At 45.7% G+C, this 56228-nt stretch carries 57 protein-coding genes, 2 tRNA genes, 3 rRNA genes and 1 pseudogene; 59 read left to right on the plus strand and 4 right to left on the minus strand.

Going from position 1 to position 56228, the window contains the following annotated elements:
- The 15 genes from KP77_RS00140 to rsmI form a co-directional block, all read left to right on the plus strand.
- Window positions 1–99: ribosomal RNA gene (locus KP77_RS00140) — 23S ribosomal RNA — on the plus strand; the annotation flags it as partial.
- 70 nt (window positions 100–169) lie between these two features.
- Window positions 170–285: ribosomal RNA gene (gene rrf, locus KP77_RS00145) — 5S ribosomal RNA — on the plus strand.
- Window positions 286–713: 428 nt separating this feature from the next.
- Window positions 714–1460: a DUF2087 domain-containing protein gene (locus KP77_RS00150; protein WP_041120752.1), complete on the plus strand. Its 747-nt coding sequence runs from the start codon at window positions 714–716 to the stop codon at window positions 1458–1460.
- A 145-nt stretch (window positions 1461–1605) separates the two neighbouring features.
- Complete coding sequence (locus KP77_RS18600; RefSeq protein ID WP_084218530.1) at window positions 1606–1755, plus strand: sigma factor G inhibitor Gin; 150 nt, start codon at window positions 1606–1608, stop codon at window positions 1753–1755.
- Between the two features lie 72 nt (window positions 1756–1827).
- Window positions 1828–2172 carry a DUF6176 family protein gene (locus KP77_RS00155; RefSeq protein WP_041120753.1) on the plus strand — a complete coding sequence of 115 codons (345 nt, stop codon included), beginning with the start codon at window positions 1828–1830 and terminating at the stop codon, window positions 2170–2172.
- Between the two features lie 51 nt (window positions 2173–2223).
- Window positions 2224–3627: an aminotransferase class I/II-fold pyridoxal phosphate-dependent enzyme gene (locus tag KP77_RS00160; RefSeq protein WP_041120754.1), complete on the plus strand. Its 1404-nt coding sequence runs from the start codon at window positions 2224–2226 to the stop codon at window positions 3625–3627.
- Window positions 3620–4264 carry a dTMP kinase gene (tmk, locus tag KP77_RS00165; protein WP_041120755.1) on the plus strand — a complete coding sequence of 215 codons (645 nt, stop codon included), beginning with the start codon at window positions 3620–3622 and terminating at the stop codon, window positions 4262–4264. The genes KP77_RS00160 and tmk overlap by 8 nt, the downstream gene beginning before the upstream one ends.
- A 72-nt stretch (window positions 4265–4336) precedes the next feature.
- Window positions 4337–4666 carry a cyclic-di-AMP receptor gene (locus tag KP77_RS00170; protein WP_041120756.1) on the plus strand — a complete coding sequence of 110 codons (330 nt, stop codon included), beginning with the start codon at window positions 4337–4339 and terminating at the stop codon, window positions 4664–4666.
- Between the two features lie 17 nt (window positions 4667–4683).
- The gene (locus KP77_RS00175) at window positions 4684–5124 is read left to right on the plus strand and encodes a YaaR family protein (protein ID WP_041120757.1); all 441 of its coding nucleotides are present in this window, start codon (window positions 4684–4686) and stop codon (window positions 5122–5124) included.
- Window positions 5125–5138: 14 nt separating this feature from the next.
- Window positions 5139–6143, plus strand: coding sequence for a DNA polymerase III subunit delta' (gene holB / locus KP77_RS00180; RefSeq protein WP_041120758.1), 1005 nt, complete (start codon window positions 5139–5141; stop codon window positions 6141–6143).
- Window positions 6136–6963, plus strand: coding sequence for a PSP1 domain-containing protein (locus KP77_RS00185; protein WP_041120759.1), 828 nt, complete (start codon window positions 6136–6138; stop codon window positions 6961–6963). The genes holB and KP77_RS00185 overlap by 8 nt, the downstream gene beginning before the upstream one ends.
- A gap of 13 nt (window positions 6964–6976) precedes the next feature.
- Window positions 6977–7336 carry a DNA replication initiation control protein YabA gene (gene yabA, locus KP77_RS00190; RefSeq protein WP_041120760.1) on the plus strand — a complete coding sequence of 120 codons (360 nt, stop codon included), beginning with the start codon at window positions 6977–6979 and terminating at the stop codon, window positions 7334–7336.
- A 99-nt stretch (window positions 7337–7435) separates the two neighbouring features.
- A complete protein-coding gene (locus tag KP77_RS00195; protein ID WP_041120761.1) occupies window positions 7436–8179 on the plus strand; it encodes a tRNA1(Val) (adenine(37)-N6)-methyltransferase in 744 nt (247 codons plus the stop codon).
- On the plus strand, window positions 8163–8426 hold the full coding sequence (locus tag KP77_RS00200) for a GIY-YIG nuclease family protein (RefSeq protein WP_041120762.1): 264 nt from the start codon (window positions 8163–8165) through the stop codon (window positions 8424–8426). Before KP77_RS00195 ends, KP77_RS00200 begins: the two co-directional genes overlap by 17 nt.
- Window positions 8419–9309: a 16S rRNA (cytidine(1402)-2'-O)-methyltransferase gene (gene rsmI, locus KP77_RS00205; protein WP_041120763.1), complete on the plus strand. Its 891-nt coding sequence runs from the start codon at window positions 8419–8421 to the stop codon at window positions 9307–9309. Before KP77_RS00200 ends, rsmI begins: the two co-directional genes overlap by 8 nt.
- A gap of 240 nt (window positions 9310–9549) precedes the next feature.
- On the opposite strand, the gene KP77_RS00210 is transcribed toward rsmI, so the two are convergent.
- Window positions 9550–9831: an AbrB/MazE/SpoVT family DNA-binding domain-containing protein gene (locus KP77_RS00210; protein WP_039806138.1), complete on the minus strand. Its 282-nt coding sequence runs from the start codon at window positions 9829–9831 to the stop codon at window positions 9550–9552.
- 425 nt (window positions 9832–10256) lie between these two features.
- Here KP77_RS00210 and metG point away from each other — a divergent pair, with 425 nt between their 5' ends.
- The 28 genes from metG (at window position 10257) to KP77_RS00350 (ending at window position 36867) form a co-directional block, all read left to right on the plus strand.
- Entirely contained in the window at window positions 10257–12230 is a 1974-nt protein-coding gene (metG, locus tag KP77_RS00215; RefSeq protein ID WP_041120764.1) for a methionine--tRNA ligase, read from the plus strand.
- Between the two features lie 420 nt (window positions 12231–12650).
- Window positions 12651–13418, plus strand: coding sequence for a TatD family hydrolase (locus tag KP77_RS00220; RefSeq protein WP_041120765.1), 768 nt, complete (start codon window positions 12651–12653; stop codon window positions 13416–13418).
- Window positions 13419–13636: 218 nt separating this feature from the next.
- Window positions 13637–14911, plus strand: coding sequence for a G5 and 3D domain-containing protein (locus tag KP77_RS00225; protein WP_052473886.1), 1275 nt, complete (start codon window positions 13637–13639; stop codon window positions 14909–14911).
- A 99-nt stretch (window positions 14912–15010) separates the two neighbouring features.
- Window positions 15011–15571 carry a ribonuclease M5 gene (gene rnmV, locus KP77_RS00230; RefSeq protein ID WP_041120766.1) on the plus strand — a complete coding sequence of 187 codons (561 nt, stop codon included), beginning with the start codon at window positions 15011–15013 and terminating at the stop codon, window positions 15569–15571.
- On the plus strand, window positions 15564–16442 hold the full coding sequence (gene rsmA, locus KP77_RS00235; protein WP_041120767.1) for a 16S rRNA (adenine(1518)-N(6)/adenine(1519)-N(6))-dimethyltransferase RsmA: 879 nt from the start codon (window positions 15564–15566) through the stop codon (window positions 16440–16442). Before rnmV ends, rsmA begins: the two co-directional genes overlap by 8 nt.
- A gap of 132 nt (window positions 16443–16574) precedes the next feature.
- A complete protein-coding gene (gene yabG / locus KP77_RS00240; RefSeq protein WP_041120768.1) occupies window positions 16575–17429 on the plus strand; it encodes a sporulation peptidase YabG in 855 nt (284 codons plus the stop codon).
- A gap of 115 nt (window positions 17430–17544) precedes the next feature.
- Window positions 17545–17808, plus strand: a complete 264-nt coding sequence (veg, locus tag KP77_RS00245) for a biofilm formation stimulator Veg (RefSeq protein ID WP_041120769.1) — start codon at window positions 17545–17547, stop codon at window positions 17806–17808.
- A gap of 194 nt (window positions 17809–18002) precedes the next feature.
- The gene (locus tag KP77_RS00250; protein ID WP_041120770.1) at window positions 18003–18188 is read left to right on the plus strand and encodes an alpha/beta-type small acid-soluble spore protein; all 186 of its coding nucleotides are present in this window, start codon (window positions 18003–18005) and stop codon (window positions 18186–18188) included.
- 779 nt (window positions 18189–18967) lie between these two features.
- Window positions 18968–19837 carry a 4-(cytidine 5'-diphospho)-2-C-methyl-D-erythritol kinase gene (gene ispE, locus KP77_RS00255; RefSeq protein ID WP_084218536.1) on the plus strand — a complete coding sequence of 290 codons (870 nt, stop codon included), beginning with the start codon at window positions 18968–18970 and terminating at the stop codon, window positions 19835–19837.
- 61 nt (window positions 19838–19898) lie between these two features.
- Window positions 19899–20744: a pur operon repressor gene (purR, locus tag KP77_RS00260; RefSeq protein WP_041120772.1), complete on the plus strand. Its 846-nt coding sequence runs from the start codon at window positions 19899–19901 to the stop codon at window positions 20742–20744.
- Between the two features lie 206 nt (window positions 20745–20950).
- Window positions 20951–21325 carry a RidA family protein gene (locus tag KP77_RS00265; RefSeq protein WP_041120773.1) on the plus strand — a complete coding sequence of 125 codons (375 nt, stop codon included), beginning with the start codon at window positions 20951–20953 and terminating at the stop codon, window positions 21323–21325.
- A gap of 165 nt (window positions 21326–21490) precedes the next feature.
- Window positions 21491–21772, plus strand: a complete 282-nt coding sequence (gene spoVG / locus KP77_RS00270; RefSeq protein WP_041120774.1) for a septation regulator SpoVG — start codon at window positions 21491–21493, stop codon at window positions 21770–21772.
- A 164-nt stretch (window positions 21773–21936) separates the two neighbouring features.
- Window positions 21937–23310, plus strand: coding sequence for a bifunctional UDP-N-acetylglucosamine diphosphorylase/glucosamine-1-phosphate N-acetyltransferase GlmU (gene glmU / locus KP77_RS00275; RefSeq protein WP_041120775.1), 1374 nt, complete (start codon window positions 21937–21939; stop codon window positions 23308–23310).
- A 12-nt stretch (window positions 23311–23322) separates the two neighbouring features.
- Complete coding sequence (locus KP77_RS00280; RefSeq protein ID WP_041120776.1) at window positions 23323–24282, plus strand: ribose-phosphate diphosphokinase; 960 nt, start codon at window positions 23323–23325, stop codon at window positions 24280–24282.
- 203 nt (window positions 24283–24485) lie between these two features.
- Complete coding sequence (locus KP77_RS00285) at window positions 24486–25151, plus strand: 50S ribosomal protein L25/general stress protein Ctc (RefSeq protein WP_041120777.1); 666 nt, start codon at window positions 24486–24488, stop codon at window positions 25149–25151.
- Between the two features lie 225 nt (window positions 25152–25376).
- Entirely contained in the window at window positions 25377–25940 is a 564-nt protein-coding gene (gene pth, locus KP77_RS00290; RefSeq protein WP_041120778.1) for an aminoacyl-tRNA hydrolase, read from the plus strand.
- Window positions 25941–26007: 67 nt separating this feature from the next.
- Window positions 26008–26235 (plus strand): anti-sigma-F factor Fin family protein, encoded by a 228-nt coding sequence (locus KP77_RS00295; protein WP_041120779.1) that lies wholly within the window; start codon window positions 26008–26010, stop codon window positions 26233–26235.
- Between the two features lie 56 nt (window positions 26236–26291).
- On the plus strand, window positions 26292–29837 hold the full coding sequence (gene mfd, locus KP77_RS00300) for a transcription-repair coupling factor (protein ID WP_041120780.1): 3546 nt from the start codon (window positions 26292–26294) through the stop codon (window positions 29835–29837).
- Window positions 29838–30142: 305 nt separating this feature from the next.
- Entirely contained in the window at window positions 30143–30679 is a 537-nt protein-coding gene (spoVT, locus tag KP77_RS00305; RefSeq protein WP_041120781.1) for a stage V sporulation protein T, read from the plus strand.
- 130 nt (window positions 30680–30809) lie between these two features.
- The gene (locus KP77_RS00310; protein WP_041120782.1) at window positions 30810–32381 is read left to right on the plus strand and encodes a putative polysaccharide biosynthesis protein; all 1572 of its coding nucleotides are present in this window, start codon (window positions 30810–30812) and stop codon (window positions 32379–32381) included.
- Between the two features lies 1 nt (window position 32382).
- Window positions 32383–33840 (plus strand): bifunctional methyltransferase/pyrophosphohydrolase YabN, encoded by a 1458-nt coding sequence (yabN, locus tag KP77_RS00315; protein WP_041120783.1) that lies wholly within the window; start codon window positions 32383–32385, stop codon window positions 33838–33840.
- Window positions 33841–33853: 13 nt separating this feature from the next.
- Complete coding sequence (locus tag KP77_RS00320) at window positions 33854–34114, plus strand: RNA-binding S4 domain-containing protein (RefSeq protein ID WP_041120784.1); 261 nt, start codon at window positions 33854–33856, stop codon at window positions 34112–34114.
- Window positions 34115–34172: 58 nt separating this feature from the next.
- On the plus strand, window positions 34173–34451 hold the full coding sequence (gene yabP / locus KP77_RS00325) for a sporulation protein YabP (protein WP_041120785.1): 279 nt from the start codon (window positions 34173–34175) through the stop codon (window positions 34449–34451).
- Complete coding sequence (gene yabQ / locus KP77_RS00330; RefSeq protein WP_041120786.1) at window positions 34448–34966, plus strand: spore cortex biosynthesis protein YabQ; 519 nt, start codon at window positions 34448–34450, stop codon at window positions 34964–34966. The genes yabP and yabQ overlap by 4 nt, the downstream gene beginning before the upstream one ends.
- 28 nt (window positions 34967–34994) lie before the next feature.
- A complete protein-coding gene (locus KP77_RS00335; protein ID WP_041120787.1) occupies window positions 34995–35402 on the plus strand; it encodes an FtsB family cell division protein in 408 nt (135 codons plus the stop codon).
- A gap of 146 nt (window positions 35403–35548) precedes the next feature.
- Window positions 35549–35992 carry a S1 domain-containing RNA-binding protein gene (locus KP77_RS00340; RefSeq protein WP_041120788.1) on the plus strand — a complete coding sequence of 148 codons (444 nt, stop codon included), beginning with the start codon at window positions 35549–35551 and terminating at the stop codon, window positions 35990–35992.
- A 173-nt stretch (window positions 35993–36165) separates the two neighbouring features.
- Window positions 36166–36615 (plus strand): DinB family protein, encoded by a 450-nt coding sequence (locus KP77_RS00345; protein ID WP_052473887.1) that lies wholly within the window; start codon window positions 36166–36168, stop codon window positions 36613–36615.
- An 18-nt stretch (window positions 36616–36633) separates the two neighbouring features.
- Window positions 36634–36867 carry a hypothetical protein gene (locus KP77_RS00350; protein WP_041120789.1) on the plus strand — a complete coding sequence of 78 codons (234 nt, stop codon included), beginning with the start codon at window positions 36634–36636 and terminating at the stop codon, window positions 36865–36867.
- Between the two features lie 522 nt (window positions 36868–37389).
- Here the strand turns inward: KP77_RS00350 and KP77_RS00355 are convergent.
- Both KP77_RS00355 and KP77_RS00360 read right to left on the minus strand, forming a co-directional pair.
- Window positions 37390–37461: transfer RNA gene (locus tag KP77_RS00355), tRNA-Glu, on the minus strand.
- Between the two features lie 5 nt (window positions 37462–37466).
- Window positions 37467–37543, minus strand: a tRNA-Met gene (locus KP77_RS00360).
- 193 nt (window positions 37544–37736) lie between these two features.
- Here KP77_RS00360 and spoIIE point away from each other — a divergent pair.
- From spoIIE to cysK, 8 genes are all read left to right on the plus strand, one after another.
- Window positions 37737–40148, plus strand: coding sequence for a stage II sporulation protein E (gene spoIIE / locus KP77_RS00365; protein ID WP_052473888.1), 2412 nt, complete (start codon window positions 37737–37739; stop codon window positions 40146–40148).
- A gap of 67 nt (window positions 40149–40215) precedes the next feature.
- The gene (tilS, locus tag KP77_RS00370; protein ID WP_052473890.1) at window positions 40216–41580 is read left to right on the plus strand and encodes a tRNA lysidine(34) synthetase TilS; all 1365 of its coding nucleotides are present in this window, start codon (window positions 40216–40218) and stop codon (window positions 41578–41580) included.
- A 23-nt stretch (window positions 41581–41603) separates the two neighbouring features.
- Window positions 41604–42152: a hypoxanthine phosphoribosyltransferase gene (gene hpt, locus KP77_RS00375; RefSeq protein WP_041120790.1), complete on the plus strand. Its 549-nt coding sequence runs from the start codon at window positions 41604–41606 to the stop codon at window positions 42150–42152.
- Window positions 42153–42261: 109 nt separating this feature from the next.
- A complete protein-coding gene (ftsH, locus tag KP77_RS00380; protein ID WP_041120791.1) occupies window positions 42262–44283 on the plus strand; it encodes an ATP-dependent zinc metalloprotease FtsH in 2022 nt (673 codons plus the stop codon).
- Between the two features lie 294 nt (window positions 44284–44577).
- Window positions 44578–45345, plus strand: coding sequence for a type III pantothenate kinase (locus KP77_RS00385; protein WP_041120792.1), 768 nt, complete (start codon window positions 44578–44580; stop codon window positions 45343–45345).
- Between the two features lie 16 nt (window positions 45346–45361).
- The gene (gene hslO / locus KP77_RS00390; RefSeq protein WP_041120793.1) at window positions 45362–46240 is read left to right on the plus strand and encodes an Hsp33 family molecular chaperone HslO; all 879 of its coding nucleotides are present in this window, start codon (window positions 45362–45364) and stop codon (window positions 46238–46240) included.
- Between the two features lie 3 nt (window positions 46241–46243).
- The gene (locus tag KP77_RS00395) at window positions 46244–47152 is read left to right on the plus strand and encodes a peptidyl-prolyl cis-trans isomerase (RefSeq protein ID WP_041120794.1); all 909 of its coding nucleotides are present in this window, start codon (window positions 46244–46246) and stop codon (window positions 47150–47152) included.
- Window positions 47153–47239: 87 nt separating this feature from the next.
- Window positions 47240–48163: a cysteine synthase A gene (gene cysK, locus KP77_RS00400; RefSeq protein WP_041120795.1), complete on the plus strand. Its 924-nt coding sequence runs from the start codon at window positions 47240–47242 to the stop codon at window positions 48161–48163.
- Window positions 48164–48433: 270 nt separating this feature from the next.
- Here cysK and murB read toward each other — a convergent pair.
- Window positions 48434–49333 (minus strand): annotated as a pseudogene (murB, locus tag KP77_RS00405) (UDP-N-acetylmuramate dehydrogenase); the annotation flags it as partial.
- Between the two features lie 202 nt (window positions 49334–49535).
- Here murB and KP77_RS00410 point away from each other — a divergent pair.
- The 8 genes from KP77_RS00410 to KP77_RS00445 form a co-directional block, all read left to right on the plus strand.
- Window positions 49536–50942 (plus strand): anthranilate synthase component I family protein, encoded by a 1407-nt coding sequence (locus KP77_RS00410; RefSeq protein ID WP_052473889.1) that lies wholly within the window; start codon window positions 49536–49538, stop codon window positions 50940–50942.
- On the plus strand, window positions 50939–51529 hold the full coding sequence (gene pabA, locus KP77_RS00415; RefSeq protein WP_041120797.1) for an aminodeoxychorismate/anthranilate synthase component II: 591 nt from the start codon (window positions 50939–50941) through the stop codon (window positions 51527–51529). Before KP77_RS00410 ends, pabA begins: the two co-directional genes overlap by 4 nt.
- Complete coding sequence (gene pabC, locus KP77_RS00420; protein WP_041120798.1) at window positions 51526–52368, plus strand: aminodeoxychorismate lyase; 843 nt, start codon at window positions 51526–51528, stop codon at window positions 52366–52368. Before pabA ends, pabC begins: the two co-directional genes overlap by 4 nt.
- An 11-nt stretch (window positions 52369–52379) precedes the next feature.
- Complete coding sequence (gene folP / locus KP77_RS00425; RefSeq protein ID WP_041120799.1) at window positions 52380–53192, plus strand: dihydropteroate synthase; 813 nt, start codon at window positions 52380–52382, stop codon at window positions 53190–53192.
- Window position 53193: 1 nt separating this feature from the next.
- The gene (gene folB, locus KP77_RS00430; protein ID WP_041120800.1) at window positions 53194–53556 is read left to right on the plus strand and encodes a dihydroneopterin aldolase; all 363 of its coding nucleotides are present in this window, start codon (window positions 53194–53196) and stop codon (window positions 53554–53556) included.
- The gene (folK, locus tag KP77_RS00435; protein WP_041120801.1) at window positions 53557–54078 is read left to right on the plus strand and encodes a 2-amino-4-hydroxy-6-hydroxymethyldihydropteridine diphosphokinase; all 522 of its coding nucleotides are present in this window, start codon (window positions 53557–53559) and stop codon (window positions 54076–54078) included. It begins immediately after the preceding gene.
- A gap of 170 nt (window positions 54079–54248) precedes the next feature.
- A complete protein-coding gene (gene lysS / locus KP77_RS00440) occupies window positions 54249–55736 on the plus strand; it encodes a lysine--tRNA ligase (protein ID WP_041120802.1) in 1488 nt (495 codons plus the stop codon).
- A gap of 410 nt (window positions 55737–56146) precedes the next feature.
- Window positions 56147–56228, plus strand: a 16S ribosomal RNA gene (locus tag KP77_RS00445); the annotation flags it as partial.

Raw genomic sequence — 56228 nt, forward strand, 5'->3', positions numbered from 1 at the left:
TGGTAAGATCCCTGAAAGATGATCAGGTAGATAGGTTCGAGGTGGAAGCATGGTGACATGTGCAGCTGACGAATACTAATCGATCGAGGACTTAACCAATTAGGTGATTCTCGACAATCTCCTTACTTTGATGAACGTATCCAGTTTTGAAGGCGCGAGCCTTTCATAGTCTAGTGATGACAGCGAAGAGGTCACACCCGTTCCCATGCCGAACACGGAAGTTAAGCTCTTCAGCGCCGATGGTAGTTGGGGGTTTCCCCCTGTGAGAGTAGGACGTCGCTAGGCACTTTTAAAAAGTCTTTCCTTTAGGGGAAAGGCTTTTTTTGTGCGTGTAAAAGAGAAGGAAGGGCATGTAGGGCAAGGCCAGTGACCGAAGTGCATAAAGGGCAAAAGGCAGGAATCCTAAGTGCATCCAGTGCAAAGGGCCAAGATCCTAAGGGCATTATTGCAGGTATTAACTGAAACCAGACTATCCTTCTTACTAGATCAAACAGACACGCCGCCGAAGATTTCTTCAGCAAATAAGGCGTATTCCTTCAACACTTCATTTAATTCCCTCAGCAGATTGCATAATTCCTTCACCCGCCCCGCTCACTATGCCCGATCCCTCACTCACGATATTCACCCAAAAAGAGTAAACCTAATTAAAAATCGTTTGTTTTTTAATAAACAATAGTATAATATGTTTATTAATTGATAAACTTTTAAAGGAAGTGTTTGTGTTGAGTGAGTTGTTTTGGGAGGCTTCTGTGGAGGAGCTTGCGCATGGGGTGAAGTTTTTGGATGAAGCGTATCATTGTCTGGTTTGCGGTGAGCGCTTTATAAAGGGAGAAGTGTTTCAGGTTGACGGGCGGTTTTTTGAAGCTTACAAAGCAGCTGAGATGCATGTGAGAGCTGAACATGAGTCGATGTTTGTGTATTTGATGAATATGGATAAGAAGTATACGGGTTTGTCTGATCACCAGAAGGAATTGCTTTCTTATTTTATGCAGGGAGTTTCTGATAAGGAGGCGGCGAAGCAGATTGGCGGAAGCCCTTCGACGATTCGGAATCACCGGTTTAAGTTTAAGGAGAAGGAAAAGCAGGCGCGCGTGTTTTTAGCGTTAATGCAGTTGTTAAAAGAAGATGCCGGGCCGGAGAGTCTGGTTCAGATACACAGGGGGGCGACGATGGTGGATGAACGATATGCGATTACGACTGAAGAGCAGGAAAAGGTGTTGAAGACGTATTTTAAAGCAGATGGGACGCTGAGTCAGTTCCCGAGTAAGGAAAAGAAGAAGATTGTAGTGCTTCAGTATTTATTGAAAAAATTTGAGGCAGGGCAGCAATATACGGAAAAAGAAGTAAATGAAGTGATTAAGCAGGTATATGCTGACTTTGTGACGATTCGCCGTTATTTTATCGAATATGGTTTTATGGATAGGAATCAGGATGGCTCAGCTTACTGGATAAAAGGATAAAACGTATAGCGATAGCAGCATGTGAGAAGTTTGTTGATGAGTTTCCTTCACGTTTGCAGATAAAAAGAATAGGATAGAGAGATTACTTTTTATCCGCAGTGACCATACTGGTTGGTATGACATACTGCGAAGTGGAGGAAAGTGCATGAGACATTGCCGTGCTTGCGGAAGGCGATACAATCGGGCGATCCGCCTGTCATCAAAGTTTATCTGTGTCTGGTGTGAACAGTCATTGATTCAGTTGAAGCCTGAGGATCATGGGTATGACAGGTGGATACATTTGTTAAAAGACTAAAAGCCTGCTGAATTTGCAGGCTTTTTTTATTTGAAAATGATAATAATTTTAGTTGAACAGGGAGATGTCGTCATGAATATAGAGTGTACCCGGTTTAAGGTCAAGGAAGGTAAATCAGAACGTGTAGATGAATGGCTGGCCTTTTTAAAGATGAACATGAAGGATGTTTTAATCACGCTGGAAAATGAAAAAATGTATGTCGAAACCATATTCAGAGAGTATATAGACGGTAAAGAGTATTTGTACTGGTATTCCATACAGGGAGAAGGCGGTCTGGATGTGCAGGCCTCTAAACATTGGATAGACAACAAGCATTTGGCCTATTGGCATGAGTGTATAGATGATACATATCGACCGGTTGATCTAAAAACAGAAGTTGTGATGATTCCTGAAAAAATTCAGGAGCTTATGAGATAAGGTCTCCGGCCATGATACAATAAAGAAATGATTTCACTAAAGGAGAACACGATGAATCAAAATGAGAGACCGCTTGTGGAGGCGCTTGAAAATCATATGAATCAGAAGCCTGTGTCTTTTCATGTACCTGGTCATAAAAACGGGCTGGTGGGCAAGGTTGCAGGTCATTTTGGGGCATGGGACCAGACGGAGATCTCCGGACTTGATGATCTGCATGCGCCTGATGGGCCTATCGCAAAAGCGCAGGAACTGTTGGCTATGCATGCCGGGGCTTTTAAAAGCTATTTTCTGGTGAATGGTTCGACCACTGGTAATCTTGCGATGGTGATGGGGTTATGCGAGCCGGGCAGTCATTTGATTGTGGCAGGTAATGCGCACAAATCTGTGATGAACGCATGCCGCCTGGCGCGGGTAAAGCCTGTTTTTTTAACACCTGAAGTGCATACTGAATCTATGACACCGTCAGGAATTTCACCGGATTTGCTTAAAAAAGCAGTGGGTGAGTTTCCTGATGCGACAGCAGTGTTGCTGACTTATCCTTCCTATTACGGGCATACGGGTCAGATGAAGGAAGTGATTCAGCAGGCGAAGTCTCTCGGTCTTACTGTCCTTGTAGATGAAGCGCATGGTGCACATTTTTCACTACCGGGTCTTCCTGACTCATCTTTAAAAATGGGAGCGGATGTAGTCGTGCAGTCAGCGCATAAAACGCTTCCGGCTTTAACGATGGGTTCTTATTTACATATCAGGAATGATCAGATCAGACATCTGAAGGTTGAACAGCTGCTTCGTATGCTGCAGTCGAGCAGCCCGTCCTATCCGGTTATGGCGTCTCTGGACGATGCGAGGCATTATGCTGCAACCTATTCAAAAAAAGATGCCGCGTTTTTTAAAATGAAGCGTGCTGCTCTGATTACCAGGCTGCGTGACATCCCGCGGCTTAAAGTAATTGAACCGGAAGATCCGCTTAAGCTGCTGATTAGAATTGATGGCATGAGCGGACCGGATGTGCAGGCTGCCTGTGAAGAGCGAGGCATCTATGCAGAGCTTGCTGATCCACTGCAGGTACTGTGGATGCTGCCGCTTTTAAAAGTGGATGATGAGGTGGAGTGGGATTGCATCATTGAGTCGCTTAGTGAGATTGCAGGTACGGCCGAGTGGAAAGAGCAGCGTGAAATCTCTGCTTCATTTACCGAAGAGATCACGATATTATCAATGCAGGATACAGATCAGCTTCCGTCAATAGCCGTGTCGATTGATCAGGCTGTTGGAAAGATTGCGGCAGAGACCATGATTCCGTATCCACCAGGCATTCCGCTTGTTATCGCAGGAGAGACATTAACACAAAAGAAACTGTCATATCTTAAAGAGCTTGCTGCTCACGTACGTTTTCAGGGTGGTGCTCACTTAATAGATGGAAAGATCATGATTATCGAGGGGGAAGTCCATGAGTAAGGGATACTTTATTACGTTAGAAGGACCTGAAGGAGCAGGAAAAACGACTGCTGCTGTTGAAATAAAGAGAGAGCTGGAAGCGCTTGGCTATGATGTGATGCTGACGCGTGAGCCAGGTGGCATTAAGATTGCCGAAAAGATCAGAGAAGTGATTCTTGATCCGTCGCATACGGAGATGGACAGCCGGACTGAGGCACTGCTATATGCGGCAGCACGCAGGCAGCATTTAGCTGAAAAAGTCAGACCTGCACTTGAAGCAGGAAGAGTTGTGCTGTGTGACCGTTTCATTGACAGTTCACTTGCGTATCAGGGACATGCCAGAGGGCTTGGAATTGATGAAGTATGGAGTATTAATCAGTTTGCGATCGAATCAATGATGCCTGATTGCACGCTGTACTTTGATATTACCCCGGCAGATGGGCTGAAACGGATTGAACAGAATGCAGGCCGTGAAGTGAACCGTCTGGATCTTGAAGGAATGGCTTTTCATGAAAAGGTGTATGAGGGTTATCAGCTGGTACAGGCACGTTTTTCAGAAAGAATCCAGCGTATTGACGCTGCCCAGACGCTTGAGAAGGTCACGGAGGATGCCATCAGCGTACTGACAGACCACTTTAAAAAATCAGGATTTCAGTAATGTTTTCGTAAAAATGACGTATTGTTGATATAATAAAGACAGAACGATACTAATAGGAAGAGGGTGGAATGGATGAAACTTGTTGTCGCAATTGTGCAGGATCAGGATTCAAGCCGTTTATCAACTGCTTTGATGAAAAATAATTTCCGTGCAACGAAGCTTGCCAGTACGGGTGGATTTTTAAAGTCGGGTAATACGACATTTATGGTTGGTACTGAGGATGCGCGCGTTGATAAAGTATTAGAAGTCATTAATGACAGCTGCCGGTCAAGAGAACAGATGGTAGCCCCTGTCTCACCAATGGGAGGGAATGCGGATTCTTACATTCCTTATCCTGTCGAAGTCGAAGTTGGCGGAGCCACGGTATTTGTACTGCCGATTGAGCAGTTTCACCAATTTTAAAGTAGCGGAGTGGGATCATGAAAATTAACCGGGATTTACGCATTGGCGTTAATCAGCCAGGTAATAGTCCGCAGCCTCTGACAGGCACTCAGGCGAAGTTTGGGGAGCTTGTTGAAAAGCAGGATCAGAAGCTGCAGACAGAGCAATTGACGAGGTTGATGGGAGAAGTGACTGCAGCTGGAGACAGACTGGGCAGATCAAGAAACTTCAAGGATCTCGCAAAGTTCAAAATGCTTGTAAAGCGATTTGTAAAAGAAACAGTTGAATATGGAATGAATCTCAAGCAGTCCCATTCCTGGAACGAATTCGGTGAGGGACGGAAGCTGAGACTGGTGGAGACCATCGATGAGAAGCTTGCTGAACTGACTGAAAGTGTTCTGCATGGGGAAAAGGAATCAGTTGATGTACTCGATCAGATCGGTGAAATCAAAGGACTGCTCATTAATATATATACGTAGAAAAGAGAGATAACATGGCCGACATGCATCAGGAACTGGCATCGCGTCAGCCTGTCGCGATGAAAATGCTGCAGCAGAGCCTTCAGAAAAACCGTGTGGCACATGCGTATCTGTTTGAAGGCGGACGCGGCACAGGAAAAAAAGAGATGGCACTATTTCTGGCAAAAGGACTTTTTTGCAGGCAGCCTGACCACGGTATGCCCTGTCTCACTTGCGAACAGTGCACCAGGATTGATCAGGGTAACCATCCTGACGTTCATATGATTGAACCTGACGGGCAATCAGTGAAGAAGGAACAGGTAAAGCTATTGCAGGAGGAGTTCAGTAAAACAGGGATGGAATCAAAAAGAAAAGCTTATATTGTAAGCGGCGCTGACAAAATGACCGTTCAGGCAGCCAACTCATTATTGAAATTTCTTGAAGAGCCTCACCCATCCACGACAGCGATCCTGCTGACTGAGCAAATCCATCAGATGCTTCCGACTATACTTTCCAGGTGTCAGCACGTGTCTTTCCGTCCGTTGACACCTGTTTTGTTTAAAGAAAAGCTGATTTCAGAAGATGTTCATCCGACGATGGCCTCACTTGTGTCGAAATTAACGAACCAAGTGGATGAGGCAATTGAGATGAGTAATGATGAGTGGTTTGTACAAGCCAGAAAAATCATGTTAAAATTATACGAAGTGCTAAAGAATGATCCCTTTGAAGCCATGATCAGGGTTCAAAGTGACTATCTTCCGCATTTTAAAGAGAAATCACAAATTGACCAATCACTCGATTTGTTTCTTCTTATATATAAGGATCTCCTATATATCCAAACGGACAAGCATGATCACCTGTCGTACCCGGACTGGCTGGATACGTTTCGTACAGATGCGCTCCAGACGTCAGCGAATCAGCTTACTCACCAGCTGACAGTCATACTGGAAGCGAAAACACAGCTTCAGAGAAACATGAATACACAGCTGCTCATGGAACAGCTGATGCTTAAATTGCAGGGGGGATCTGCACTTGTATGAAGTAGTAGGCGTCCGTTTTAATAAAGCGGGCAAAATATATTATTTCGACCCGAACCAGCTTTCACTTGATATAGATGAATACGTGATTGTAGAAACGGTACGCGGTGTCGAATATGGTAAAATTGTCACTGAAGTCAAGAAAGTCGACAAGAATGACGTTGTGCTTCCACTGAAAAAAATCGTCCGTATTGCTGAACAGAAAGATCGTCTTTCGGTTCAGGAGAATAAGGAAGAAGCAGCACATGCTTATCAGGTGTGCTCCGATAAAATCAGTGAACACGACCTGGATATGAAGCTTGTTGACGTTGAGTATACATTCGATCGCAATAAAGTGATCTTTTATTTTACAGCAGATGGACGGGTTGATTTCAGAAATCTTGTAAAAGACCTGGCATCTGTTTTCAGAACAAGAATTGAGCTGCGTCAGATTGGCGTGCGTGACGAAGCGAAAATGCTTGGCGGTATCGGGCCATGCGGACGCATGCTGTGCTGCTCAACATTTCTTGGCGATTTTGAGCCGGTTTCAATTAAGATGGCAAAGGATCAGAATCTGTCTCTGAACCCGGCAAAAATTTCAGGACTATGCGGCCGTCTGATGTGCTGCCTGAAATATGAGAATGACGAATATGAAGCAGCAAAAGAAGAAATGCCTGACCTTGGTGCGTTTGTACAAACGCCTGAAGGAAAAGGTAAAGTGGTCGGCCTGAATATGCTTGAGCGCGTGCTGCAGATCGAAATGAAAGAGCAGGATCGTACGCTTGAGTATACGCTTGAAGAAATTATGAATCACGATATTGCGTCAATTCAAGCCACAGAGTAACGGGGTGGAGTTCGTGGATAAGAAGGAGTTCTTTGATTCAGTATCCAATATGGAGCAGCAGATTGGTCAGTTATACCAGCAGCTTGGCGAACTGAAGCATCATCTTGCTGACATGATGGAGGAGAATCATTCACTGCAGATTGAGAATGAACATTTACGCAGAAGACTTGAACAGCTCGGGAGTGAGACAGAAGCTCCTGCCGGCAGGGCTGATGCCGGAAAAGCTGCAGGTCCTAGTGCAGATGTTGGTGAAGGATACGATAATCTTGCCCGTCTTTATCATGAAGGTTTCCATATTTGTAATATTCATTTTGGAAGCCCGCGCAAGGATGAAGATTGCCTGTTCTGTCTGTCATTTTTAACGAAAAAATAAGGCTGGCATGTCGCCGCCTGATCTCCCTTAACCGGAGGCAGGCGGGCGTCCTGCCGGGCTTTTTTTGTGTAAAGTATTAAAGGAAAAGAGGATCGCAACATGCAATTAATTGGTGACGAGCGGCTGGATTATCTGCTGGCTGAAGATTTGAGAATTATACAAAGTCCATCTGTATTCTCGTTTTCCCTGGATGCTGTGCTGCTCGCGCGGTTTGTGCAGGTCCCGATCAGAAAAGGATCACTGATTGACCTTTGTTCAGGAAATGGCGTCATTCCACTCCTGATCAGTACAAGGACGAACGGCACAATTACAGGGGTCGAGATTCAGGAACGGCTTGCTGATATGGCGAATAGAAGCATTGATTATAATAACCTGAGCGGTCAGATTCAGATGATCTGTGAAGACTTAAATACGGTTTCGCCTAAGCTTGGTTATTCGAGGCATGATGTCGTGACGTGTAATCCTCCTTATTTTACAACGCCAGGCAAAGAAGAGCTGAATGAGAATGAACATCTGACGATTGCCCGCCACGAGATTATGTGTACGCTTGAAGATACAGTGCGCGTGACCAGCGGTTTATTAAAGCAGGGTGGGAAAGCTGCATTTGTGCACCGTCCCGGCAGGCTGCTTGATCTGATTACACTGATGAGACAGTATCGTCTTGAGCCGAAGCGCATTCAGTTCGTCTATCCGAAAGAAGGTAAAGAAGCCAATACGATTTTAGTGGAGGCTGCAAAAGATGGTAAACCTGACGTGAAAATTCTGCCGCCGCTTGTTGTATATAAAGATAACAATGAATATACAGATGACATGAAGGAGATTTTATATGGAAGCAGAGGCTAGCCATTTCTTCTATGTGCTGTTATGCCGGGATGGATCTTACTACGGCGGTTATACGATTGACCTGGAACGCCGGCTGTCTCAGCACAATGACGGCACGGCATCCAAATATACGAGAACGAGACGGCCTGTTGAAATGATTCATCATGAATCATTTACCTCTAAAAGAGAAGCCATGCAGGCAGAATACTGGTTCAAAAAGAAATCCCGGAGTCAAAAAGATCTGTATTTACAAGAAAGAGGTGAATAGATTGCATACACAAAAAAGTTTTCAGGATGCGGGTGCAGGCCGTCTGTATCTGGTGCCGACACCGATTGGGAATCTGGAGGATATGACATTCAGAGCGGTCAGCATCCTGAAGAAAGCAGACCTGATCGCAGCGGAAGATACGCGCAATACAAAAAATCTTTGCCGGCATTTTGAGATAGAGACGAAGCTTGTCAGTTATCATGAACATAATAAAGAAGAAAGTGGCCGCAAGCTGATGGCTGACCTTCATGAAGGAAAGCAGATTGCGCTTGTGACAGATGCGGGGACCCCATGTATTTCAGATCCGGGCTATGAGCTTGTGAAGCTGTGTGTGGAAGAAGGCGTGAATGTGGTGCCTCTGCCTGGTGCGAATGCAGCAGTCACCGCATTAATTGCTTCAGGACTAAAGCCGCAGCCTTTTTACTATTACGGTTTTTTACCGCGTCAGAAAAAAGAAAAACGTGAAGAATTAGCCTTTCTTTCAACCATTCCTGCAACGTTTATTCTGTACGAATCACCTCACAGGCTGAAAGAATCGTTAAAGGAAATGCAGGAGGCACTTGGGTCTGAGCGTCAGATGACGATTTCCCGGGAGCTGACAAAGAAATTTGAGGAGTTTGTACGGGGATCCATTGAGGAATGTCTTCAGTGGGCTGAAGAAAGTGAGCTGCGCGGTGAGTTCTGTCTGGTCATTGAAGGGGCGGAACGCGATAAGTGGCAGCAGGATGAAGAGATCTGGTGGTCTGAATTATCACTCACTGAGCATGTCGAACATTATATTCAGCAAAAGTCTATGACATCAAAAGCAGCCATTAAAGAAACGGCAAAAGACCGGGGAGTTCCGAAGCGGGACGTCTATCAGGATTATCATATTGATCATTAGGAGAAAAGATCGCGAACGCGGTCTTTTTTGGTTGCGGGCGTGGTTGTAGCGTTTTGGCTGGTGGTTGCTGTGTTTGGCGCTGCAGGTGTATGATACACCCGGGTTTGTTGCAGTGAGACGGGCTCCAGCTGTTGTGAGACAGTCCGCAGCTGCAGTGAATGAACCGCTCAGCCACCGCAACCGGCCTCGTGGACAATAAAAAAACTGCTCCACTATGGGAGCAGTGACCAATCTTATGAATTAAGCACCTTGCAGGTTGCTTTGGATTTCCTTAATGAGCATTTCAGCACCTTCACGGCTTAGTACAAGCTTTCCGCCTGCAAGCTTAAGGTTGTCATCTGACACTTCGCCAGTGATCTGGCAAGTCATGCTTGGCTTGTATTTCTTAAGGATGATTTTTTCGTCATCCACATAAATTTCAAGTGCATCTTTCTCAGCGATTCCAAGTGTGCGGCGAAGCTCGATTGGGATAACTACTCGTCCTAGTTCGTCTACCTTACGTACAATTCCTGTTGATTTCATGATTAAAAATCCCCTCTCATAGGTGTAATAATTTTTTATTTTTCTTTTTTCGTCAAGTTTCGACATTTTTCTCTCTGTTTTTATATCATACCAACGTTTCCCAAATCAGTCAATACATATTTTCTACCAAATGTGTTTAAAATAAATATGATAAAACCCTTTCATCCCAACACATACAGCACTTTGAAAATATTACCTTCTACATTATTCACTATATCATGTAATAACTGTAAGTGGCAATCATTTTATTTCGAATTCGAGTTAGTTCGTGTTTCGACAAAAGTTACATGCTCATTCGACAAAACTGGGGAGTTTTTACTGGGAGGGCTGCGCCGGTTGCATTCACTTCCTATTTCGGGTATATTTTTTTACATATGAAAACGCGTCAGAACTGAGTTTCTGGTGCTGATCGAGGAGGATAAACAGTGAGTCAGCCGAACAATACGTTTTATATTACTACCCCAATTTATTACCCGAGTGGCAAGCTCCATATCGGGCATGCTTATACAACAGTAGCAGGAGACGCGATGGCACGTTATAAGCGTCTGCGAGGATTTGATGTCATGTATTTAACTGGAACGGACGAGCATGGACAGAAAATCCAGGAGAAAGCAAAAGAGCAGGGTGTATCGCCACAGACCTACGTTGATGAGATTGTATCAGGTATTCAGGATCTTTGGAAAAAGATGGACATCTCTTATGATGATTTCATCCGTACAACAGAAGAACGCCATAAAACTGTTGTCGAAAAGATTTTTAAGCAGCTTTATGACCAGGGAGATATTTATCTTGGGGAATATGAGGGCTGGTATTCGATTCCTGATGAAACCTTTTACACTGAAACGCAGCTTGAAGATAAAGAGCTCGACAGTGAGGGCAATGTCATCGGCGGGAAAAGTCCTGACAGCGGCCATCCGGTTGAAAAAGTTCGTGAAGAATCATATTTCTTCCGTATGAGTAAATATGCAGACCGGCTAGTGAGGTATTATGAAGAAAACCCGGCATTCATTCAGCCTGAATCACGCAAAAATGAAATGCTGAACAACTTCATTAAACCGGGCCTTGAAGATCTGGCTGTGTCGAGAACGACATTTGACTGGGGTGTGAAAGTGCCTGGCGATCCGAAGCATGTTGTCTATGTATGGATTGACGCGCTGTCCAATTATATTACAGCACTTGGCTACGGATCTGAGCATGATGAGCGCTTCCGCCAGTTCTGGCCTGCCAATGTGCATTTAATGAGTAAAGAGATCGTACGTTTCCATACCATCTACTGGCCAATCATGCTGATGGCGCTTGACCTGCCGCTGCCAAAGCAGGTATTCGCACACGGCTGGCTGCTGATGAAAGACGGTAAAATGTCCAAGTCTAAAGGAAATGTAGTAGACCCGGTTACACTGATTGACCGTTACGGCCTTGATGCGCTTCGTTATTATCTGCTGCGTGAAGTGCCATTTGGTTCAGACGGGATCTTCACGCCTGAAGGCTTCGTTGAAAGAGTCAACTTTGACCTTGCCAATGACCTTGGGAACCTGCTGAATAGAACAGTGGCGATGATCAATAAATATTTCGATGGTGAAATTCCTGTGTATCAGGGGTCAGAAGGTCCTTTTGATAAAGAATTGCTTCAATTGAATGAAGAGACAGTAGAAAAATTCCAGGATTCAATGGAAAACATGGAATTCTCTGTGGCACTGGGGACAGTGTGGCAGCTCATCAGCCGTGCCAATAAATATATTGATGAAACGCAGCCATGGGTGCTGGCCAAAGATGAAGCTAAGAGAGAAGAACTTAGTAACGTGATGAACCACTTAGCAGAAACACTCAGACGTGTGGCAGTTCTGCTTCAGCCATTCATGACACAAACGCCTGGTAATATTCTTTCGCAGCTTCAGCTTGATGACACGCATCTGAAATGGGAGACGCTCGAACAATTCGGCGCGATCCCTGCAGGTACAAAAGTCGTTGCAAAAGGAGAGCCGATCTTCCCGCGTCTTGATGTGGAGGAAGAAGCAGCTTACATTAAAGAAAAAATGTCAGGCTCAGCACCTGCTGCAGAGCCGGTTGAGCTCGAAGAAGAAATCACGATTGATGACTTCATGAAAGTAGACCTGCGTGTCGCGACAGTGACAGGGTGTGAGCCGGTGAAAAAAACAGATAAGCTGTTAAAGCTCCAGCTGGATCTGGGCTTTGAAAAACGTCAGGTTGTCTCAGGGATCGCAAAGTTTTATGAGCCTGAAGATCTGATTGGTAGAAAGGTTGTCTGCGTGACAAACCTGAAGCCTGTGAAGCTTCGCGGAGAACTTTCCCAGGGAATGATACTGGCGGGGGAGAAAGATGGAGTCTTATCACTTGCACAAGTAGCAGAAAACCTGGAAAATGGGGCACGTGTTAAATAATTGATTGAAGAAGGGAGGATAGATGCCTCTCTTCTTTTTATGTTCAGAAAGGAATTGCATTAATTGGTTTCAATGTTTCTAATATGTCCTGAATATTACATTCGTGTAACGGACTATAACAATAGAAGAAACTCGTCATTTCTTGATTCACTTTTGTGCATCTGGGCTGAAATTACCAATAAATCATCCTTTATCTAATTCATTATATCGGAATAGGCATTTTTACTAAGGAATGCTTTATTTTTAGGGTGTCATAATAAAAATTACTTTTAAATTAATATTATTTGCAAAGGAACACATCAATCATCATTAATGTGTATTTTAATCTGATTGTTAATTTGTTAATAGATTGTTACATGACTGTGATGTATGACATATGGTTTTTTAATACACTAAATTTGCTGTGAAGGAGAGGATACAATGTTATTCGATACACACGTTCATTTAAACGCAGATCAGTTTGAAGAAGATCTTGATGAGGTGATACAGCGCGCGAAAGAAAATGATGTTGAATGGATGACTGTCGTCGGCTTTGACAGAAAGACGATTAACAAAGCGATGGAGCTCGCGGAAGCGCACTCATTCATTTATGCAGCAATCGGCTGGCACCCTGTCGATGCAATTGATATGACAGATGAAGACCTGGCCTGGATCGAGGAGTTAACTGCTCATCCAAAAGTCGTTGCGATTGGTGAAACAGGACTTGATTATCACTGGGACAAGTCGCCTCATGACGTCCAGCAGGAGGCCTTCAGAAAGCAGATTCAGCTGGCGAAGAAAGTGAAACTTCCAATTGTCATTCATAATCGTGAAGCCACCCAGGATGTTGTCGATATTCTGAGAGAAGAAAACGCTGAAGAAGTTGGCGGGATTATGCACTGTTACAGCGGCAGCGTCGAGATTGCCAAACAGTGCGTGGACATGAATTTTATGATTTCCCTCGGTGGACCTGTCACATTTAAAAATGCAAAGAAACCGAAAGAGGTTGCTGAAGAGATTGATCTTGAGCACTTACTGATTGAAACAGATGCACCGTTTTTAGCGCCGCATCCCAACCGTGGAAAGCGTAATGAGCCTGCTTATGTCAAGCTTGTGGCGGAGCAGATTGCAGCGTTAAAAGGTATTTCATACGAGGAAGTTGGAAAACGTACGACAGAAAACGCAAAAAAAATTTTTCAGCTGAAATAAATAAGATCAGGCATGGCATAAAAACAGGACCGTTTGTGCGACACCTTTTGCGTTCATACCGGGGCGGGTTGTCGATAAAAAAGCCTTTTCAGGCAGGACAAGCGTCTGCATAATTGGGACATATCTCACCCTGCGCAGGGAAAATTATCTCGAATTCGAAGGTTGACAATCTGTCACTATAGTCTTTATAATCACTCGGAGTAAAGGAGGAGTTTTTCATGCAATCAGAAAATAACATGAAAAACCTGTTTCCAAAGTCTATGAGTAAGAGGAACTGGGTCTATACGTTTGTTACTTTAACAGTATTTGTTTTAGTAATTGGTTTCCTTTTTCAGGAAGGTATGAAGAAAACTGTAGCCCTTACCTTAAATGGTGAAGAGCAACTGGTACGCACAAACGCTGCGACTGTTGAAGATATATTTGCAGAAATGGATATGGATTTACACTCAGAGGACTATTTATACCCCTCTGGCGATACGGAGATCTATCACGATATGACCGTACGCTGGAGACCGGCGAAACAGGTGTCATTTGATTTAGGCGGGGAAACGCTTGAAATGATGACCAACGCACGTACTGTAGGAGAATTCCTGCGAAGAGAACAACTTGAAGTAAGTGACGAAGACAAGCTGTCTCACGCTTTGAATGAAAGCATTGAGGAAGATATGACCATTTCCCTTGAAAAAGCTTTCGCATGGACGCTTGTGAATGGAACTGACAAAGAAGAGGTTTGGTCGACTTCGATCACCGTCGCTGACTTTTTAAAACAGCATGAAATTGAGCTGGATCAAGATGATCGCGTAGAACCATCTGAAGACACTATGTTGACGGAGGGCGCTACTGTTAAGATCGTCCACGTTGATAAGGTCACCGATGTGGTGGAAGAAACCAAGGACTTCAGTGTGGAACAAAAAGATGACAATACATTAGCCCAGGGTACTGAAAAGGTAGTTCAGGAAGGCGAAGAAGGTCTCATTGAAAAAACATATGAAGTCGTAAAAGAAAACGGAAAAGAAGTTTCCCGTGATCTGAAAGAAGAAAAGGTTGTAAAGGAAAGCAAAAATAAAGTTGTGGCAGTAGGAACGAAGAAGCCGGTTGTTGCGAGCGTTCCACGTGAAACAACGACTAAAACTGCTGCGTCATCATCGTCAGCAACAGCATCTTCACAGCCCGTGCAGACTGCATCATCATCAGCACCAACCGGCCGTGAAATGACGATGTCATCAACCGCTTATACTGCTTCTTGTACAGGATGTTCAGGGATTACAGCGACAGGTATCAATCTGCTGGCAAACCCTGGCATGAAAGTAATCGCTGTGGATCCATCAGTGATTCCGCTCGGTTCAAGAGTATATGTTGAAGGATATGGCTATGCAATTGCCGGAGATACTGGCGGCGCAATTAAAGGAAATAAGATTGATATCTTTATCCCGGACCGCGCTTCAGCTCTTGCATGGGGAAGCAGAACCGTAAAAGTAACAGTGATGCCATAAGTGGCTACTTAAAAACAGAGAGCACGTTCTCTCTGTTTTTTGTGCGTTCAAAAACAATTTCAGCTATAATGAACCACAGAAACCATTTCGGAGGAAAACATGAAACTTAAAGAAATTATTGTGGTGGAAGGCAGAGACGATACAACTGCAGTCAAAAGAGCAGTAGACGCTGACACGATTGAAACAAACGGTTCAGCTGTTTCTGAAAAAACGCTTGAAAAAATCCGTCACGCCCAGGAAAAAAGAGGCGTCATTATTTTAACTGATCCGGATTATCCGGGCCAGCGGATCAGACAGATTGTGCAGGAAGCGGTACCGGGGTGCAGGCACGCTTTTGTCGAAAAGCATGATGCTCTGCGTAAAACAGGCCGGGGTCTTGGCGTAGAACACGCTTCTCCTGAAGTGATCCGTCAGGCACTGAAAGATGCTCACCTGATGACAGTGGAGCCTGTTGAATTAATTACTAAGGAAGACCTTGTGACAGCAGGCCTGATTGGCGGACCGAAAGCCAAAGCACGCAGGGAAAAACTTGGTGCTGCTTTAAAGATCGGTTACGTGAATGGGAAGCAGCTGTATAATAGATTAATGATGTTTGAAATAACAAAAGAAGATTTCGCTCAGGCGCTGACGCGTATTTTACAGGAGGAAGAGCATGAATAAAGATATTGCAACACCAGCACGCACGAAGGAAATTATGCAAAAGTACGGTTTTTCTTTTAAGAAAAGTCTCGGACAGAACTTTCTGATCGACCCGAATATTCTCCAGAATATCGTCGGACATGCCGGCCTGACAAAAGAGCACGGGGCGATAGAAATTGGTCCCGGTATTGGTGCGCTGACAGAACATCTTGCACGTGCTTCAAAAAAGGTAGTCGCTTTTGAAATTGACCAGCGTCTGCTTCCGATCCTGGATGATACGTTATCGCCGTATGACAACATTCATATCCGTCATTCTGATGTCTTGAAAGCTGATGTGAGACAGATGATGGAAGCGGAGTTTGCTGATATCAAAGACATCATGGTTGTTGCGAACCTGCCTTATTACGTGACGACACCGATTATCCTGAAGCTTTTAATGGAAGACCTGCCAATCAAAGGTCTTGTTGTCATGCTTCAAAAAGAAGTGGCAGACCGTATTGCAGCAAAACCTGGGACTAAAAATTACGGCTCGCTTTCAATCGCGATTCAGTATTACACGGAAGCCTCAACTGTCATGATTGTGCCAAAAACAGTCTTTATCCCACAGCCGAATGTAGATTCAGCCGTGATTAAATTAGTAAAGCGTGAAAAGCCGCCTGTTGAGGTTACAGATGAAGATTTCTTCTTCACCGTGACGCGCTCTTCATTTGCACAAAGAAGAAAAACGATTTTAAACAACCTGACCAGCCAGCTGCCGGATGGAAAGGCAAAGAAAGAAGACATTTTAAAAGCGCTTGAACAGGCAGGGATTGAGCCTCAAAGACGTGGGGAAAGTCTCTCAATTCCTGAATTCGCAGATCTTGCAAACGCGCTTTATCCATACTTTTCATAAAAAGAACTCCGGTTGTGATACCGGAGTTTTTTTTATAGCCTGCTCCTGCTCCCGGTTTAGACAGGGCATTCACCCTTCACCTTGCCAGTGCATATAGTGGAGTCATGGGCCTGCAGAGGAGGGGGAGCGGAAGTGGAATGGATTAATCAGCTTGTTGGACGTATATCCTATAACTGTGATGTCGTATTTGTTGTCGCGGCAGTTGAAGAGCGGGAGAGTGGCTCTTACGCCATTTTATACGGCCGGGATATCCGGCTGGTTGCAGATGCCCCGCTCAAAGATCTGCAGCTTCTCGATGAAGACCGTCTGGCTGAAGCCGATCAGCAGATCAAGGAAATGAAAGCGAACCGGGCGAAAACTTCAGCTGATGCAGAAAAAGAGTCCGGCACACTTTCATTCCATTTGCCGGGACGTGTGCTGCATCTTGATGGAGATGAACGTTATCTAAAGAAGTGCCTTAAAATCTATAAGGATGCAAATGTGCCCCATATAGGTGTGCACTGCCCTGAGAAAGAGATGCCTGACCGTATTCAGGAGCTGATTCTCCGCTATCAGCCCCAGATCCTCGTCTTAACAGGACACGACGCCTATTTACCGGCTCAGGGTAAAAAAAGTGATCTGCAGGCTTACAGACACTCTTCCTCATTTGTTCAGGCTGTAAAAAACGCACGTAAAATCCTGCCGTACCTCGATCAGCTGGTGATTTTTGCAGGCGCATGCCAGTCCCATTTTGAATCACTGATTTATGCGGGAGCGAATCTGGCCAGCTCTCCGCTGCGTGTGAACATTCATGCACTTGACCCCGCATATGCAGCAAGTGTCATCAGTTATACCTCTATTCATTCAATGTTCAACGTTGAAAATATCCTGCCCCACACCCTCGCTGATGAAAATGGAATTGGCGGAATTGAAACGCGCGGCGTGTTAAGAACAGGCATGCCTTACAAGAAAGAAATGTATACAGAGACACAAAACGACAGCAAATAAGCACTTTGACGGAATAAAAACATTGACATCCACTAAAGAGAATTGATAAAATAAATATTTTATTTGACCAAAACGTAATATTTTGGTATACTAATGTCAGTGAGGTGGAAGCGGAATGCCAAAAACGTTAGCTGATATTAAGAAAGCACTTGATGTGAATCTTGGAAAACGTCTATTGTTAAAAGCCAATGGTGGAAGACGCAAGACAATTGAGCGTTCAGGAGTTTTGACTGAAACATATCCATCAATTTTCATTGTGGAACTGGATCAGGACGAAAATGCTTTTGAGCGGGTATCGTATAGCTACACCGATGTACTGACTGAAGCTGTAGAACTGACTTTTATTGAAGAAGGTTCTGAAGCAGCAAGCGTAAGTTAATGAAATCATAATGATTTTTCTATGGGCGGTCTGCCCGGTTAATTGTCAATCAGTTAACCGGGCAGACCGCCTTTTTGTTATGGTGAAAAAACATAGTGTGTGAACTGATATGTGTCTGAACCATTATCTGGATGGAATATATTGCTCAACTTGAAGCAGATTATAGAGGCATGACCAAAAAGGGGATGCCAAAGATGAGCAGAAGAAGAGGCGTAATGTCAGATCAGCTCAAGGAAGAAATCGCCAGAGAACTCGGGATTTATGATACGATTCAGCAGGAAGGCTGGGGCGGAATCAAGTCCCGGGATGCCGGTAACATGGTCAAACAGGCTATTCAGATGGCAGAGCGTCAGCTGAGAGAGCAGTCTGATCAGCGTTAACCGTGGTACATGCAAAGGAGAATCGTCCGGCTGAGGCCGGGCGGTTTTTGGGTTGGCCGGGAGCGGTTGTGTGGGTGTGGCGCTGGCTGGTTATATGTATCACCTTTTGGGTTTTATCTATGACCTATTGGTTTAATTCCATCATCTTTTTGGATATTCAACCATTTTGCTGTGTGTCCCTCATAAATCTAACAGCTTTTAGCGTTTATCTATCACCTTTCAAATTATTCCATCACCTTTTCGCTTAATTCGGCCCGCTCGTCCGTAACCTCCCCAATACAGATAAGTCCACCGCATACGCCCCTAAACGGGCGCTTCCACTTTTCGTGAGATCCAGTTCCAGCAGGCAGGTCCTCGAGTCATAAGCCACGGTGAGAAAATGGGGAAGGTCGCCCATTTCTCTCACCGCGTCTTATGCTGTCGGAGCTAAACGCCCACTTCCACTTTTCGGTGATCCAGTTTCAGCGCCCAGCCCCTCGGGTCATAAGCCACAAAGCGGTAAACGGGAAAGGTCGCCCGTTTTCCGCTTCGCGTCTTATGCCTGTCGGGCCTAAACGGGCGCTTCCACTTTTCAATAGATCCAGTTCCAGCAGGCAGGGGCTAGTGCGGTTCCCTCGGTTCCTTAAGATAAGTCAACATCGGCTCACTTCGTTCGCCGTGTTTCCTTTATCTCAATCCACCTCAGTCCACCGCATACGCCCCTAAACGGGCGCTTCCACTTTTCGGTGTTTATTGCTACAATAACTTCAATGACTTGAAGGAAGATTGAGGTGTGTGGATTGATGATGATGGTGAAAGCTCCGGCGAAGATTAATCTTTCGCTGGATGTGCTCCATAAGAGGCCTGATGGGTTTCATGAGGTGGAGATGGTCATGACGACTGTGGATCTGGCTGACCGCATTGAGCTGAAGGAAACAAAAGGCACGCGGATCCGGATTATCTCGCATGACCGTTTTGTACCGAGTGATCACAGGAACCTGGCTTACAAAGCGGCGGACAAGCTGCAGAGAAAGTATAACGTGAAAAAAGGCGTTGATATTACGATTCATAAGCAGATTCCGGTGGCTGCGGGTCTTGCGGGCGGCAGCAGTGATGCAGCCGGTACGCTGAAAGGGCTGAATGAATTGTGGACGCTTAATCTGTCAGCGGACGAGCTGGCTGAGGTCGGATCAGAGATCGGTTCTGATGTGGCGTTTTGTATTTATGGTGGAACGGCACTTGCGACGGGACGGGGCGAGCAGATTCAGGAGCTTCCTGCACCGCCAAAGTGCTGGGTCGTGCTGGCGAAGCCTTCAATCGGAGTTTCAACAGCAGATATCTACCAGAATCTGAAGCTTGATCAGGTGAAACATCCGGATACAGCTAAAATGGTACAGGCGATCGAAGAGGGAGATTATCAGGGGGTTTGTGAGAACCTTGGTAACGCGCTCGAGTCTGTTACGCTTCAGCTATATCCGGAAGTGAAGCAGATTAAAGATCAGATGCAGCGGTTCGGTGCGGATGCTGTATTAATGAGTGGAAGCGGGCCGACTGTTTTTGGGCTTGTGCAGTATGAATCCAAAGTTCATCGTGTTGTAAACGGATTGCGTGGTTTTTGTGACCAGGTATTTGCAGTGAGGATACTTGGGAGCCGGGCACCTCTTGCTTAAAAACGTACGATAATGATATAGTTACTATACATTATTCGGGTTTTGGGAGGTTGCTCACCGCATGAAAATTAAACGAAGTGAACGCCTGATTGATATGACGCATTATTTATCTGAACATCCACGCGAGCTTGTATCGCTTACTTTTTTCGCGGAACGTTATGCTTCAGCTAAATCATCAATCAGTGAAGATTTAGTCATTGTGAAGGAAACGTTTGAGAACAGAGGAATCGGCACTTTACAGACAGTGCCTGGTGCAGCTGGCGGTGTGCGGTTTATTCCGGGCGTCAGAAAAGATCAGGCAGAAGAAGCGCTTAGCGTATTATCTGAGCAGGTAAGCAGATCTGACAGGTTATTGCCGGGCGGCTACTTATTCATGACGGATATTCTCGGTGACATCCACCTCATGAATCACGTTGGAAAGCTGTTTGCAGGAGCGTTTGCCAATGAGCAGATCGACCTCGTGATGACAGTAGCGACTAAAGGCATCGGGATTGCTCATGCAGCTGCCCGTTACCTTGGTGTGCCGGTAGTCGTTGCAAGGCGTGACAGTAAAGTAACGGAAGGCTCCACTGTCAGCATTAACTATGTTTCAGGTTCATCTAAAAGGATTCAGACAATGGTCTTATCCAAAAGAAGCGTCAAACAGGGGGCAAGAGTCCTGATTGTTGACGACTTTATGAAAGCCGGCGGGACAGCAGCAGGCATGAAAAATCTACTTGAAGAGTTTTCAGCAACTGTCGCAGGAGTTGGTATTTTTATCGAATCCGAACAGGAAGCCGGAGAAGAGCGTCTTGTAGAAGATTATATCTCGCTTCTGAAATTAAGAAGCGTGGACGAAAAAGGTAAAACCATTCAAATCGAAACCGGCAACTACTTTGACCGCGTCTCATCCTTTTTAAAACAATAGCTATGTTAAAGAACGATGTTGTTTTAGCACAGCTGGTGATTGCAGCGGAAGGGGGACGACTCCAGCAGGAGAAGCGTGACAGGTGAGACCCCGCAGAAGCGTAGCTTCGAGGAGGCTCACCGCACGCCCTGCGGAAAGCGTTCCCCCTGCAGCGGAAATCAACAGCCACCTTTAACAGAACCAACACAATAAGAGGAGGAATGATCATGAAATTTGTACAGACGAATGAAGCACCACAGGCAATTGGCCCATACTCACAAGGGATGGTCGTAAATAATATGTTCTACAGCTCAGGGCAGATCCCGCTGACACCTGAAGGTACGCTTGTTGATGGCAGTATTGAAGAGCAGACGCACCAGGTATTTAAAAACCTGCAGGCTGTTCTTGCAGAAGCAGGAGCTTCTCTTTCAACTGTTGTAAAAGTAATGGTCTTTCTTGATGATTTGAGCGACTTTGATGCAGTTAATGCGATTTATGCAGAGTACTTCGGTGATCATCGTCCGGCACGTTCATGTGTGGAAGTGTCAAAGCTGCCAAAAAGTGCAGGTCTTGAAATCGAAGTCATCGCGCTGGTTAAATAAACCTTAACTATCAGGCTTTTCCCGCAGGTTAACAACCTGTCTGGAAAAAGCCTTTTCTTTTTGGAAAAAAATATGACTATTTTCATGTTTCAGGTAGGGATATCGGCCTTCCATATAGAAATAAGAGGGAGGCTTGTACTAAGGGGGGAAAGGTGGTGGAAATCAGTGGAAGTAACAGATGTGAGACTTAGACGCGTGAGCTCGGATGGCAGGATGCGTGCGATCGCTTCCATCACGCTCAATGGTGTATTTGTTGTACATGACATCCGGGTGATTGATGGAAATAATGGATTATTTGTAGCGATGCCGAGTAAACGTACACCTGATGGGGAATTCCGGGATATCGCTCATCCGATAAATGCTGAGATGAGAGATATTATTCAGCGTTCAGTACTGGCTGAGTACGATCGGGATTCAACGATTGCTTATGAAGAAGCGGGTGCTTAATGCCCTGTATATGAATAATGGAATCCGGATGCGTAGCAGCATCCGGGTTTTCTTTTACAGAATTGTAACCGTTAACAGATTCTTCTGAAATTACCGCTTTCCTTGAAATGAATGAGTTTTTGTAATATATTCAAAGTGGAAAAATGTTGACTGGAGGACCGGTAATGTCGAATCGATATGCGGTAATTTTAGCTGCGGGTCAGGGTACCCGTATGAAATCCAAATTATATAAAGTACTTCATCCTGTTTGTGGAAAGCCAATGGTTGAACACGTGTTAGAGCAGGTGAAAGAAGCTGATATGCAAGAAGTCATTACCGTTGTTGGTCATGGTGCTGAACTTGTTCAGTCCAAGCTTGAGGGTCGTTCGGAATTTGTTCTTCAGGCTGAACAGCTGGGAACTGCCCATGCTGTTATGCAGGCGAAAGACCGTTTACAGAATAAAGATGGAATCACGTTGGTTGTATGCGGTGATACACCACTTATTACTGCTGAAACAATGTCTTCGCTGATTCAGCATCATGAGGAACAACAGGCGAAAGCAACGATCCTGACAGCACATGAAGAGAACCCTGCCGGCTATGGCCGGATTATTCGCGGAGAAGACGGACTTGTGACGAAAATCGTTGAGCACAAGGACGCGAATGAGACAGAGCTTGCTGTCCAGGAAGTAAATACAGGAACCTACTGCTTTGATAATCAGGCACTCTTTGAAACACTTGAAAAAGTAGACAATGATAACGTCCAGGGTGAGTATTATCTTCCTGATGTCATTGAAATTCTCAAAAATGCAGGCGAGGCCATTGCGGCTTACCAGACGCCTTCATCTGATGAAGCACTTGGTGTGAATGACCGTGTGGCGCTATCAAAAGCGGAAAGCCTGATGCGTAAGCGTATTAACGAGCAGCAGATGCGTAACGGTGTCACCCTGATTGATCCTGCTTCCACTTATATCAGCGTAGATGCTGTGATCGGAAGCGATACAGTCGTGTATCCGGGTACTGTCATTGAAGGTCAGACTGTCATTGGTGAAGAATGTACAATCGGACCGAACAGTGAGATCAAAGACAGCAAAATCGCGGATCGCACAGTGATTAAACAGTCAGTCGTACATGATAGCGAGATCGGTTCAGATGTAAATATCGGACCGTTTGCACACATTCGTCCTCAGTCTGCAATTGAAGATGAAGTGAAGATCGGTAACTTTGTAGAGATTAAGAAAACACAGTTCGGCAAGGGAAGTAAGGCATCTCATTTGAGCTATATCGGTGATGCTGAAGTCGGTTCAGGTGTAAATCTTGGCTGCGGATCGATCACTGTGAATTACGATGGTCAGAAGAAGCATCTGACAAAGATTGAAGACGATGCTTTTGTAGGCTGTAATTCTAACCTTATTGCTCCTGTCACGGTTGGAAAAGGTGCTTATATTGCTGCCGGATCTACGATTAATAAGGATGTCCCGGCTGCGGCGCTGTCTATCGCCCGTGCCCGACAGGAAAATAAAGAAGGCTACGCACAAAGAATTAACACTAAAAAATAATTGGAGGCTGTCATGTCTACTGAATATGCCAATTCTAAATTAAAAATCTTTTCATTGAATTCAAACCATAAGTTAGCTGAGGATATCGCTGAGTCAATCGGAACGAAGCTTGGAAAATGTTCAGTTACACGTTTTAGCGACGGAGAAATTCAAATTAATATTGAAGAAAGTATCCGTGGCTGTGATGTATTTGTCGTACAGTCTACTTCAAGCCCGGTGAATGAAAACCTGATGGAACTGTTAATTATGGTTGATGCGCTGAAACGTGCTTCTGCTAAAACAATTAACATTGTAATGCCTTATTACGGTTACGCACGTCAGGACCGTAAAGCGCGTGCACGTGAACCGATCACTGCAAAATTGATTGCCAACCTGCTTGAAACAGCAGGTGCTACACGTGTCATCACACTTGACCTTCATGCACCGCAGATCCAGGGCTTCTTTGATATCCTGATTGACCACCTGCGCGGCGTGCCGATCATCGCTGAATACTTTATGCAGAAGAATTTCAATCCTGATGAGCTTGTCATCGTTTCACCGGATCACGGTGGGGTAACACGTACGCGTAAACTCGCTGAATATCTGAAAGCGCCAATCGCAATCATTGATAAGCGCCGTCCGAAGCCTAACGTATCAGAAGTCATGAACATCGTTGGTAACGTTGAAGGTAAGACATGTATTCTGATTGACGATATTATTGATACAGCGGGAACAATCACACTTGCTGCCAATGCACTTATGGACGTTGGCGCAAAAGAGGTATACGCAAGCTGTACGCACCCTGTCCTGTCAGGTCCGGCAATGGAGCGTATTAACGACTCTGCCATCAAAGAATTGGTTGTAACAAACTCAATTGCACTGTCTGAAGAAAAACAGGGCGGTAAAATTGTAGAACTTTCAGTAGCAGGACTTCTTGGCGAAGCCATTATCCGCGTTTACGAACAACAGTCTGTGAGTATGCTGTTTGACTAATAGAAAAACGTAAACAGACGTCCAAAACAGGGCGTCTGTTGTTTTTAAATCGTCACAAAAAGTACGCTGAAGTCTTATTTGACACGGATTTCCATCAAAAAATCTCAATATTTAAGGGTTTAATTGCACATATGCAGGGTAATGTAGTGTATGGACAGCTAAAAAAATTAAAAATTGAAATTAACTTTGGAAGGTGATTAGACATGAGTTCAGTACTAAAAGCAACGAAAAGAGAAGGATTTAAACATTCAGATTTAACAGCACTTCGCAACGCAGGTAAACTGCCTGCTGTCGTGTATGGTTATAAAGTTGAAAACACATCAATCTCAGTAGATGAAATTGATCTTGTTAAAACAATCCGTGAAGTAGGCCGTAACGGTATCATTCAACTTGATATCGAAGGTAACAAGCAAAATGTAGTATTAAGTGACTACCAGAGCGACTTCCTTAAAGATGAAATCATCCACGCAGATTTCCTTGCAGTCAACATGTCTGAGGAACTAACTGTAGACGTGACAGTAAATGTTGTGGGTGAAGCAGCTGGAGCGAGAGAAGGCGGCGTAGTACAGACAGTCCTTCACGAGCTTTCAATCTCTGCAAAGCCTAATGACATTCCGGAATCATTCGAAGTGGATGTAACGGATCTGAATATTGGTGAGTCATTCAGTGTGGAAGATCTGCGCAGCAAGTATGACGTAACGATCAACCATGAAGATGACGAAACAATCGTTTCAGTTCTTGCACCTCGTACAGAAGAGGAAATCGAAGAGCTTGAAGAAGAAGTAGGCGCAGGTGAAGCCGGTTCTGGTGATGCTGAAAGCACAGAAGAAACAGAAGGCGATGCTGAAACAGCTGAAGAAAACGCATAAAACTCCGTTGAGATCAGCCACTGCTGTCTGAATGACAACAGCCTGTTTCAACAGAGCACAGATAAGCGCAACCTTTCTTATGGAGGTTGCGCTTCTTATCGTTTAAAATAGTATTTATATTAAACGTTTGGCACGGCTGTTGATTGGAGCTTTAGCCGAAATCGCCAATCAGAGTTAACAGAAACAACAAAGAAAAATGTTTGAACGTATACAGAGGTGTAAATAATGAAACTAATGATTGGTCTCGGAAACCCCGGGAAACCTTATGATAAAACAAAACACAATATCGGCTTTGAAGTCATTGATGAACTCGCAGAACGCTGGAATGCACCTTTAATGCAGACAAAATTTAAAGGTATCTTCAGCAAGGCAGTCGTGAACGGAGAAAAAGTGATCCTGTTAAAACCGCTCACTTATATGAACCTGTCAGGTGAAAGCATTCGGCCGCTCATGGATTACTTTCAGATCGACATTGAAGATATTGTCGTTATTTATGACGATCTTGATCTTCCAATGGGGAAAATGCGTCTGCGTCAAAAAGGCAGCGCGGGTGGTCATAATGGGATTAAAAGCACGATTGCCCATCTTGGTACGCAGGAGTTCAATCGAATCCGCATTGGTATCGATCGTCCGCCGCACGGAATGAAAGTGCCGGACTATGTGCTGAGCCGCTTTTCTAAAGAGGAATGGACAGAAATGGGGCAGGTGGTAGCGAAAAGTGCTGATGCATGCGAACGCTTTTTGGAGAAGCCTTTTTTAGAAGTCATGAATGAATTTAATGGAGCTTAAGTGAATAACCCGCGCGCTTCCTGCTTATACTAGATTATCAGGCAGGACGTGAAGGGAGATGACACAATTGGCTGTTCATTATCATTGCCGTCACTGCAGAAGTGAAATCGGCACAATTGACTCGCCGCTGATGGATGCAGAGCGGCTTGGGCTGCACACCCTTTCAGCAGAGGAGCGTCGAAACATGATATCCTATACAGAAGGACATGTTCACATCCAGACAATCTGTGAGGATTGCCAGGAATCCCTTGAGAGGAATCCGGATTTTCATGAACTGGATCAATTCATACAGTAAAAGCTTTGGATCAGTATCCAAGGCATTTTTCTGTTTACATCCGGGAGGAGAACAACTTGAAAACGTTAGTAAACGGTTTAATAAAGGACCAGCAGATCAGGTCTGTTATAGAAGATTTGGATCTTGAACGCGGGGAACAGCTGTTATCCGGGCTTTCAGGATCTGCAAGAAGCACATTTATGGCAGCTGTCTATGAGCAGCATAAGCGTCCGCTGATGATCGTGACGCCTAATTTGCTGAGCGCGCAAAAGCTGTATGATGACCTCGCCCAGTCTGTGGATGAAGAGGCACTTTATATGTATCCGGCCAATGAACTGATCGCAGCAGAGATGAGTATCGCAAGCCCTGAGCTGCTGGCGCAGCGTCTTGAGGCAATGAATCATCTCGCGGTCAGTGGACGGGGTGTCTATATCGTACCGATGGCGGGTCTTAGAAAGATTGTACCGCCTAAAGATCAGTGGGTGAATCACCAATTCACTTTATCGGTTGGACATGACATTGATGTGGACCAGACATTGTCTGCTTTAATAAAAATGGGCTATCAGCGCGCGGATATGGTGAGCAGTCCGGGCGAATTCAGCATGCGCGGAGGTATTCTCGATATTTATCCGCTGACATCTGATCCAGTCAGAGTTGAGCTGTTTGATACCGAAGTTGATTCAATCCGGACATTCTCAGCAGAGGATCAGCGGTCAATTGAAACACTTCAGGAAGTCGCGATCGGACCGGCCAGCGAAATGATTATGGAAGCACCGACGCTTGAAAAGATTGCTGGTGAGCTGAGAGCGCGTCTGAAGGACAGCCTGAAAAGAGTAAAGCGAAAAGCTGTGAAAGAAACGATGGCAGAGCAGACTGAATACGATATTCACCTGCTTGAAAACGGCCGTAAACCTGACCAGCTATTTAAATATCAGTCTCTCGCTTATTCAAAAGCTGCAAGTCTCATTGATTATCTACCTGAAGACGGCATGGTGATGTTTGATGAGATCAGCCGGATATTTGAAATGGATGAGACGCTTGAAAATGAAGAAGCTGACTGGACTGTCTCGCTTCTTGAAGAAGGGAAGATGCTGCACGATATTCAGGTATCGCACAAGCTTTCAGAGCTGATGGCTGAGAAGCGTCAGAAGGTTTATTTTTCCTTGTTTACAAGAAAGATTGCACATATGAATCCGAAGAAGGTTCATTCATTCTCGTGTAAGCCGATGCAGAGCTTCCACGGTCAGATGCATCTGCTAAAGGCAGAGATTGATAGATGGAAGAAAGGCAGATTCACAGTTGTGATGCTTGCGCCGGACGGACAGCGGATTGACAAGTTCGAACGGGTGCTCGCTGACTACGAGATCGACGCTGTAATTGTTAAAGAAGGCGATCCGCTGATTCCGAATGCTGTGCAGATTGTGAGCGGTTCTCTTCAGTCAGGCTTTGAGCTGCCGATGAACAAGCTTGCGGTGATGACAGAAGAGGAGCTGTTCCGCCAGAAGACACGGAAGAAAAAACGCCGTCAGAAGCTTTCGAATGCTGAACGGATTAAGAGTTATTCTGAACTGAAGGTCGGGGATTTTGTCGTTCACGTTAATCACGGGATCGGAAAATACCTCGGTATTGAAACACTTGAAATTAACGGTCTTCATAAAGACTATTTAAATATTCACTATAAAGGCAATGATCAGCTGTATGTGCCTGTGGACCAGATTGATCTGGTGCAGAAATATGTCGGCTCAGAAGGCAAAGAACCGAAGCTTTATAAGCTTGGTGGAACTGAATGGAAGCGCGTAAAGTCCAAGGTTCAGTCAACCGTTGCTGATATCGCTGATGATCTAATAAAGCTTTATTCTGAACGGGAGACGTCAAAGGGATATGCGTTTACAGAAGATACGTCTGAGCAGCGTGACTTTGAAGCAGCTTTTCCTTATTCAGAAACAGAGGATCAGCTGCGTTCGATTGAAGAAATTAAAAAAGATATGCAGCGTGATCGCCCGATGGATCGTCTTTTATGCGGTGATGTGGGATACGGGAAAACAGAAGTTGCGATCCGTGCTGCTTTTAAAGCGGTGATGGATGGCAAGCAGGTAGCCATTCTTGTACCAACCACGATCCTGGCCCAGCAGCATTATGAAACGATGATTGAACGGATGCAGGACTTCCCTGTGAATGTCGGACTGATGAGCCGCTTCAGAACGAAAAAGCAGCAGGAAGAGACAATGAAAGGACTCGCTTCAGGGTCTGTCGATATTGTCGTCGGTACACACCGTCTGCTGTCCAAGCAGATCAAGTACCGTGATATCGGTCTGTTAATCATTGATGAAGAACAGCGCTTTGGGGTAACGCACAAAGAAAAAATTAAGCAGCTGAAAACAAATATTGATGTCCTGACACTGACAGCGACCCCTATCCCTCGTACGCTGCATATGTCGATGCTTGGCGTGAGAGATCTTTCTGTGATTGAAACGCCGCCTGAAAACCGGTTCCCGGTTCAGACGTATGTAATGGAATATAACGGTGCGCTGATCAGAGAAGCGATTGAACGGGAAATGGCACGGAATGGCCAGGTTTATTTCCTTTATAACCGGGTTGAGGATATTACAAAAAAAGCAGATGAAATTGCTTCGCTTGTACCGGATGCGCGCGTGGCAGTTGCTCACGGCCAGATGACTGAAACCGAGCTTGAATCTGTTATTTTTCAGTTCCTTGAAGGGGAATATGACGTCCTGGTGACGACGACTATTATCGAAACAGGCGTCGATATTCCGAATGTTAACACGCTGATTGTATTTGATGCTGACAGAATGGGCTTATCACAGCTTTATCAGCTGAGAGGACGTGTCGGCCGTTCTAACCGTGTCGCGTATGCCTATTTCACTTACAGAAAAGATAAAGTGCTGACAGAAGTGGCTGAACAGCGGCTTCAATCCATTAAAGAATTCACAGAGCTCGGTTCAGGATTTAAAATCGCGATGCGTGATTTGAGTATCCGGGGGGCCGGAAATCTTCTTGGTGCCCAGCAGCACGGCTTTATCGATTCTGTCGGATTCGACCTTTACTCACAGATGTTGAAGGATGCGATTGAAGAGCGTAAAGACCTTCTTCCAGGAAAGCAGCAGGATGAGAGCCGTGAAAAGCAGCAGGCAGTGGAGATTGACCTCGATATTAAGCAGGATGCGTATATTCCTGAAAGCTATATTCCCGATGGTCATCAGAAGATCGAGATGTATAAGAAATTCCGCGGTCTGAAAACGATCGATGAAGTACTTGAGCTCAAAGACGAAATGATCGACCGTTTCGGCGATTATCCGGATGAAGTGCATAACCTTTTTCAGGTCGCTGAAATTAAAGCGTACGGTTATGAAGTCGGACTCGAGACAATTCATCAGACAAAAGATGAGGTTAAAATCGAGCTGAGTGAAGACGGTACTCAAAAAATAGACGGTGCTAAAGCGTTCGATATTACCAATGAATATAAGCGTAGCGTAGGGCTTGGTTTTGAGAATAACAGGCTCCGGATCACATTCAAAATCAAGGGTCAGAAGCCTGAGTCATGGTTTACTATGATTCACCGGGTGCTGTCACGTCTGCCTGAGACGCTTAAAGAATCCGCTTAAGGACACCTTTCTTACAAGGCGATGTTAAAGCCCGATATCGTTTTAGCACAGCTGTTGATTGGAGCGGAAGGGGGACGACTCCAGCAGGAGAAGCGTGACAGGTGAGACCCCGCAGAAGCGTAGCTTCGAGGAGGGCCGATTGAACCGGAGCCAAAAGACGGCTCATGCGGAAAGCGTTCCCCTGCAGCGGAAATCAACAGCCACTTTAACAGAGCTTTTTACAAAAACTTTTAACAAATCGTATAAATCTCAGGATTTGCCGGATACTATCGTTAAAAGCAGCTGTAAAAGAAGGAGAGAGTCCGATGAAAGCTACTGGTATTGTGAGACGGATTGATGACCTGGGGCGAGTTGTGATCCCGAAGGAAATCAGGAGAACATTAAGGATCCGTGAGGGAGATCCGCTTGAGATCTTTGTGGACAGAGACGGGGAAATCATCCTGAAAAAATATTCACCGATTCACGAGCTTGGCAACTTTGCAAAAGAGTATGCTGAATCACTGTATGATAGTCTTCATCATGCTGTGCTGATCTGTGACAGAGACCATTTTATCGCGGTCGCAGGCGCATCTAAAAAAGAATTTCTGAATCGCAGAATCAGTTCCCATACTGAAGAGATGATGGATGCAAGGAAAACGATGATGAAAGAAGAGTCGTTTTCAACAGAGCTTGTCGAGCATAATGAAGAGGATCTCGCTTCACTGGCTGCCTCCCCAATTATTGCCTCAGGTGACCCGATTGGCGCAGTACTTGTATTCTCTAAAGACCATGCACTGACTGAAGTTGACTTGAAAGTCTGTGAAACAGCAGCCCGCTTTTTAGGGCGGCAGATGGAAACATGACCATATCCGGTACGCCGGATATGGTTTTTTACATATAACTGCAGGCTGCGGCCTGAAAAGACATTCTTTTCACCCTTTGGTATAATAGATAATCAGTGAACGTGATCGAAGTGAAAGAGAGGGCAGCTGAATGTCGCATGCTTCTCAGTCAATGATGAAAGGCGCAGCGATTTTAACATTTGCTGCGCTATTTTCAAAAGTATTAAGTGCACTCTACAGGGTGCCATTTCAAAACCTTACAGGTGATACAGGTTTTTATATTTATCAGCAGGTCTATCCTTTTTATGGGCTGTTTATTGCGCTGTGTACATATGCCTTCCCTGTTATGATCTCAAGTATCTTAATTGAGCGGGAGCATGAACGTAAAAGAGTATTAAAACTGATGACGCTGTTTTTGACCGGAATCGGATTTTTGCTGTTTCTCATCCTTTATACAGGAGCGGGTCTGATCGCAGATTTTATGGGAGATCCGGAATTACAGCCGCTTATTGCCCTTTCAGCATGGCCATTTTTGTTGCTGCCGCTGTTATCAGCAGGTAAGGGGTGGTTTCAGTCGCAAAGCAATATGATCCCGTCAGCGGCCGCCCAGGCGGTTGAACAGACGGTCAGAGTCATTGTTATCCTTGCTGCTGCATTCATCCTGACAGGCAGCGGAGCTTCACTTTATACAGTCGGAGAAGGTGCGGTAGCCGGTTCAATTGCCGGCGTTACAGCAGGTATTGTTGTATTACTCTTTTTTGCTCGCAGACAATTCTCGGGGGACAAACAGCCTCTGAAGCTGCAAAAAGGGGATCTGTCTCTGCTGAAAATATTACTGGTCAGGGGAACAGCGGTTGCAATGGTCAGTATGCTGCTTGTGCTGTATCAGCTTGTTGATGCATTAAATTTGTATTCGCTGCTGACAGGATACGCCGGGGATGCCGGTGAAGCGAAAAGTTTAAAAGGCATCTACGACAGAGGACAGCCGATCATTCAGATGGGCGTTGTAGCCGCTACTTCTCTCTCGCTGGCGATTGTCCCGGTGATCGCTGCTGATTATGAGAGAGGCAGGCATGATCAGGTAAGACGTAAAGCATCCCTGGCATTGAAAATGGGACTCGTATTTGGTGCAGCGGCCTGTGCGGGACTGATCAGTATTATGAGTCCGCTGAACACATTTTTATTTCAAAATAATGATGGCAACGCTGTTTTATCCATACTCACACTCTCTGTCTTACTCACATCAGTGATTGTAACGGTAAATGCTGTCTTACAGGGAACGGGCAGTTATCATACGGCAGCGTGGGTGGCGGCGTTCAGTATATTAGTAAAGTATGGTTTGAATATGGTTCTGGTTCCACACATGGGAACCGGCGGCGCAGCAATTGCGACTGTTTTATCATTAGCAGCAGTTGCAGCTGCACTGATCGTAAAGTTCTACCTGAAAGTCGGCTTGCGGCTTGGGAAGCCTTTTTATATCAGGCTTTCATCAGGGCTTGCCGTCATGGCGGCGGGTGTGACAGCTTTACTTATGATCTGGACACCTGAGACGCGGTTATCGGCGGGACTTGCTTCTGTAACCGCATCAATTGCCGGCGCTTACTTATTTTTTATCAGCAGCTGGTCCACCAGCTTATTTACAAATGACGAGCTTGGTCAGATTCCGCTTGGCCGGAAAATTGACCGTTTATTTGGCAGAAGGATAGAGAAAGGGGCAGATTAATTTGAAACAGATTACAGTGATCGGTCTTGGTGCAGGAGACCTTAATCAGCTGCCGCTTGGCATATATAAAAGGCTGACAGCAGCCAAAAAACTGTTTGTACGTACTGCAGAACATCCCGTGCTGACTGAACTGTCAGCAGAAGGTGTCGTCTATGAGTCTTTTGATGAGATCTATGAAGCGCATGACCAGTTTGAAGCGGTCTATCAGCACATTACTGACAAGCTTGTGCAGTTAGCGGCAGAAGAGCCAGTTTTATACGCTGTTCCCGGTCATCCGCTCGTAGCGGAGCAGACAGTACAAAATCTTCTTGCGCTTCACAAAGAAGGAGAGATCAGTGTCACAATTGAAGGCGGACAGAGCTTTTTGGACCCGCTTTTTACAGCAGCCGGCTTTGATCCTGTAGACGGCTTTCAGCTGCTTGACGGCACGGCGCTCGAGAGTGAATCCATTAAGCCTGAACAGCACGTCATCATCGGACAGGTATACGACGGCATGACAGCTTCTGACGTCAAGCTCGAACTGATGAATAAATATCCCGATGAGCATCTTGTAAAAGTGATCACAGCAGCCGGTTCCAAGGCAGAAGAGATCCGCACAGTGAAGCTGTATGAACTCGATCACGGCATGACGCTCTCAAACCTGACGAGTGTTTATGTACCGCCGCTTGAACATGAAAAAGACTTCTACGGGGAATTTTCAAAGCTGAGAGAAATCATTTCGATCCTGCGAAGCCCTGTAGGCTGCCCGTGGGACCGTGAGCAGACACATGAATCACTCAAGCGTTATCTGATCGAGGAAACATATGAGTTCCTTGAAGCCGTGGACCGCAGAGATATAGATGACATGATCGATGAGCTTGGAGATGTCCTGCTGCAGGTTATGCTGCATGCGCAAATTGGTGAAGATGACGGCTATTTTGATATCAGAGATGTTATTCAGAGCGTCTCATCTAAAATGGTCCGCCGGCACCCGCATGTATTTGCAGATGCCAAAGCAGATACAGCAGATGACGTGAATGACCGCTGGCAGAAAATCAAAGAAGAGGAAAATGGCGGTGCACCGTCAAGGTTACTTGATAAAGCAGGAACCGGACTGCCGGCACTGATCCAGGCTTATGAGATTCAAAAGAAAGCGGCAAAGGCAGGATTTGACTGGGACGATCATGCTGACGCCTGGGATAAATTCGAAGAAGAATGGCAGGAGTTTCAGGAGGAAGTGGCCAATGGCAATAAAGAAGCCAGCCTTCAGGAGTTTGGCGACGTTCTGTTTGCACTGGTAAATGTATCAAGATTCCATGGTATTTTCCCAGAAGAAGCACTGGTCATGGCAAATCAGAAATTTATCAGCCGTTTTCAATTTGTCGAAGACAGGGTAAATGAATCAGGAAAGCCTTTTGGCGCATTCAGCCTTGGTGAGCTGGATGAATTCTGGAAACAGGCAAAACAACACGGATTATAAAGGAGCAGATCATATGCGTTTGGATAAATTCTTAAAAGTATCGCGTCTCATTAAGCGGAGAACCCTTGCAAAGGAAGTCGCAGACCAGGGACGCATTCAGATCAATGGCAATACGGCCAAAGCAAGTGCGACAGTGAAAGAAGGCGATGAGCTGGTGATCCGTTTTGGCCAGCGTATTGTCACACTGTCAGTCGACCGCCTGATGGAAACGACTAAAAAAGAAGAAGCGGGCACGATGTATACGATTAAAAAAGAAGAAAGAGTCAACGAATAAATCACCTTCACCGGCATAAAATGAATTAAGGTTTTTCAATTCATTGCGGGGTGAAGACATGCCAGTTGAGCAAAAACGCCATCACGAAGTCCGTATGACGGGAAGAGAAGATATGTCAGTCACTGGTGTGAAACAGCTTGAGCGCTTTGATCAGGATGAATTTCTGATTGAAACCGTCGAAGGTGAGCTTTCTGTGAAGGGGAGCGGCCTGAAGCTTGTGAATCTGGATCTTGATAAAGGGGTGGTGTCATTAAAAGGGAAAGTAGACCACGTCCTTTATCTCGACAGCGTCAGTAAAGAAGCTTCAAAAGGTCTGCTGGGTAAACTGTTTAAATGATCGTGGAAGAACAGTTTCGCATTTTTCTTTCAATGATGGCTGCCGGTTTTTTTACCGGTTTTTGTGTCACGTGTCATGAACGCTTTATCATAAAAGGAAAAATGGGCATATGGCGCTTCTTCCCAGATCTGATTTTCTGGCTTGGACAAGCGCTGATGATTTTTTTAATTCTCTTTATGTTAAATGGGGCTGAACTGCGCTTTTATATGATCGTATCGCTCCTGATTGGCTTTACGCTTTTCTGGAAACTGGCAAGGACTCTCACGCTCAGTATATTGAATTGGCTGGCGTGGCTGACTGTTAAAACCATCACAATTTTACTGCTGCCTTTTAAATGGATGTGGCTGCTGTTACTGCTGATCTTAAGCGGTATATGGCGCCTGCTATCACTGTTGGGTAGGCCTTTTCACCCGATTTCACTGTTTCTTCAAAAAAAAGCGTCAATTCTTGCGAAAAAGATAAAAATATGGCTTAATCTGTTATATAATAAGATAAATAACAGGTATGATCACTAATTGACGCGAAGGAGGTAAGCAGCTATATATGGAAAAGCCGCGCAGGAACGTGACGTCCCTTGACAATCAGTATACAGCAGAGCGGGAAAGAAACGAATCTAACCGCCAGTCCCACAAAAAGAGACTCGCCAGACGCCTGACTGCCTTTTTTATCATGGCGGCTACAGTAAGTGGCGTGCTGATCTCATCAATGGTGACGCAGGCCAGTGTACTCGAGGACAAACAAAACGAAAAAGCACAACTTGAAGAAAAAATTGTCGAACTTGGAAAACAGGAAGATCATTTAAGAAATGAAATTATTAAGCTGAATGATGATGAATACATAGCCAAGCTTGCAAGAAGAGATTATTTCCTCTCTGAAAGCGGAGAGATCATCTTCACTATCCCGGAAGACCAGCCTGCAGCGAGAAAAGAGCAGAATGATCCGACAGAATAATGCGTAGTAAAGTAAGGTCATTTCATCAAAGCAAAAAAATAAAAACAGCAGATTGAGTGTCACGATGTTGACACTCTTTTTTCTGTTTGGCTATAATGGGAAGTAAGGTCTATTTTTTATTTATTCTAAGGAGGATCATTTTTTTTATGTCAATCGAAGTAGGCAGCAAAGTAAAGGGTAAAGTGACTGGGATCACTAATTTCGGGGCGTTTGTTGAATTGCCGGGCGGTTCAACAGGGCTGGTACACATCAGTGAAGTTGCGGATAATTATGTTAAGGACATCAATGACCATCTGACAGTTGGGGACGAAGTCGAAGTAAAAGTCCTGAACGTAGAGAGTGATGGCAAAATCGGCTTATCAATCCGTAAAGCAAAAGATCAGCCACAGCAAAGTCAAAGCCGCCCTCGGCCGAATCGTGGGAACGATCAGCGCGGTGGAGGCCGTGGAGGAAACTCGAGTGCACCGCCACGCGCAGAGAATTTCGAACAAAAGATGGCTCGTTTCCTAAAGGATAGTGAAGACCGTCTGACTTCTCTTAAGCGCCACACAGAATCAAAACGCGGTGGACGCGGAGCGAAAAAAGGTTAATAGCTGCCGAAAGTCATTATAAAAAGGCATCAATTACAGTGATCATACGATAGATATACAACCGGTGTGCAGATATGCATGCCGGTTTTTTTATATACCCGGATGTAAAATAGAGGAATAAAGATACCAGTGTCGAAGTGGATATGAGTGAACAACCTGAGGAGGTAAATAAAATGACAATTGATGAATGGCTTGATGAACATAATCAGCAGTATTTTTCATGGCTTGAAGGGTTAAGAGGAATGGATCGCGCAGCATTCTTTCAGCCGGTTTCAGAGGGGAAATGGTCTCCTGCAGCGATTGTGATGCATATGGCTGCCTGGGATCATTACACGCTTGATAAGAGAATCCCACACATTAGTGAAGGCGTGAAGCTCGAAAAGAATCCTGACTTTCAGAAATTCAATGAGCAGGCATGGAAAAAGGCTGATAGCGGCCTGAGTCAAAGTGATATTATTGACGAAGCCAGAAATGAACGGGAACTTTTAATGGAGACTGTCCGTACAATGGATAAGGACAAGCTGAATGCAGGATTTTCAATCGGGGATGAATCATTGACTTTAAAAGGGTATATCACAGATTTCGCGTGGCATGATCAACATCATATGAAACAGATTAACTGACAAAGGAGGGTGCAGAGTATGGATATTGTTGGGCTGGTAGCAGTTGTAATGGTGTTTTCGGTCCCTTTGACAGCGATTATGACGACACATTTTCGCAAACAGACGCAGTCAAAGCATCAGATCATCGACAAACAGCTTGAGCTTGAGAAGCTGAAGCATGAGAATTACATGCTCGAGACGGAAAAGCTGCGACTTGAGCTGGATTTGCGTCAGGGGATTAAGATGGAAGATGATTATAAGCGGCTGAGTTAGATAGTGAAGACAGTACGGGGATGGACTCCGTGCTGTTTTTTGGTTTTACCGGGGGGTGGCATGGTGTGCAACGGGTGAGTGAAATTTGCCTGGAAGGCTGAGTGTGGTCCAAGAGGGGGTTTTATTTCTATGAGCTTTTGAGTTAATTAAGTGACCTTTTGGAATAATTGCGTCAGCTTTAGCGATTATTCTCTCACCTTTCAGGTCGATTCGATATGCCATGATTCATTCGCTCATCTTAAAGGTTAATTCTATCACCAATTTCATTATTCAATCATGTCGACTATTTATTCTATCACCTTTTTTCTAAGGCCGTTGCCCGTTGCATAGAAAAAACGCCCGTCCAGCTCCCAGACCTGAGTCTGTCGGAGCTAAACGAGCGCCTTTCACTTTTCTGATGTCTAGCTGCAGTGGGCAGCTCCTCGAGTCATAAGCCACAATGAGAAAATGGAGAAGTTCGCCCATTTCTCTCATTGCGTCTTATGCTTGTCGGAGCTAACCGCCCACTTTCACTTTTCTATATGACCCGTACGGGATTCGAACCCGTGTTACCGCCGTGAAAGGGCGGTGTCTTAACCACTTGACCAACGGGCCTCGTATGGTGGCGGCAGAGGGGATCGAACCCCCGACCTCACGGGTATGAACCGTACGCTCTAGCCAGCTGAGCTACGCCGCCATTAATGAAGCACAAGTTATATAATACATAGCGCGTCATGAAGTGTCAATATTTTTTTCGCAAATTGATCATCGTACTTTTCGCAGGAATCCGTCGAACATTTTTGTGTGCCGGCTATGCTATTTTGACAAACTCTTTCGTTCTGATCTTTTTATAATAGGCGCAATAAGAAATGAAGGAGTGGACCTGCAAGATGGCAAATGTGCATGAAGCAAATTTTGAACTGACAAACGCGCTCGCTCTGAACAGATCAAGAAAAAAAGAAGGCAGGAAACTGAATGTGATGAAATGGTTGTATGACAAAGGAATCTTTCATCTGCTGGCAGGGTTTATGCTTGGCCGTGCAGTGGTGATGGTTCAGTTTATGCCGTTTGCACTGCCGTTTTTTGCTGCAGTGATGATCATGCAGCGCCAGAAGTCTCCTTATACATTTGCCGGCTTAACAGCAGGGGCTGCTGCACTTGGTCTGCTTCCCGGCCTGTATACAGCTACGATCCTGCTGCTTTACTATGTCAGCTTCGGTTTGCTCAGAAAGTATGCGGGTAACCAGTTTGTTGCAGCCGGCCTGGCAGCGGCTGTCACTGGTGTTGTCAGAACGCTCTATACCTGGGCGCTTCAGCCGCTTGACTGGATGACAGGATTTTATATTCTGGCAGAAGCCGCGATGACTGGTGTTCTGCTGCTGATCTTTCTGCAGAGTTTTCTCGTATTAACAAAGGGAAGGCGAAGCGCTTATTCCCATGAAGAACTTGTTGCGCTATCTGTACTGGCCGCCTGCATTGCGCTGGGCCTGACAGGACTCATGGCGGGCGATCTGGTCATCAGTCACGTGGCCGCGCGTTATGTTGTACTGGCTGCTGCACTTTCAGCAGGGGCACTTGTCGGGTCTACCTCAGGTGTTGTGATCGGGCTTTTGTTCTGCCTGGCTTCATTTGCATTTATTCCGGAAGTGGCACTGTTAGCGGTAGCAGGGCTTCTTGGCGGTCTGTTAAAAAGTGGTGGGCGTGTGGGCGTGGTGATTGGCTTAATGCTTGCAACGCTGCTGACTGGCTTGATGATGGAGAATCCTTTACGTCTTGAATTCTCATTATATGAATCTGCAGTAGCTGCGCTGCTTCTTTTTCTGACGCCTTCAGTATGGGTGCGTGCTTTAGCGCGGCACATCCCCGGTTCTGAAGAATATGCAGAAGAACAGCAGCAGTATGCCAAAAACGTGAGGGACGCGACGGCTGAAAAGGTGGAGCATTTTTCAGCTGTTTTCAAAAAGCTATCTGACAGCTTTTCTGATACTGAGCCGCCAGCAGCAGAATTTGAAGGCGCGTCTGATCAGCTGATTGGACAAGTCACGCAGCAGACGTGTGATCATTGTTTCAGAAAAGAATTCTGCTGGTCTGAACATTTTGACCGTACATATGAATGGATGACCTCGCTTGCAACCAGGGGTGAGCCTGAATCTGACTGGACTTCGTACTGTGTAAAATCCGTTTTGATGAAGCAGGAGTTTGAGCGGCACCATCAGGAAAAGGCAGTCAGTCAGCTGATGCAGCAGCATATGCAGGAAGGAAACCGGTTTGTCGCCAGACAGCTTTCAGGGCTTGCGGATGTCATGAATCAATTCGCAAGCGAGCTTCAGCGCGAGACGAGGCAAAATGATGAGCAGGAAGAGAAAATCGTGGAGGAACTGCAGGAGTATGGCGTGCGGGCGGATCAGGTAACGATTCATTGTCTGGAAACAGGAAGGGTGGATCTGGATATTTTGCTGCCGTTTCAGGAAAAGCACGGTGAATGTGACAAGCTGATAGCGCCAATGCTGTCATCTATTTTGCATGAAACGGTGGTGGTCTATCAAAAAGGGGACCTTCCGCCGCCGTATTACGGTACAGCCGCCACTTTCCGGTCCGCTAAAGCCTTCCTGGTTCAATCAGGTGTCGCGCATGCTGCCTATGCAGGAGGACTTGTATCAGGCGACAGCTGTACCGCTGTGCCAATTCACGAAGGTAAGTTTGCCGCTGCGATTTGTGACGGGATGGGCAATGGTCAGAAAGCCAGAAAGGAAAGTGAGGAAACGATTGGCCTGTTAGAGGAAATGCTAAAGGCGGGTATAGAAGAAGAACTGGCGATCAAATCGGTGAATTCTATTTTAACTGCAAAAAGAACGGGTGATATGTATTCAACTGTTGATCTGGCAATGATTGACCTTCAGCATGCAGGGGCAAGGTTTTTAAAGGTGGGGGCTGTCCCGAGTTATGTGAAGCGCGGCAGGCAGATTCAGATGATTGAAGCTGCCAATCTGCCACTTGGTTTCTTTCATGAAATGGAGATGGACGTGCTTGAGTGTCAGTTAAAGGCTGGAGATATGCTGTTTATGATGAGCGACGGGCTGATGGATGGCCTGCGCTCTATTGAGAATCCGGAGAGGTGGATGCGGCGTCAGATCTCAGAGCTTGTGACAACTGATCCTCAGGAAGCTGCTGATTTACTTGTAGAAGCCGCCGTGCGGGCAGCAGGCGGGTCAATCAATGATGATATGACAGTAGTGGCTGTAAAAGTGGATCATCAGCTGCCGAAGTGGGCAGCGATTCCTTTAAAAAGGAACACAGGATAAGATTTGCATGACCCTCTCTGTCTTCCTGTATACTAATGAGAAACAAAGGATCAGAAAGGGTATCAGTATGGATGAATTTCAACTGAAAGTGATGAGGTATTGCAGTGAGCATCAGCTGGTCTCACCGGGGGACCATGTGCTGATTGGTGTCTCGGGCGGACCGGATTCGCTCGCGCTTCTTCATTTTGTCCTGCATAGCGGTCTGAATGTAAAGCTTGCAGCAGTGCACGTTGACCATGGATTAAGAGATGGTTCTGCAGAAGATGCTGCGTTTACTGAAGCGTTCTGCCAAAAGCATGACCTTCCATTTTACTTATTAAAAGCGAATGTGAAGGAAAGAATGCATCAGACCGGGGAAGGTGTGCAGGAGGCCGCACGAAAAGTCCGCTATGACTATTTTGAAAAAATAATGACTGAGACAGGTGCAGGTGTGTTCATGACAGGTCAGCACGCAGATGACCAGGTTGAGACGATTTTATTCAGGCTGATGCGCGGCACCTCTATGCGTGGAGCTGCCGGTATCCAACCTGTCAGAAATTTTGCGCCTGGAAAGTTAGTGCGGCCTTTTTTAGCTGTGACTAAAAGTGAAATCGAACAATATTGTGAACAGCATCACCTGAATCCGAGAAGAGATCCGACCAATGAGCGTGATGCATATACGAGAAACCGTCTGAGAAATCATGTGATTCCTCTCTTGAAAAAAGAGAATCCGCTCCTTCATGAGGCGTTTGGACGCTTTTCTGAAGAGCTTAGTGAAGATCAGGCGTATCTTGAGGACCAGGCTGAAAAAGCACTGGGTGATGTGTGCCTTTCAAAGTCACGTGAACGTTTGCATCTTTCAGTAGAAAAATTTCGGAGTTATGGTCTTCCTTTACAAAGAAGAATGATTCATCTAATATTAAATTATCTGTATGCAAAAGTACCCACATCATTATCTTCAGCGCATACGCGCGCGATACTCGATCTGCTGAAACAAGCGCATCCGTCCGGGGATCTTCACCTGCCTGAATCACTGACTGTAACCCGATCATATGAAGACGGTTATTTTCATTTTCAGCGTGAAACAAAAGCTCAGCCTTACACTTTTACAATAGATAAGGCGCAGCTGACGGATCTGCCTGATGGACATCAGCTTGAAGTGCGGAGCGGAGAGTTCGTGCCGGCTAAGCCGTATCTGGACCTGATCTATGTATCTGAATCATCCATGCCGCTGACGGTGAGAAGCCGCAGGGAGGGTGACAGGATACAGCTGCCCCATGGCAACGGGTCTAAGAAGATAAAAGATGTCTTTATAGAAAAGAAGGTACCTGTGCATCTGCGCCATCAGCACCCGGTTATCACGGACGCTGACGGAAAGGTACTTTGGCTTCCGGGACTGCGCAAAGCGCCGTCTGACGGAAAACCTGCTGCATATACGTTAATTTACTATTAGGATCTTCTAGGAGGACATTGTTCGTGTTAAATAAAGACATCGAGAAAGTATTGTATACCGAGGAACAGCTTCAGGAAAAAATCAAGGAGCTTGGCACTGAGCTGACAGCTGAGTATCAGGACAAATATCCGCTTGCAATCGGCGTGCTAAAAGGTGCTATGCCTTTTATGGCTGATCTGATCAAGCGTATGGATGTATATCTTGAGATGGATTTCATGGATGTTTCAAGCTACGGGAACTCAACGGTTTCTTCAGGTGAAGTAAAGATTGTCAAAGATCTGAACACGAAGGTGGAAGGCCGTGACATTCTGATCCTTGAAGATATCATCGACAGCGGACTGACACTGAATTATCTTGTTGATCTGTTCAAGTACCGTAAAGCAAAATCAATCAAAATTGTGACCCTGCTTGATAAGCCAAGCGGACGTAAGGCTGACATCAAAGCAGATTATGTTGGATTCATTGTGCCGGATGAGTTTGTTGTAGGATATGGACTTGACTATGCGGAACGTTATCGTAACCTCCCATACATCGGTGTACTGAAGCCTGAAATTTATACAGATTCCGAGTAAAATAGAGTTGAAGGCAGAGCATGCTGTGAGCAGGCTTATTGGTTGTCACTCTTTATTTTACTGTGATAGTATTGGTATTAGTTTTCTTGACCGTGGGAGGAGGTAAGGGATGAACCGTATATTTCGAAATACGATATTTTATTTGATTATTTTCCTCGTCATTATTGGTATTATTGGCCTATTTAATAATGGGAACCAGCCAAATGAGGAACTCACATATGGTGAATTTTTAAATGCACTGGACAGTGGGGAAGTAACGGAGATTGAAATCCAGCCTGACAGAAGCGTGTACAATGTGCGCGGACAGCTCGAAGGCTATGAAGAAGCTGAGTATTTCCTTACAAATATTCCATTTGAAAGTTCAGCACTAGAAACAATTGATGAAGTAGCACAGGCGAATAATACTGAGGTGAATGTGCTTAAAGCCCCTGAAACAAGCGGCTGGGTAACATTCCTGACAACGATTATTCCATTTGTGATCATCTTCATTCTATTCTTCTTCCTGCTTAACCAGGCTCAGGGAGGCGGCGGTGGCCGTGTCATGAACTTTGGTAAGAGCAAGGCGAAGCTTTATACTGAAGAAAAGAAAAAAGTCCGCTTTAAGGACGTTGCAGGGGCTGACGAAGAGAAGCAGGAACTTGTCGAAGTTGTTGACTTCCTAAAGGATCCCCGTAAATTTACTGATGTTGGTGCACGTATTCCTAAAGGGATTCTGCTTGTCGGGCCTCCGGGTACCGGTAAAACACTTCTTGCCCGTGCGGCAGCAGGTGAAGCAGGCGTACCATTCTTCTCGATCTCCGGTTCAGACTTCGTTGAGATGTTTGTCGGTGTCGGGGCATCACGTGTACGTGACCTGTTTGAAAATGCGAAGAAAAACGCACCATGTATCATCTTCATTGATGAAATTGATGCAGTTGGACGTCAGCGTGGCGCAGGTCTTGGCGGTGGACACGATGAACGTGAGCAGACGTTGAACCAGCTTCTTGTTGAGATGGATGGTTTCGCCGGTAACGAAGGAATCATTATGATCGCAGCAACAAACAGACCTGACATCCTGGACCCTGCATTACTGCGTCCTGGCCGTTTTGACCGCCAGATCACAGTAGACCGCCCTGATGTAACAGGTCGTGAAGCTGTCCTGAAGGTTCATGCAAGAAACAAACCGCTTGCTGAAAACATCGATCTTAAAGCGATTGCCCAGCGCACACCGGGCTTCTCTGGTGCAGACCTTGAGAACCTGCTGAATGAAGCTGCCCTTGTCGCAGCGCGTCGTGATAAGAAGAAAATTGATATGGGCGATATCGATGAAGCAACAGACCGCGTTATTGCCGGTCCTGCGAAGAAGAGCCGCGTGATCTCTCAAAAAGAGAGAAAAATTGTTGCCTTCCACGAAGCAGGCCATACAATTATCGGGGTGGTACTCGATGAAGCCGATATGGTTCATAAAGTAACGATTGTCCCTCGTGGCCAGGCTGGCGGTTATGCCGTTATGCTTCCGAAAGAGGATCGCTACTTCATGACAAAACCTGAATTGCTGGATAAAATCACAGGCCTTCTTGGTGGTCGTGTGGCGGAGGATATTATCTTCGGAGAAGTATCAACTGGTGCGCATAATGACTTCCAGCGTGCGACAGGCATTGCCCGCCGCATGGTAACTGAATTTGGTATGAGTGATAAGCTCGGACCGCTTCAGTTCGGTCAGGCACAGGGTCAGGTATTCCTTGGCCGTGACTTCAACAGTGAACAGAACTATTCTGATCAGATCGCTTATGATATTGATACAGAAATTCAGCGTATTATTAAAGAGTGCTATGCACGAGCGAAGACGATTCTTACAGAGAACCGTGAAAAGCTTGAGCTTGTAGCTGAGACACTTCTTGATATTGAAACACTTGATGCTGAGCAGATCAGACACCTTGTGGATCACGGGAAATTGCCGGAGCGTGACTACGGTCATGATGACGACAATAATCGCAAAGATATTACAGATGAGTCAAAAGAGCTTGAATCAGAAGAAACATCTGTTACGACTGATGAGGAGATCAATAAAGAAGAGAAATCTTCAGAAGATCTTCTGAAAGAATCTAAAGAGGGTACGCCTTCTGAAGAGGATCAGCGAAATAAAGAATAATCACCTGATCTAAGGTGCAGGATCCGCGGTTCCGCGTAAACGGGGCCGCGGATTTTTTGACGAATTGAGGGCGTATAGTCAGGCTACCCTGGCTTGCTTTTACAGGTCAGAACAGTGTGTTTTCCGGTCGGTATTTGTTATTTGCGGGTCACCAACAACGACTTTTCGGTCACATTCAGCCGTTTACCGGTCACAATTGTTATGACAGGCTTCTACCATTAATGCACCCGCACCCATTTCAGAATATGGTAAAATAATTTCAGTGTATACCCTAATAAGGCGTGGTGAATATAGATGTTATTTGTATTGGATGTTGGGAATACCAACACAGTTTTAGGTGTGTATGAGGGAGAGGAGCTCCGCTACCACTGGCGTGTGGAGACAAACCGTCATAAAACGGAAGATGAGTATGGCATGCTTGTGAAGAATCTGTTTGAGCATGTCGGATTAACATTTTCTGATTTCGACGGGATTATTATCTCCTCTGTTGTACCGCCTGTCATGTTTCCACTTGAAAGAATGAGTCAGAAGTATTTCCACCTGAAGCCGCTTGTTGTCGGTCCGGGCATGAAGACAGGTCTGAATATTAAATATGATAATCCGAAAGAAGTCGGAGCAGATAGAATTGTTAATGCGGTCGCTGGTATTAAAGAGCATGGCGGCTCATTAATTATTGTAGATTTTGGGACGGCGACGACTTATTGCTATATCAATAAAAATCGTCAATACATGGGCGGTGTGATCGCTCCGGGTATTGGGATCTCAACTGAAGCGCTGTATGCAAAAGCAGCCAAACTTCCACGTATTGAAATTGCCCGTCCTGAAATGGTCGTGGGGAAAAGTACGGTTTCTGCAATGCAGGCAGGTATTGTTTATGGCTATGTGGGGCAGGTTGAAGGCATCGTTTCACGTATGAAAAAAGAAGCGGGTGAGCACGTAACTGTCATTGCTACAGGCGGTCTTGCTTCACTTATTGCCAAGGAATCAGATATTATAGATATTGTTGATCCGTTTTTAACATTAAAAGGACTTCAGTTAATATACAAACGCAACGTTGAATGAAAGGAGATTTTTTAACATGAAAGATTATATGGTACGCGCGCTTGCTTATAATGACCAGGTGCGTGCATATGCTGTAAATACGACAGCTGCTGTGCAGGAAGCGCAGGACCGTCACTACACGTGGCCGACTGCTTCTGCTGCGCTTGGCAGAGCGATGACTGCAGGTGTCATGATGGGTGCAATGCTTAAAGGCGACAATAAACTTACGGTGAAAGTCGAAGGAAACGGTCCGCTTGGCATGATCCTCGTTGATAGTAATGCTAAAGGTGAGGTAAGAGGTTACGTCACAAATCCTCAGACGCATAAAGACCTGAATGAGCAGGGGAAGCTTGATGTAAAAGGTGTTGTCGGTACTGAAGGAACACTGACGATCGTAAAAGATCTTGGTATGCGTGATAACTTCACAGGTCAGGTACCGATTGTCTCAGGTGAAATTGGTGAAGATTTCACGTACTACTTTGCATCGTCAGAACAGGTGCCATCATCTGTTGGCGTTGGCGTCCTTGTCAATCCGGATAATACCATTTTAGCAGCGGGCGGCTTCATCATTCAGCTGATGCCTGGTGCGGATGAGGAAACGATTGAAAAGATTGAGAAGCGCCTCGGCACGATTCCGCCTGTATCTAAAATGATCCAGGAAGGTCTTGCTCCTGAGCAGGTGCTGGACACTGTCCTTGGTGAAGGAAACGTCAGAATTCTGGATTCTATGCCAGTTGCTTTTGAATGTAACTGTTCCAAAGAACGCTTTGGCAATGCCATTATCGGTCTTGGCAAAGAAGAAATCCGTGCAATGATCGAAGAAGACGGAAAAGCAGAAGCAGAGTGCCACTTCTGCCGCGAAAAGTATGAGTATACGAAAGAAGAATTAGAAGCTTTTTCAGAAGAGGCTAACTAGGAGATGGCTGAGATTCGTAAAAGACGACTTAAAGCTAAGCCGCTTTTATATATCATTGGTTTTCTGATGGTGACGAATCTGATTTTCCTGATTGGCTGGATCACAAAAGACGGAGCACCACCTGATGCTGAGGCAGAGGTGGTGGCTCAGGTCGGTGATGAAGAAATCACGCGTCAGGAATGGCTGCACGCAATTGAAGTGCGCCATGGAAAAGAAATTCTCCAGCAGCTGATCAATCAGTCAGTCATGGAGCAGTCAGCTGATAAATATGATGTCGCTGTGTCAGAAGAAGAACTTGATCAGGAACTGTCTATGCTGCGATCAGTTCTCAATGTCTATGATCAGGCATCTCTTCCGAATGAAAGTGTACTGAAAGAAGAGCTGAAAACAGATCTGATACTCGAAAAGCTGATTGCAACTGAAGCAGAAATTTCCGAAGAAGATCTTCGTACATATTACGATGAAAATGAAGAACTCTATTCAGTACCTGAGATGTACAGACTATCACAGATTGTGCTGCCGACAGCTGAAGATGCTGCGAAAGCCATGGAAGAACTTGAAAACGGTTCCTCATTTGAAGCTGTGGCAAGAGAGCGCTCGATCGATCCTGTTACGGCAAGCCAGGGCGGGCAGCTGGGATTTATTCCGGAAAATACGGAGTCAGTTGATGCAGCTGTTTTGGATGCTGCCGCCAGCGTGTCGCCGGGTGAATATACGGATGCTTTTCAGACACCAAACGGGTACACCATTCTTTTCGTTCACGAAACGGTCCCCGGGGTGAAATTCGAATTTGAAGAAGTCCGCGGGAAAATTGAACGTCAGCTGGCGCTTGAAAAAATGACAACGCCTGTGACAGCAGAATCTTTCTGGGATGACTATTCAATCGACTGGTTCTACGGCCCTGCCGAATAATCAAAATAGTTGAAATTTAACAGTTCTCTTGTTACATTTGCATTATGTTAAACCGATCACATTACTAGGGATTAGGAGTGAGGTAAAATGGTACGCATTGCAAATAATATTTCTGAATTAGTAGGTCAGACACCGATCGTTAAACTGAACCGGCTGCCAGATGAAAACTCAGCAGAGGTCTACCTGAAGCTGGAGTATATGAATCCAGGCAGCAGTGTGAAAGACCGTATTGCCCTTTCAATGATTGAAGCGGCAGAACGCGATGGTAATCTGAAAGAAGGCGACACAATCATCGAGCCGACAAGTGGGAACACTGGAATTGGTCTTGCGATGATTGCCGCAGCAAAAGGCTACCGCTCAGTACTGGTCATGCCTGAGACGATGAGTATGGAAAGAAGAAACCTGCTTCGCGCTTATGGAGCAGAGCTTGTCCTTACACCGGGACCGGACGGCATGAAGGGTGCGATTAAAAAAGCTGAAGAGCTGGCAGAGGAAAAAGGTTACTTTATGCCTCAGCAGTTCAAAAATGAAGCAAACCCTGAAATCCACCGCCGCACAACAGGTAAAGAAATCGTGGAACAGATGGATCAGCTTGATGCATTTGTATCAGGCATCGGAACTGGGGGAACGATTACAGGTGCAGGTCAGGTACTTAAAGATCACTACAAAGACGTAAAAATCTATGCAGTAGAGCCTGCGGACTCAGCAATTCTGTCAGGCGGGAACCCCGGCCCTCATAAAATCCAGGGAATCGGTGCAGGCTTCGTCCCGGATATCTTGGACACTAAAATTTACGATGAAGTCATTCAGGTGACAAATGAGCAGTCATTTGAAACAGCCAGAAGAGCTGCCCGTGAAGAAGGCATCCTCGGCGGTATTTCGTCAGGTGCAGCGATCTATGCAGCGCTTGAAGTGGCGAAGAAGATGGGTAAAGGTAAAAAAGTGCTGGCTGTGATTCCGAGTAACGGCGAACGTTACCTGAGCACACCGCTTTATCAGTTTGAAGATTAATGGTGAGAGCAGTCCCTTGGCGGGGGCTGTTTTTTTGTTGGGTCGTGTAATGGTGGTTCGAGGGTAAACCCGCGGTGTTCGCGTTATGCCCGCCCGTGTTCGGTGGATAAGACGGATGGTTCGGCGTAAAACCCATGGTGTTCGACGTTTGCAGCTCCATGTTCGCCACATAGTATCTTTTGACCTATGCCGTCATCCTGCCCACCGCCATCCCGACTCCGCAGTAAAAAACCGGAACTCATCCTAAAAGGACAAATTCCGGTCTTCACATTATGCCCGCCCGATTACGCGGACTTCCTTTTCCAAATCAACGCCAAACTTCTCTTTAACTGTTTTCTGCACGTGCTGCACAAGATTCAGATAATCTTTTGCTGTTGCATCGCCTTTATTCACGATAAAGCCGGCATGCTTCAGTGATACCTGGGCGCCGCCGATCTGAACACCCTGCAGGTTTGCGTCCTGAATCAGTTTTCCGGCGAAGTGGCCCGGCGGTCTTTTGAATACGCTGCCGCATGATGGATATTCAAGCGGCTGCTTGGACTCCCGCAGATAAGTGAGCTCATCCATTTTTGCTTTGATGACGTGCTGCTCGCCTTCTTCAAGAACGAATTCCGCTTCAAGTACGATCCAGTTTTTCTCCGGGATTGCACTTGTACGGTAATCAAACGCCATTTCTTCAGCAGGCAGTCTTTTTACTTCGCCTTCAGGGGTGAGGACGGTCACGTGTGTACAGACATCTTTGATTTCGCCGCCGTACGCACCGGCATTCATATAGACTGCGCCGCCTACGCTTCCCGGGATTCCGCATGCGAATTCGAGTCCGCTGAGTGAGTGGTCGTGTGCGGTTCTTGATACTTCGATGATTGGGGCACCTGCTTCTACTGTGATCAGCTGATGCTCAATCGTCATATTCGTCAGTGACGTTGTTAAAATAACAAGCCCTTCAATGCCGCCGTCCTGAATCAATACGTTTGATCCGTTGCCGAGCACCATCCATGGCAGGTTATTCTTTTTTGCAAAGGTAACGGCTTTCGTCAATTCTTCAATTGACTCAGGAATCGCAAGGTAATCTGCATTCCCGCCGATTTTTGTATACGTATAATCTTTCAAAGGTACATTCTTTTGAATCATATTGTGCCTCCTGTGTGTTTCTGCTTTCTGTAAGTATAGTCACAGTTTGCAAGGGACGTTCGTCATTTACATACAAAAGCTCCTCCTCCAGAAAAGAGCCTGGCAAAAGGAGCTGCTTTAATGAATAAAGTATATGGAAATTCAGCGTAAACGTCAATTTTTTATCAGATGTCCGTGTACCACCTGATGAATTGTTTCGTGTATGATTGAGGAAGAGTCTGCTTACTGGGAGTGAAACTTCTTGAGTTCATACACAATTACTTATCAAACCACAAAAACAACGTTAGATACGTTTTATTATACAGCTCAGAAAATGGCTGAGCATGAAGAGCGCTACCTGTTTTTAGAAAGTGGCAGAGGCGGCCGGTACAGTATTGCCGGTGTTAAACCGTTTGCCTGGGCGAGCGGGAAAGAGGACCGCCTTTCTGTTGTCGAAAATGGGGAAGAAACGGTGTTCGAGGGGGACGTGCTGAAAAGTCTGCTTGACTGGATGGCACCGTACCGCACTGAACCAAATCCTGAGCTGCCGGATTTTCAGGGTGGTGCGATCGGTTATATCAGCTATGATTATGTCCGCTCGATTGAAAAGCTGCCTGAGTCCGCAGCAGATGACCTCGATCTGCCGGATGTCTGCTTTTTAATGTTTGATGAGTGGATGGTATTTGACCATCAGACAGATACGCTTTACTTTATGATTCTTCATCATTATGAGGAGCCAGCTGATGCAAAGCTTGAGCAGCTGATCAAACAGTGGAAGGAATCATTTTCTCAGGAAGCGCCTGAGCGGTCTGTGCCGGTTAACCCGTCTGATGACATGACGGTGTCAATGGAGGAAGCATCGTTTTGTGAGGCGGCGGAAGCAATCCGCACGTATATCGCCCAGGGTGATGTCTTCCAGGTGAATCTGTCTGTTCGCCAATCCAAACCGCTTGCTGTAAAAGCTGCTGATGTATATGAAGAGGTGCGGAAGCTGAACCCTTCACCGTATATGTCTTACCTGCATTTACCTGATATGCAGATTGCGTCTGCATCACCGGAGCTTTTGGTGAAAAAAGCCGGAACAGAGCTCAGCACACGGCCGATTGCCGGAACACGCTCACGCGGGAAGACGCCTGAAGAGGATCAGTCGCTTGCAAATGAATTGATTCATAACGAAAAAGAACGTGCTGAACATGTGATGCTTGTAGACCTTGAGCGCAACGACCTTGGCAGAGTGAGCAAATATGGCAGCGTTGAAGTCAATGAATTCATGGTGATTGAAAAGTATTCACACGTGATGCATATCGTATCCAACGTCCGCGGGACACTGGATGAAAAGTATGATGAAGCGGATGTCATCAGGGCTGTATTTCCGGGAGGGACCATTACGGGAGCGCCGAAAGTCCGTACCATGGAGATCATCGAAGAACTCGAACCGGTCAGAAGAGGGCTGTATACAGGCTCAATCGGCTGGATCGGCTTTAACGGGGACCTCGAGCTTAATATCGTGATCCGCACGATGCTTGTCAAAGATGGACAGGCCTACGTCCAGGCAGGTGCCGGCGTTGTGATTGATTCCCACCCGAATAGAGAGTATAAAGAATCGCTGAAAAAAGCGCGTGCGCTCTGGCAGGCGAAAGATCAGGCGGAAGGAGTGACCACGCAGTGATTTTGATGATTGATAACTATGATTCATTTACCTATAACCTCGTTCAGTTCTTAGGGGAGCTTGGAGAAGAGCTTGTTGTAAAGCGTAATGATGAGATCACCATTGATGAAATTACACAGATGAACCCTGACTTTCTGATGATCTCACCGGGGCCGTGCAGTCCGGATGAAGCGGGTATCAGTCTTGAAGCGATCCGCACATTTGCAGGTAAGATTCCGATCTTGGGGGTATGCCTCGGTCACCAGTCGATTGCACAGGTATTTGGCGGCAACGTTGTCCGCGCAACGCGGCTGATGCACGGGAAAACCTCAGATATGTACCATGATGGTAAAGGTGTCTACAAAGACTTGCCGATGCCGTTTACTGCAACGCGCTATCATTCACTGATTGTGGAGAAGCATACGCTGCCTGATGAGCTGCTGATTACGTCCTGGACGGATCAGGGGGAGATCATGGGCATCCGTCATACAGAGCTCGCGGTTGAAGGCGTGCAGTTTCATCCGGAATCGATTATGACAGACCAGGGTAAGAAGCTGCTGCAGAATTTTCTCAATGCCTACCGTGTCCATGAGGCTGAGCGTGTATGAAACTCTGGCTGGATGGACAGGTCATAGAGGAAGCTGATGCGCGTATTTCGCCGTTTGATCACGGCTTTTTGTATGGAATGGGCGTCTTTGAGACGTTTCGGACGTATGATGGTTTTCCGTTTTTAATTGGAGATCATATAAAGAGGCTTCAGTTTGCACTGGATCAGATGAATATCCAGGCTGAACTGAGCACAGCATCGGTCATGCAGATGATTGAAGAACTGAGAGTGGCAAACGGCGGGGAGGATGGATACTTCCGTCTGAATGTGTCTGCTGGTGAGCGGGAAATAGGGCTTGACCCGTCTCCTTATACGCGCCCGTTGGTGATGCTTTTACAAAAGCCGCTCGCTGCACCACCGGCTGAGCGTCATGCGCAGTGGATCAAGCTGCCCCGTAACACACCGGAAACTGCTGTCAGATTGAAATCGCATCATTATTTTAATAACCTTGCTGCAAGAAGAGAAGTGCCTGATGCAAAAACAGAAGGGATTTTCCTGACAGCGGACGGAATGATCTCTGAAGGGCTTGCCTCTAACGTGTACTGGGTAAAGGGTGACACGCTTTACACACCGGACGTAACAACAGGTATGCTTGCAGGCGTCACGCGAAAAATGGTCCTCTCACTCGCACGTGCTGAAGGCATTCCGGTTCGGGAAGGCCGCTTCACGCAGTCAGATGCTGAAGGTGCCAGTGAATGGTTCGTGTCTAACTCCATTCAGGAAGTGGTGCCGATCACACAATTTGAAGAGCGGGAGTTTCCTGACAGCGGTCCTGTATGCAGCAGGTTAAAGCATCTATATAAAAATAAGACCAGGCTGCACATTGAATCAGTTGAATGAGGTGAAAGAACATGAAAGCTGGCGCTTATACGCTGGATTTTAAGAAAAAAACATATGTTATGGGGATTTTAAATGCCACGCCCGATTCATTTTCTGATGGGGGTAGATACAACACAGTTGAAGCGGCAGTTGCCCATGCAAAACAGATGGCTGCTGAAGGTGCTGACATCATTGATATCGGAGGAGAGTCAACGAGACCCGGCTATACACCTGTATCGATAGAAGAAGAAATTGAGCGGGTCGTGCCGGTGATTGAAGCGGTTAAACGCGAAGTAGACCTGCCCATTTCAATTGATACTTTTAAAGCACAGACAGCTGAAGCCGCTGTAAAAGCAGGTGCAGATATCATTAATGATATCTGGGGTGCGAAATATGACCCAAAAATCGCTGAAGTGGCTGCACAGCACAACGTTCCGATTATTTTGATGCATAACCGGGAAAAGCGTGATTATCAGCATTTTCTATCTGATGTAGTGAATGACCTTGAGCAAAGTGTCGCAATTGCCCGGGATGCCGGCGTCAGAGAAGAGCAGATCGTGCTTGATCCGGGTGTAGGGTTTGCAAAAACTTTTGAACAAAACGTTGAAGTTACAAGGCATGTGGACCGCATAGTTGAGATGGGATACCCTGTGCTGCTCGGCACATCCAGAAAGTCAATGATCGGCAATATTCTGGACCTGCCTGCAGACGAGCGGACAGAAGGAACCGGTGCAACCGTATGCTACGGTATACAAAAGGGCTGTCACATTGTCCGTGTTCATGACGTGAAAGAAATTGTCCGCATGAGTCGTGTAATGGATGCGTTAATCGGAAAGGGTGAGTGACATGGATAAAATTAAAGTAAATGAAATGGAGTTTTACGGCTATCACGGAGTTTTTACTGAAGAAACAAAGCTTGGCCAGCGCTTTCGTGTGAATGCAATCCTCGAGCTGGACCTTTCCAAATCTGCAGAGTCAGATAATGTGGATGACTCCATTAACTACGCAGACGTCTACAACGTATGCAAAGAAGTCGTGGAAGGTGAGCCGCTGAAGCTTGTGGAAGCAGTAGCAGACAGAATCGCTTCGTGTATGCTCAGTGAGTTTAATATTCTTGACCGTATAACCATTGAAGTTGTGAAGCCTGACCCGCCGATCCCGGGGCACTACAACTCTGTTGCCATAGAGCTGACCCGGAGCAGAAACTGAATGGTTACAGCCTATCTGTCACTTGGCTCAAATATCGGGGATACAAAGCGTAATCTTCAGGAAGCGGTGAAGATGCTTGATGCTTCTCCTTCTATAGAAGTAACGAAAGTATCCTCCATTTATGAAACAGATCCGGTCGGCTTTACAGATCAGCAGGTATTTTTAAATATAGTTGCTGAAGTGAAGACAGAGCTTTCCGCTGAAAGTCTGCTGGATGAAGCGCAGAGGATTGAGCAGTCACTTGGCCGGGAGCGTAAAATCCACTGGGGTCCGCGTACGATAGACCTTGACATTCTGCTCTATCATTCAGACAATATACAATCAGACAGGCTGACCGTGCCACATCCCTATATGCGCGAACGCAGCTTTGTGCTTGTCCCGCTGAATGAAATCGCCGCAGAAGCTGTACACCCTGCGTCAGAAAAGTCGGTTCGCGAACTGCTCAATCACACTGGCAGTGAAGGCGTCCGTTTATGGAAAGAAACCGTTCATCAGCATAAAGAAAGCTTCCTTGCACTATAACCAGACTGCCGAGACCCATGGGCAGTTTTTTTATGCAGAAGAAGTCATCCTAGTAAAAAAGCCTTTAGGGGTGTACGCGCGTTATATATTGTGTAAAATAGACAGGTATTCAAAAAGATCAGAGACAATATTTGAATCATAGATAAAACAATGTAAAAGGAGTGACGAACATGAGTCAGGAAGAAATTAATGACCAGTTCCGCGTCAGACGCGAAAAAATGGAAGCGATTCGTGAACAGGGGAACGACCCGTTCGGTAAACGTTTCGACCGTACACACGCTTCAGAAGAAATCAAAAGCGAATTCGGAGAGCTGTCAAAAGAAGACCTTGATGAGACACCGCACGAAGTAACAGTAGCAGGCCGTATCATGACAAAGCGTGGTAAAGGAAAAGCAGGCTTTGCGCATATTCAGGATCTCCAGGGGCAGATTCAGCTTTATGTCCGTAAAGATGGAGTAGGCGAAGAAGCGTATGAACTTTTCAATACAGCTGACCTTGGAGATATCGTAGGAGTAAACGGAACAGTTTTCCGTACAAAAGTAGGCGAGCTTTCTATTAAAGCGACAAGCTTTGAACTCTTATCAAAATCACTTCGTCCGCTGCCTGAAAAATTCCACGGCTTAAAAGACGTTGAGCAGCGCTATCGTCAGCGTTACCTTGACCTGATTACAAGCGAAGACAGCAAAAACACTTTTATTGCACGCAGTAAGATCATCCAGTCAATGAGACGCTACCTGGATAACAACGGCTACCTTGAAGTCGAAACACCAATGCTGCATTCAATCGCAGGTGGAGCGGCAGCCCGTCCGTTTATCACTCACCACAATGCACTTGATATGGAACTTTATATGCGTATCGCAATTGAACTCCACCTTAAGCGCCTGATTGTCGGCGGACTTGAAAAGGTGTATGAAATCGGACGCGTATTCCGTAATGAAGGGATCTCAACGCGCCACAACCCTGAGTTCACAATGATTGAGTTGTATGAAGCTTATGCAGATTACAATGACATCATGGACCTGACTGAAAACATGGTTGCGCATATCGCACAGGAAGTTCTGGGCTCAACAGTCGTTCCTTACGGGGAATTCGAAGTTGACCTGACACCTAAATGGACACGTCTCCATATGGTAGATGCAATCAAAAAGGAAACAGGTGTAGACTTCTGGCAGGAGATGTCCAATGAAGAAGCACATGCACTTGCGAAAGAACACGGGATTGATGTAAAAGACAATATGGAATACGGTCATATTGTAAATGAATTCTTCGAACAAAAAGTAGAAGAAACGCTTATTCAGCCAACATTCATTTACGGTCATCCTGTAGAGATCTCTCCTCTTGCGAAGAAGAACCCTGAGGATGAGCGTTTTACTGACCGCTTCGAACTATTCATTGTAGGCCGTGAGCATGCAAATGCCTTCACGGAGCTGAACGATCCTATTGATCAGCGTGAACGTTTTGAAGCACAAATGAAAGAAAAGGCAGAAGGAAACGATGAAGCGCATGAAATGGATGACGATTTCATTGAAGCGCTTGAATACGGTATGCCACCAACAGGCGGACTTGGAATCGGAATCGACCGTCTGGTGATGCTGCTGACGAATTCTCCTTCTATTAGAGACGTACTGTTATTCCCACTGATGCGTCATAGAGACTAAATGACTTGAGCCGCTGCTTTTAAGCAGCGGCTTTTCTTTTTGAGCGTGAGCATAATACTGAGGCAGATCGCCTTTGTAATGGTTTGAAAGCTTGTTCAATCCAGTTGAATCGAAAGTGAATCATGTAATCTTAAAATTAATTTAACCTTTTTGATAAAAAACTATTGTCACATTGTAAATGCCGTGATATATTATTATTCGTTGCCGCGATAACACACGGCAGCAACAAAAAATAAAGTGAAAAAAGTTGTTGACATCAAGTCGGAAGACATGGTAAGATAACTGAGTCGCCAAAAACGACAAACACTTTTAAAGAAGCACTTGAACCTTGAAAACTAAACAACCAAACGTCAACGTTATAAGATTTTAAGTCTTTTTCGAACAAAAAAGACAATGAGCTTTTCAAACACTTTACGGAGAGTTTGATCCTGGCTCAGGACGAACGCTGGCGGCGTGCCTAATACATGCAAGTCGAGCGAACAGATGAGGAGC

This window comes from Jeotgalibacillus alimentarius, from assembly GCF_000829445.1.
Taxonomy (GTDB): Bacteria; Bacillota; Bacilli; order Bacillales; family Jeotgalibacillaceae; genus Jeotgalibacillus; species Jeotgalibacillus alimentarius.

Bases quoted from the DNA above. Each gene is read 5' to 3' on its own strand.
- KP77_RS18600 (WP_084218530.1), top strand. From the start codon at position 1,606: ATGAGACATTGCCGTGCTTGCGGAAGGCGATACAATCGGGCGATCCGC.
- KP77_RS00155 (WP_041120753.1), top strand. From the start codon at position 1,828: ATGAATATAGAGTGTACCCGGTTTAAGGTCAAGGAAGGTAAATCAGAA.
- KP77_RS00160 (WP_041120754.1), top strand. From the start codon at position 2,224: ATGAATCAAAATGAGAGACCGCTTGTGGAGGCGCTTGAAAATCATATG.
- tmk (WP_041120755.1), top strand. From the start codon at position 3,620: ATGAGTAAGGGATACTTTATTACGTTAGAAGGACCTGAAGGAGCAGGA.
- KP77_RS00170 (WP_041120756.1), top strand. From the start codon at position 4,337: ATGAAACTTGTTGTCGCAATTGTGCAGGATCAGGATTCAAGCCGTTTA.
- KP77_RS00175 (WP_041120757.1), top strand. From the start codon at position 4,684: ATGAAAATTAACCGGGATTTACGCATTGGCGTTAATCAGCCAGGTAAT.
- holB (WP_041120758.1), top strand. From the start codon at position 5,139: ATGGCCGACATGCATCAGGAACTGGCATCGCGTCAGCCTGTCGCGATG.
- KP77_RS00195 (WP_041120761.1), top strand. From the start codon at position 7,436: ATGCAATTAATTGGTGACGAGCGGCTGGATTATCTGCTGGCTGAAGAT.
- KP77_RS00200 (WP_041120762.1), top strand. From the start codon at position 8,163: ATGGAAGCAGAGGCTAGCCATTTCTTCTATGTGCTGTTATGCCGGGAT.
- KP77_RS00210 (WP_039806138.1), bottom strand. From the start codon at position 9,831: ATGAAATCAACAGGAATTGTACGTAAGGTAGACGAACTAGGACGAGTA.
- KP77_RS00220 (WP_041120765.1), top strand. From the start codon at position 12,651: ATGTTATTCGATACACACGTTCATTTAAACGCAGATCAGTTTGAAGAA.
- KP77_RS00225 (WP_052473886.1), top strand. From the start codon at position 13,637: ATGCAATCAGAAAATAACATGAAAAACCTGTTTCCAAAGTCTATGAGT.
- rnmV (WP_041120766.1), top strand. From the start codon at position 15,011: ATGAAACTTAAAGAAATTATTGTGGTGGAAGGCAGAGACGATACAACT.
- rsmA (WP_041120767.1), top strand. From the start codon at position 15,564: ATGAATAAAGATATTGCAACACCAGCACGCACGAAGGAAATTATGCAA.
- veg (WP_041120769.1), top strand. From the start codon at position 17,545: ATGCCAAAAACGTTAGCTGATATTAAGAAAGCACTTGATGTGAATCTT.
- KP77_RS00250 (WP_041120770.1), top strand. From the start codon at position 18,003: ATGAGCAGAAGAAGAGGCGTAATGTCAGATCAGCTCAAGGAAGAAATC.
- purR (WP_041120772.1), top strand. From the start codon at position 19,899: ATGAAAATTAAACGAAGTGAACGCCTGATTGATATGACGCATTATTTA.
- KP77_RS00265 (WP_041120773.1), top strand. From the start codon at position 20,951: ATGAAATTTGTACAGACGAATGAAGCACCACAGGCAATTGGCCCATAC.
- glmU (WP_041120775.1), top strand. From the start codon at position 21,937: ATGTCGAATCGATATGCGGTAATTTTAGCTGCGGGTCAGGGTACCCGT.
- KP77_RS00280 (WP_041120776.1), top strand. From the start codon at position 23,323: ATGTCTACTGAATATGCCAATTCTAAATTAAAAATCTTTTCATTGAAT.
- KP77_RS00285 (WP_041120777.1), top strand. From the start codon at position 24,486: ATGAGTTCAGTACTAAAAGCAACGAAAAGAGAAGGATTTAAACATTCA.
- pth (WP_041120778.1), top strand. From the start codon at position 25,377: ATGAAACTAATGATTGGTCTCGGAAACCCCGGGAAACCTTATGATAAA.
- spoVT (WP_041120781.1), top strand. From the start codon at position 30,143: ATGAAAGCTACTGGTATTGTGAGACGGATTGATGACCTGGGGCGAGTT.
- KP77_RS00310 (WP_041120782.1), top strand. From the start codon at position 30,810: ATGTCGCATGCTTCTCAGTCAATGATGAAAGGCGCAGCGATTTTAACA.
- KP77_RS00320 (WP_041120784.1), top strand. From the start codon at position 33,854: ATGCGTTTGGATAAATTCTTAAAAGTATCGCGTCTCATTAAGCGGAGA.
- yabP (WP_041120785.1), top strand. From the start codon at position 34,173: ATGCCAGTTGAGCAAAAACGCCATCACGAAGTCCGTATGACGGGAAGA.
- yabQ (WP_041120786.1), top strand. From the start codon at position 34,448: ATGATCGTGGAAGAACAGTTTCGCATTTTTCTTTCAATGATGGCTGCC.
- KP77_RS00335 (WP_041120787.1), top strand. From the start codon at position 34,995: ATGGAAAAGCCGCGCAGGAACGTGACGTCCCTTGACAATCAGTATACA.
- KP77_RS00340 (WP_041120788.1), top strand. From the start codon at position 35,549: ATGTCAATCGAAGTAGGCAGCAAAGTAAAGGGTAAAGTGACTGGGATC.
- KP77_RS00345 (WP_052473887.1), top strand. From the start codon at position 36,166: ATGACAATTGATGAATGGCTTGATGAACATAATCAGCAGTATTTTTCA.
- KP77_RS00350 (WP_041120789.1), top strand. From the start codon at position 36,634: ATGGATATTGTTGGGCTGGTAGCAGTTGTAATGGTGTTTTCGGTCCCT.
- spoIIE (WP_052473888.1), top strand. From the start codon at position 37,737: ATGGCAAATGTGCATGAAGCAAATTTTGAACTGACAAACGCGCTCGCT.
- tilS (WP_052473890.1), top strand. From the start codon at position 40,216: ATGGATGAATTTCAACTGAAAGTGATGAGGTATTGCAGTGAGCATCAG.
- ftsH (WP_041120791.1), top strand. From the start codon at position 42,262: ATGAACCGTATATTTCGAAATACGATATTTTATTTGATTATTTTCCTC.
- KP77_RS00385 (WP_041120792.1), top strand. From the start codon at position 44,578: ATGTTATTTGTATTGGATGTTGGGAATACCAACACAGTTTTAGGTGTG.
- hslO (WP_041120793.1), top strand. From the start codon at position 45,362: ATGAAAGATTATATGGTACGCGCGCTTGCTTATAATGACCAGGTGCGT.
- KP77_RS00395 (WP_041120794.1), top strand. From the start codon at position 46,244: ATGGCTGAGATTCGTAAAAGACGACTTAAAGCTAAGCCGCTTTTATAT.
- cysK (WP_041120795.1), top strand. From the start codon at position 47,240: ATGGTACGCATTGCAAATAATATTTCTGAATTAGTAGGTCAGACACCG.
- pabC (WP_041120798.1), top strand. From the start codon at position 51,526: ATGAAACTCTGGCTGGATGGACAGGTCATAGAGGAAGCTGATGCGCGT.
- folP (WP_041120799.1), top strand. From the start codon at position 52,380: ATGAAAGCTGGCGCTTATACGCTGGATTTTAAGAAAAAAACATATGTT.
- folB (WP_041120800.1), top strand. From the start codon at position 53,194: ATGGATAAAATTAAAGTAAATGAAATGGAGTTTTACGGCTATCACGGA.
- folK (WP_041120801.1), top strand. From the start codon at position 53,557: ATGGTTACAGCCTATCTGTCACTTGGCTCAAATATCGGGGATACAAAG.
- lysS (WP_041120802.1), top strand. From the start codon at position 54,249: ATGAGTCAGGAAGAAATTAATGACCAGTTCCGCGTCAGACGCGAAAAA.